The 57,671-nt window shown below is 44.2% G+C and carries 57 protein-coding genes and 1 tRNA gene (2 of these 58 cut by a window edge); 16 read left to right on the forward strand and 42 right to left on the reverse strand.

Going from position 1 to position 57,671, the window contains the following annotated elements:
* Both AAGA51_RS11695 and AAGA51_RS11700 read left to right on the forward strand, forming a co-directional pair.
* Positions 1 to 1,304: the 3' portion of a heavy metal translocating P-type ATPase gene (locus AAGA51_RS11695; protein ID WP_042480046.1), read on the forward strand. It extends 1,465 nt beyond the left edge of the window; the window shows 1,304 of its 2,769 coding nt (coding positions 1,466-2,769); the start codon falls outside the window, past its left edge; the stop codon is at positions 1,302 to 1,304.
* 136 nt (positions 1,305 to 1,440) lie between these two features.
* Complete coding sequence (locus tag AAGA51_RS11700) at positions 1,441 to 2,313, forward strand: TraB/GumN family protein (protein WP_042480048.1); 873 nt, start codon at positions 1,441 to 1,443, stop codon at positions 2,311 to 2,313.
* A 300-nt stretch (positions 2,314 to 2,613) separates the two neighbouring features.
* Here the strand turns inward: AAGA51_RS11700 and AAGA51_RS11705 are convergent.
* Positions 2,614 to 2,690, reverse strand: a tRNA-Pro gene (locus AAGA51_RS11705).
* A gap of 233 nt (positions 2,691 to 2,923) precedes the next feature.
* Between AAGA51_RS11705 and AAGA51_RS11710 the strand changes: the two genes are divergently transcribed.
* The 3 genes from AAGA51_RS11710 (at position 2,924) to rluF (ending at position 5,091) form a co-directional block, all read left to right on the forward strand.
* Entirely contained in the window at positions 2,924 to 3,064 is a 141-nt protein-coding gene (locus AAGA51_RS11710) for a DUF3149 domain-containing protein (RefSeq protein ID WP_042480052.1), read from the forward strand.
* 283 nt (positions 3,065 to 3,347) lie between these two features.
* Entirely contained in the window at positions 3,348 to 3,944 is a 597-nt protein-coding gene (smrA, locus tag AAGA51_RS11715; protein ID WP_042480055.1) for a DNA endonuclease SmrA, read from the forward strand.
* A 97-nt stretch (positions 3,945 to 4,041) separates the two neighbouring features.
* Entirely contained in the window at positions 4,042 to 5,091 is a 1,050-nt protein-coding gene (gene rluF / locus AAGA51_RS11720) for a 23S rRNA pseudouridine(2604) synthase RluF (protein WP_042480056.1), read from the forward strand.
* 89 nt (positions 5,092 to 5,180) lie between these two features.
* Here rluF and upp read toward each other — a convergent pair whose 3' ends face one another.
* Positions 5,181 to 5,807, reverse strand: coding sequence for a uracil phosphoribosyltransferase (gene upp, locus AAGA51_RS11725; protein ID WP_042480745.1), 627 nt, complete (start codon positions 5,805 to 5,807; stop codon positions 5,181 to 5,183).
* Between the two features lie 166 nt (positions 5,808 to 5,973).
* Between upp and purM the strand changes: the two genes are divergently transcribed.
* Together purM and purN are read left to right on the forward strand one after the other, a co-directional pair.
* Positions 5,974 to 7,014, forward strand: coding sequence for a phosphoribosylformylglycinamidine cyclo-ligase (gene purM, locus AAGA51_RS11730; RefSeq protein ID WP_042480059.1), 1,041 nt, complete (start codon positions 5,974 to 5,976; stop codon positions 7,012 to 7,014).
* Between the two features lie 3 nt (positions 7,015 to 7,017).
* Positions 7,018 to 7,656: a phosphoribosylglycinamide formyltransferase gene (gene purN, locus AAGA51_RS11735; protein ID WP_042480060.1), complete on the forward strand. Its 639-nt coding sequence runs from the start codon at positions 7,018 to 7,020 to the stop codon at positions 7,654 to 7,656.
* Positions 7,657 to 7,745: 89 nt separating this feature from the next.
* Here purN and AAGA51_RS11740 read toward each other — a convergent pair whose 3' ends face one another.
* Positions 7,746 to 8,591: a class II glutamine amidotransferase gene (locus AAGA51_RS11740; protein ID WP_042480063.1), complete on the reverse strand. Its 846-nt coding sequence runs from the start codon at positions 8,589 to 8,591 to the stop codon at positions 7,746 to 7,748.
* A gap of 103 nt (positions 8,592 to 8,694) precedes the next feature.
* A complete protein-coding gene (lpcA, locus tag AAGA51_RS11745; RefSeq protein ID WP_042480066.1) occupies positions 8,695 to 9,270 on the reverse strand; it encodes a D-sedoheptulose 7-phosphate isomerase in 576 nt (191 codons plus the stop codon).
* Positions 9,271 to 9,604: 334 nt separating this feature from the next.
* Here lpcA and fadE point away from each other — a divergent pair, with 334 nt between their 5' ends.
* On the forward strand, positions 9,605 to 12,049 hold the full coding sequence (fadE, locus tag AAGA51_RS11750; protein ID WP_042480068.1) for an acyl-CoA dehydrogenase FadE: 2,445 nt from the start codon (positions 9,605 to 9,607) through the stop codon (positions 12,047 to 12,049).
* Between the two features lie 81 nt (positions 12,050 to 12,130).
* On the opposite strand, the gene AAGA51_RS11755 is transcribed toward fadE, so the two are convergent.
* The gene (locus AAGA51_RS11755; protein ID WP_042480070.1) at positions 12,131 to 13,381 is read right to left on the reverse strand and encodes a TIGR03503 family protein; all 1,251 of its coding nucleotides are present in this window, start codon (positions 13,379 to 13,381) and stop codon (positions 12,131 to 12,133) included.
* A 40-nt stretch (positions 13,382 to 13,421) separates the two neighbouring features.
* Entirely contained in the window at positions 13,422 to 14,165 is a 744-nt protein-coding gene (gene dnaQ, locus AAGA51_RS11760; RefSeq protein ID WP_042480073.1) for a DNA polymerase III subunit epsilon, read from the reverse strand.
* Positions 14,166 to 14,221: 56 nt separating this feature from the next.
* Here dnaQ and rnhA point away from each other — a divergent pair, with 56 nt between their 5' ends.
* On the forward strand, positions 14,222 to 14,686 hold the full coding sequence (rnhA, locus tag AAGA51_RS11765; RefSeq protein WP_042480075.1) for a ribonuclease HI: 465 nt from the start codon (positions 14,222 to 14,224) through the stop codon (positions 14,684 to 14,686).
* A gap of 3 nt (positions 14,687 to 14,689) precedes the next feature.
* Here the strand turns inward: rnhA and AAGA51_RS11770 are convergent, their stop codons facing one another.
* Complete coding sequence (locus AAGA51_RS11770) at positions 14,690 to 15,424, reverse strand: class I SAM-dependent methyltransferase (protein WP_042480077.1); 735 nt, start codon at positions 15,422 to 15,424, stop codon at positions 14,690 to 14,692.
* 37 nt (positions 15,425 to 15,461) lie between these two features.
* Between AAGA51_RS11770 and gloB the strand changes: the two genes are divergently transcribed.
* The 3 genes from gloB to AAGA51_RS11785 all read left to right on the forward strand — a co-directional run bounded on the left by gloB (position 15,462) and on the right by AAGA51_RS11785 (position 18,553).
* Entirely contained in the window at positions 15,462 to 16,220 is a 759-nt protein-coding gene (gloB, locus tag AAGA51_RS11775) for a hydroxyacylglutathione hydrolase (protein WP_042480080.1), read from the forward strand.
* Between the two features lie 72 nt (positions 16,221 to 16,292).
* A complete protein-coding gene (locus AAGA51_RS11780) occupies positions 16,293 to 17,870 on the forward strand; it encodes a LysM peptidoglycan-binding domain-containing protein (RefSeq protein WP_042480082.1) in 1,578 nt (525 codons plus the stop codon).
* Positions 17,867 to 18,553: a YIP1 family protein gene (locus AAGA51_RS11785; protein ID WP_042480085.1), complete on the forward strand. Its 687-nt coding sequence runs from the start codon at positions 17,867 to 17,869 to the stop codon at positions 18,551 to 18,553. The genes AAGA51_RS11780 and AAGA51_RS11785 overlap by 4 nt, the downstream gene beginning before the upstream one ends.
* On the opposite strand, the gene AAGA51_RS11790 is transcribed toward AAGA51_RS11785, so the two are convergent.
* The 21 genes from AAGA51_RS11790 to rpsB form a co-directional block, all read right to left on the reverse strand.
* A complete protein-coding gene (locus tag AAGA51_RS11790; protein WP_042480088.1) occupies positions 18,537 to 19,388 on the reverse strand; it encodes an endonuclease/exonuclease/phosphatase family protein in 852 nt (283 codons plus the stop codon). The two genes, AAGA51_RS11785 and AAGA51_RS11790, sit on opposite strands and share 17 nt — an antisense overlap.
* 100 nt (positions 19,389 to 19,488) lie before the next feature.
* Positions 19,489 to 19,827, reverse strand: coding sequence for a nitrogen regulatory protein P-II (gene glnB, locus AAGA51_RS11795; RefSeq protein ID WP_042480092.1), 339 nt, complete (start codon positions 19,825 to 19,827; stop codon positions 19,489 to 19,491).
* An 81-nt stretch (positions 19,828 to 19,908) separates the two neighbouring features.
* A complete protein-coding gene (locus AAGA51_RS11800) occupies positions 19,909 to 20,220 on the reverse strand; it encodes a c-type cytochrome (protein ID WP_042480094.1) in 312 nt (103 codons plus the stop codon).
* A gap of 71 nt (positions 20,221 to 20,291) precedes the next feature.
* Positions 20,292 to 21,593 (reverse strand): tRNA lysidine(34) synthetase TilS, encoded by a 1,302-nt coding sequence (tilS, locus tag AAGA51_RS11805; protein ID WP_042480748.1) that lies wholly within the window; start codon positions 21,591 to 21,593, stop codon positions 20,292 to 20,294.
* A gap of 142 nt (positions 21,594 to 21,735) precedes the next feature.
* Entirely contained in the window at positions 21,736 to 22,695 is a 960-nt protein-coding gene (gene accA / locus AAGA51_RS11810; protein WP_042480096.1) for an acetyl-CoA carboxylase carboxyl transferase subunit alpha, read from the reverse strand.
* Positions 22,696 to 22,740: 45 nt separating this feature from the next.
* The gene (dnaE, locus tag AAGA51_RS11815; protein ID WP_042480099.1) at positions 22,741 to 26,220 is read right to left on the reverse strand and encodes a DNA polymerase III subunit alpha; all 3,480 of its coding nucleotides are present in this window, start codon (positions 26,218 to 26,220) and stop codon (positions 22,741 to 22,743) included.
* A 76-nt stretch (positions 26,221 to 26,296) separates the two neighbouring features.
* Positions 26,297 to 26,935, reverse strand: a complete 639-nt coding sequence (rnhB, locus tag AAGA51_RS11820) for a ribonuclease HII (protein ID WP_042480101.1) — start codon at positions 26,933 to 26,935, stop codon at positions 26,297 to 26,299.
* 2 nt (positions 26,936 to 26,937) lie between these two features.
* On the reverse strand, positions 26,938 to 28,089 hold the full coding sequence (gene lpxB, locus AAGA51_RS11825) for a lipid-A-disaccharide synthase (RefSeq protein ID WP_042480104.1): 1,152 nt from the start codon (positions 28,087 to 28,089) through the stop codon (positions 26,938 to 26,940).
* Positions 28,090 to 28,210: 121 nt separating this feature from the next.
* Complete coding sequence (lpxA, locus tag AAGA51_RS11830; protein WP_042480107.1) at positions 28,211 to 28,999, reverse strand: acyl-ACP--UDP-N-acetylglucosamine O-acyltransferase; 789 nt, start codon at positions 28,997 to 28,999, stop codon at positions 28,211 to 28,213.
* Position 29,000: 1 nt separating this feature from the next.
* Positions 29,001 to 29,432: a 3-hydroxyacyl-ACP dehydratase FabZ gene (gene fabZ / locus AAGA51_RS11835; RefSeq protein ID WP_174435408.1), complete on the reverse strand. Its 432-nt coding sequence runs from the start codon at positions 29,430 to 29,432 to the stop codon at positions 29,001 to 29,003.
* A 390-nt stretch (positions 29,433 to 29,822) separates the two neighbouring features.
* Positions 29,823 to 30,857, reverse strand: coding sequence for a UDP-3-O-(3-hydroxymyristoyl)glucosamine N-acyltransferase (gene lpxD / locus AAGA51_RS11840; RefSeq protein WP_042480113.1), 1,035 nt, complete (start codon positions 30,855 to 30,857; stop codon positions 29,823 to 29,825).
* A 29-nt stretch (positions 30,858 to 30,886) separates the two neighbouring features.
* A complete protein-coding gene (locus tag AAGA51_RS11845) occupies positions 30,887 to 31,396 on the reverse strand; it encodes an OmpH family outer membrane protein (RefSeq protein WP_042480118.1) in 510 nt (169 codons plus the stop codon).
* Positions 31,397 to 31,410: 14 nt separating this feature from the next.
* Positions 31,411 to 33,825 (reverse strand): outer membrane protein assembly factor BamA, encoded by a 2,415-nt coding sequence (gene bamA, locus AAGA51_RS11850; RefSeq protein ID WP_042480122.1) that lies wholly within the window; start codon positions 33,823 to 33,825, stop codon positions 31,411 to 31,413.
* Positions 33,826 to 33,873: 48 nt separating this feature from the next.
* Positions 33,874 to 35,232 (reverse strand): sigma E protease regulator RseP, encoded by a 1,359-nt coding sequence (rseP, locus tag AAGA51_RS11855; protein ID WP_042480125.1) that lies wholly within the window; start codon positions 35,230 to 35,232, stop codon positions 33,874 to 33,876.
* Positions 35,229 to 36,437 (reverse strand): 1-deoxy-D-xylulose-5-phosphate reductoisomerase, encoded by a 1,209-nt coding sequence (ispC, locus tag AAGA51_RS11860; RefSeq protein ID WP_042480751.1) that lies wholly within the window; start codon positions 36,435 to 36,437, stop codon positions 35,229 to 35,231. The genes rseP and ispC overlap by 4 nt, the downstream gene beginning before the upstream one ends.
* A gap of 51 nt (positions 36,438 to 36,488) precedes the next feature.
* Entirely contained in the window at positions 36,489 to 37,331 is an 843-nt protein-coding gene (locus AAGA51_RS11865; RefSeq protein ID WP_042480128.1) for a phosphatidate cytidylyltransferase, read from the reverse strand.
* A gap of 16 nt (positions 37,332 to 37,347) precedes the next feature.
* The gene (gene uppS / locus AAGA51_RS11870) at positions 37,348 to 38,100 is read right to left on the reverse strand and encodes a polyprenyl diphosphate synthase (protein ID WP_042480131.1); all 753 of its coding nucleotides are present in this window, start codon (positions 38,098 to 38,100) and stop codon (positions 37,348 to 37,350) included.
* Between the two features lie 94 nt (positions 38,101 to 38,194).
* Positions 38,195 to 38,752: a ribosome recycling factor gene (gene frr, locus AAGA51_RS11875; protein ID WP_042480133.1), complete on the reverse strand. Its 558-nt coding sequence runs from the start codon at positions 38,750 to 38,752 to the stop codon at positions 38,195 to 38,197.
* A gap of 42 nt (positions 38,753 to 38,794) precedes the next feature.
* Entirely contained in the window at positions 38,795 to 39,520 is a 726-nt protein-coding gene (pyrH, locus tag AAGA51_RS11880; RefSeq protein WP_042480135.1) for a UMP kinase, read from the reverse strand.
* A gap of 201 nt (positions 39,521 to 39,721) precedes the next feature.
* Complete coding sequence (gene tsf / locus AAGA51_RS11885; protein WP_042480138.1) at positions 39,722 to 40,564, reverse strand: translation elongation factor Ts; 843 nt, start codon at positions 40,562 to 40,564, stop codon at positions 39,722 to 39,724.
* A 131-nt stretch (positions 40,565 to 40,695) separates the two neighbouring features.
* Positions 40,696 to 41,424: a 30S ribosomal protein S2 gene (gene rpsB / locus AAGA51_RS11890; protein ID WP_042480140.1), complete on the reverse strand. Its 729-nt coding sequence runs from the start codon at positions 41,422 to 41,424 to the stop codon at positions 40,696 to 40,698.
* A gap of 116 nt (positions 41,425 to 41,540) precedes the next feature.
* On the opposite strand from rpsB, the gene AAGA51_RS11895 reads away from it, so the two are divergent.
* The 4 genes from AAGA51_RS11895 to AAGA51_RS11910 all read left to right on the forward strand — a co-directional run bounded on the left by AAGA51_RS11895 (position 41,541) and on the right by AAGA51_RS11910 (position 45,974).
* Positions 41,541 to 41,777 (forward strand): hypothetical protein, encoded by a 237-nt coding sequence (locus AAGA51_RS11895; RefSeq protein ID WP_156101997.1) that lies wholly within the window; start codon positions 41,541 to 41,543, stop codon positions 41,775 to 41,777.
* 49 nt (positions 41,778 to 41,826) lie between these two features.
* Positions 41,827 to 42,669 carry a type I methionyl aminopeptidase gene (gene map, locus AAGA51_RS11900; protein ID WP_042480143.1) on the forward strand — a complete coding sequence of 281 codons (843 nt, stop codon included), beginning with the start codon at positions 41,827 to 41,829 and terminating at the stop codon, positions 42,667 to 42,669.
* A gap of 138 nt (positions 42,670 to 42,807) precedes the next feature.
* Positions 42,808 to 45,432 carry a bifunctional uridylyltransferase/uridylyl-removing protein GlnD gene (gene glnD, locus AAGA51_RS11905; protein ID WP_042480754.1) on the forward strand — a complete coding sequence of 875 codons (2,625 nt, stop codon included), beginning with the start codon at positions 42,808 to 42,810 and terminating at the stop codon, positions 45,430 to 45,432.
* Between the two features lie 161 nt (positions 45,433 to 45,593).
* Positions 45,594 to 45,974, forward strand: coding sequence for a DUF3461 family protein (locus tag AAGA51_RS11910; protein WP_042480145.1), 381 nt, complete (start codon positions 45,594 to 45,596; stop codon positions 45,972 to 45,974).
* A gap of 127 nt (positions 45,975 to 46,101) precedes the next feature.
* Here the strand turns inward: AAGA51_RS11910 and pgpA are convergent, their stop codons facing one another.
* From pgpA to AAGA51_RS11980, 14 genes are all read right to left on the reverse strand, one after another.
* Complete coding sequence (pgpA, locus tag AAGA51_RS11915) at positions 46,102 to 46,608, reverse strand: phosphatidylglycerophosphatase A (protein ID WP_042480147.1); 507 nt, start codon at positions 46,606 to 46,608, stop codon at positions 46,102 to 46,104.
* Between the two features lie 9 nt (positions 46,609 to 46,617).
* On the reverse strand, positions 46,618 to 47,592 hold the full coding sequence (thiL, locus tag AAGA51_RS11920; protein ID WP_042480150.1) for a thiamine-phosphate kinase: 975 nt from the start codon (positions 47,590 to 47,592) through the stop codon (positions 46,618 to 46,620).
* Positions 47,593 to 47,680: 88 nt separating this feature from the next.
* Positions 47,681 to 48,151, reverse strand: a complete 471-nt coding sequence (nusB, locus tag AAGA51_RS11925; RefSeq protein ID WP_042480152.1) for a transcription antitermination factor NusB — start codon at positions 48,149 to 48,151, stop codon at positions 47,681 to 47,683.
* On the reverse strand, positions 48,151 to 48,621 hold the full coding sequence (gene ribH, locus AAGA51_RS11930) for a 6,7-dimethyl-8-ribityllumazine synthase (RefSeq protein ID WP_042480155.1): 471 nt from the start codon (positions 48,619 to 48,621) through the stop codon (positions 48,151 to 48,153). The genes nusB and ribH overlap by 1 nt, the downstream gene beginning before the upstream one ends.
* Positions 48,622 to 48,816: 195 nt before the next feature.
* Positions 48,817 to 49,926 carry a bifunctional 3,4-dihydroxy-2-butanone-4-phosphate synthase/GTP cyclohydrolase II gene (gene ribBA / locus AAGA51_RS11935; RefSeq protein ID WP_042480159.1) on the reverse strand — a complete coding sequence of 370 codons (1,110 nt, stop codon included), beginning with the start codon at positions 49,924 to 49,926 and terminating at the stop codon, positions 48,817 to 48,819.
* 68 nt (positions 49,927 to 49,994) lie between these two features.
* Entirely contained in the window at positions 49,995 to 50,651 is a 657-nt protein-coding gene (locus AAGA51_RS11940) for a riboflavin synthase (RefSeq protein WP_042480161.1), read from the reverse strand.
* Positions 50,652 to 50,655: 4 nt separating this feature from the next.
* Positions 50,656 to 51,777 (reverse strand): bifunctional diaminohydroxyphosphoribosylaminopyrimidine deaminase/5-amino-6-(5-phosphoribosylamino)uracil reductase RibD, encoded by a 1,122-nt coding sequence (ribD, locus tag AAGA51_RS11945; RefSeq protein ID WP_042480163.1) that lies wholly within the window; start codon positions 51,775 to 51,777, stop codon positions 50,656 to 50,658.
* Positions 51,778 to 51,815: 38 nt separating this feature from the next.
* Positions 51,816 to 52,265 carry a transcriptional regulator NrdR gene (gene nrdR / locus AAGA51_RS11950; protein WP_042480166.1) on the reverse strand — a complete coding sequence of 150 codons (450 nt, stop codon included), beginning with the start codon at positions 52,263 to 52,265 and terminating at the stop codon, positions 51,816 to 51,818.
* A 164-nt stretch (positions 52,266 to 52,429) separates the two neighbouring features.
* A complete protein-coding gene (locus AAGA51_RS11955; RefSeq protein WP_042480168.1) occupies positions 52,430 to 53,680 on the reverse strand; it encodes a glutamate-5-semialdehyde dehydrogenase in 1,251 nt (416 codons plus the stop codon).
* Between the two features lie 13 nt (positions 53,681 to 53,693).
* Positions 53,694 to 54,827 carry a glutamate 5-kinase gene (gene proB / locus AAGA51_RS11960; RefSeq protein ID WP_042480756.1) on the reverse strand — a complete coding sequence of 378 codons (1,134 nt, stop codon included), beginning with the start codon at positions 54,825 to 54,827 and terminating at the stop codon, positions 53,694 to 53,696.
* A gap of 123 nt (positions 54,828 to 54,950) precedes the next feature.
* Positions 54,951 to 55,340, reverse strand: a complete 390-nt coding sequence (crl, locus tag AAGA51_RS11965; RefSeq protein WP_042480169.1) for a sigma factor-binding protein Crl — start codon at positions 55,338 to 55,340, stop codon at positions 54,951 to 54,953.
* 106 nt (positions 55,341 to 55,446) lie between these two features.
* Entirely contained in the window at positions 55,447 to 56,697 is a 1,251-nt protein-coding gene (frsA, locus tag AAGA51_RS11970; protein WP_042480172.1) for an esterase FrsA, read from the reverse strand.
* Positions 56,698 to 56,828: 131 nt separating this feature from the next.
* A complete protein-coding gene (gene gpt / locus AAGA51_RS11975; protein ID WP_042480174.1) occupies positions 56,829 to 57,293 on the reverse strand; it encodes a xanthine phosphoribosyltransferase in 465 nt (154 codons plus the stop codon).
* Positions 57,294 to 57,354: 61 nt separating this feature from the next.
* On the reverse strand, positions 57,355 to 57,671 hold the final stretch of the coding sequence (locus AAGA51_RS11980) for an NCS2 family permease (RefSeq protein WP_042480177.1). 973 nt of this gene lie beyond the right edge of the window; the window shows 317 of its 1,290 coding nt (coding positions 974-1,290); its start codon lies beyond the right edge, outside the window; its stop codon occupies positions 57,355 to 57,357.

Raw genomic sequence — 57,671 nt, forward strand, 5'->3', positions numbered from 1 at the left:
CGACTGGCATTGGTTCGCAAACCATGCTCTCGCGCATTATTAAGATGGTTCGTCAGGCTCAAAGTAGTAAACCAGCCATCGCAAAAATGGCTGACCAGATTTCTGCGGTATTTGTTCCGACCGTAGTGTTAATCGCTATTTTTTCTGCGCTAATTTGGTACTGGTTTGGCCCTGAACCGAAAATAAGCTACATGTTGGTTATTGCAACTACAGTACTGATTATTGCTTGTCCTTGTGCGCTTGGTCTGGCTACACCTTTGTCTGTAACCGTTGGCGTAGGTAAAGCGGCTGAAATGGGAATATTGATTCGAGATGCCAACGTTTTGCAATCTGCCAGCAAAATCAATACGGTTGTGTTTGATAAAACAGGCACTCTTACTCAAGGAAAACCGAGCGTTCAACAGCTTGTGGCTTTTAATACAGACCAACAACAGGTGTTAAGTCTCGCTTATGCCTTGGAATTACAATCAGAACATCCTTTAGCTAAAGCGGTGTGTCTGTATGCCAAAGAAAATGAAATCACAGCAGCAACGATTAACAACTTCGTTAACTCTCGTGGTCAAGGCATACAAGCAGATTATCAAGGCCAAGCGGTACATATTGGTTCTGTCGGTTACTTCCAGTCTTTAGACATCGATCTAGCCGAAGCACAGCAAACGCTTGATGAGTTCTCATCAAACGCTTGGACACCAGTTGCCATTGCTCTCGACAAACAACTGATTGGTCTGTTTGCGATAGCCGATCCTGTAAAAGAAAGTGCATCACAAGCAATTCAGGCGCTTAACGAAATGGGAATTCATACCGTGATGCTAACAGGTGATAACCAAAGCGTAGCGAATTCTATCGCCAGCAAATTGGGTATAAGCCAAGTCATTGCACAGGTATTGCCAGACCAAAAAGCTCAGCATATTGAAGCGCTACAAAAACAAAACCGTATTGTTGCTATGGTAGGTGATGGCATTAATGACGCGCCTGCTCTTGCTCAAGCTAATATTGGTATCGCAATGGGCAGCGGCAGTGATGTAGCGATAGAAAGCGCGCAAATGACACTGTTAAACTCATCACCGTTATCAGTAGTCAGCGCCATCGAACTATCACAAGCCACCATTAAAAACATGAAGCAAAACTTGTTCGGTGCGTTTGTTTATAACACCTTTGGTATCCCTATTGCAGCAGGTGTGCTCTATCCAGCATTTGGATTTTTACTCAGCCCAGTAGTGGCAGGGGCGGCTATGGCACTGTCTTCCATAACCGTAGTGAGTAATGCTAACCGACTACGACTCGTCAAAACGCGCTTTCACTAGTCGATTAATATTAAACATAGTGAATCGCAATTGAAGGTAGTCATTAACGATTAAATGGAGCGTTCTGAGTATAACTAAGCTAATCTCTTCTAAAGTAAGGTTTTTATCCTAGTTTAGAATTGGAATAGGAAACAGCATGTTTGGCATTACTCAAACGCTCCGTTGGTTGCTACCTTTTGTTATCTTTTCTGCTCATGCAGAACCTTTGTACTGGAACGCAACAAACGGCAAAGTCAGCCTCACCATTATCGGCTCTGTGCATGTAGGGGAACCATCCATGTTCCCATTACCTGATGATATCTACCAAGCACTCAATAACAGTGACGGGTTGATTGTCGAATCGGACACAACCCAGCAACAGCAAATCGTCTATCCCCCAGCGTCCAAGCAAGCAGCGCAAGTTCTTTCTCAAGAGCAGTTATTCAATCTTGATCAAATCGCCTCTGAGTTTGGACTGAATGTTGAGCAATTCCATACACTTCCGCCATGGAGTGCCGCTTTATCACTTCAGTTCTTACAATTGCAAAAACTCGGCTATGAAACAAAAGATGGTGTCGACCTTCATCTGATGCAGAAAGCGATAGAAACTAAGGTTCCATTGGTACCTTTAGAAACGATGCAATTTCAGATTGATCTGTTAACCCGTCAGCCAGAAGACGGCAAAGAGTTGTTGGTCAGTATTATCGACGAGTGGGAAAGCAATGAAGTCATGACTCACTGCATGATAGAGAGCTGGAAAGCGGGCGATAGACTGAACCTTGAAAAAATGATGCATCTAACTGAGATGTCACCAGAAATGGAACAAGCCTTTGTAATTGACCGCAACCAAGATTGGGCCAATAAAATAAGTTCAGACAAGTTCTTACCTAATCCAAAAGGTCAATATGTCATGATTGTTGGCGCGCTTCACTTAATCGGTCAACAGAGTTTTATTGAGCTGCTGGAAAAGAAAGGTTTCAACATCACACAGAAGAACCGAAGCCAAAAAGCAAACTGCGAGTTCTTTTAACGCAGTCCAGTTCTTAATGATTATTGGTATCTCAAAACGAAAAAAGCCCAGCATTTCTGCTGGGCTTTCTAAATATGACCGGTGAAGAGCCGAATTCTGAACATCAGGCGAACCCCACTCTGTTCGAATCCTTAAAATTCTCTAAGACAAAAAAAGCCCAGCATTTCTGCTGAGCTTTCTAAATATGATCGGTGAAGAGCCGAATTCTGAACATCAGGCGAACCCCACTCTGTTCGAATCCTTAAAATTCTCTAAAACGAAAAAGGCTCCAGTCTTTCGACTAGAGCCTTTTTCTAAATATGGTCGGTGAAGAGGGATTCGAACCCCCGACCCTCTGGTCCCAAACCAGATGCGCTACCAAGCTGCGCTATTCACCGAGAACGGGGCGTATATTACGGATTCTGTTTCGTTACGCAAGTCATTTAATTAACTTTTTCTTAAATTCAGTTCGTTCGCTCAAAAACCACTCAACAAATCATAAAATGTGACCAAATACACAGCTAAAGAAACATTCACACAACCTATCAATCACAATTGATCCAGATCAGTGTCGGTTTTTTATCCAGAATTTAACTTATGCAGTGTCTCAAGCACTTCTGGAGGAAATACTATGGACTTATGGCTAGATCTCCTGTTTGGTAATGCAGTTGGGTTATCTTCAATGCTGGTTATATTCGGCGCTATAGGGCTGATGCTTTTTTATGGCAGCTATTTCATCTACAAAGTGCTGAATGACAAATCTCCTCACTAGATCGCTTAGCATCTATTTTTAAATAGAATCACGCTTTGCACCGGAGTTGATCGCTTGTCTGCTCCGGTTTTTTATTGCCCCCTATCTTTACTCCTAATCGAAGTGGCTACTTTGTTAGTTAGATTATTGGTTAGCGAGTTTCTTTGTTAGAGCAGTTACTCCATTCCAATCTTGTCCCTGCCGTTAATCGCAAGCGCGCTTTGACTACACAAACAGAACTGGTTGCTTGAGCAGTCTTGATTGTTATACTTCCGAGATTCCATGATTAATTCGAGATAGCACTATGTCTAACGATGACTTCGAGTCTCAAGATGATTTCGAACTATTTCATCAAATGATGGGTGATGTAAAACCGATCAAGCAAGATACCGCTGAACTTAGTAAGTCTTATCAGGTTACAGAGGCACAACTCGCTAAACGTGAAGCCGCCATTACCCATTCAGAAAATGACCCTGATTATCTTTCTATCGACCATGCTCCAATGCTAAAACCAGACGAGCACGTCGAGTTTAAGCGTGATGGGGTTCAGGACGGGGTCTACAAAAAAATGCGCTTGGGTAAGTACCCGATTCAGGCTCGCCTTGATTTGCACCGCAAGACACTCAAACAAGCTCGTGAGGAAGTGGTAGCCTTCGTTAATCAATGCATGCGAATGGATATCAGAACCGTGATTATCGTTCATGGCAAAGGAGAACGTTCTAATCCTCCCGCATTGATGAAAAGTTTTGTCGCGCACTGGTTAACTCAAATGAAAGAAGTGCAATGTATTCATAGTGCGCAGCGCTTCCACGGAGGCACAGGCGCTCTTTATGTCTTGTTTAAGAAAAGCGTTGAGAAGAAAAACGAAAACAGAGAGCGCCACCAGAAACGGCTTGGCTAAGCATAGATACCTGTTAGAATGCGCCCTCATTCGTTTTTTGAACACATAGATTCGTTTTCAAAAGAAAAAGCCGTTGAGAAACGTTACAGGAGACAACATGTCACAATCTGAAGGCAAACGCCTAAACAAATACATCAGCGAAACTGGTTACTGCTCTCGTCGCGAAGCCGACAAATTAATTGACCAAGGTCGAGTGACCATCAATGGTAAGGTTCCTGAGATGGGTACCAAAGTCACCGATGACGATGAAGTGCTGGTTGACGGTAAGTCACTTCGCACCAAAGAAAAGCCTATCTATATCGCGCTCAACAAACCTACTGGTATCACTTGTACTACTGAACGAGATGTTCCGGGGAATATTGTCGATTTTATCGGCCATAAGAGCCGTATTTTCCCTATCGGGCGCTTAGATAAACCTTCAGATGGTTTGATTTTCCTGACTAACGATGGCGACATCGTCAACAAGATCCTGCGCGCTGGCAATAATCACGAAAAAGAGTACGTGGTTCGTGTCGATAAGCCAATCACACCGGATTTTATTAAGCAGATGTCTACTGGTGTCAGAATTCTCGATACGGTGACCTTGCCATGTAAAGTGGAAATGGAGACCAAGTTTTCATTTCGTATTGTTCTGACTCAAGGTCTCAACCGTCAAATTCGTCGTATGTGTGAAGCCCTAGGGTATGAAGTATTTAAACTGCGCCGTGTGCGTATTATGAATATTTCTTTGGATGGTATTCCAAACGGAAAATGGCGCTATCTGACTGACGCTGAAGTAGCAGAGATTCTGGCGATGTGTGAGGATTCTACGGGTACTGAAGAAGCATCAAAAGTTGACGCAAAAGGGCACAATATCCGTAAAGCGACAGATGCGAAACTGTTCGATAGCCGAGAAGAAAACCGAGAATCAAAAGCTCGCAGAAACCAGAGCTCGAGTTCTTCTAAAGACAAAACTTATCAAGGTCACAATGCTGATACCTTCCGCCATGCGCCAAACTCAAAGAAAGGCAAAGCAAGAAGTGACAGCCAAGGCAGAGCTCAGCAAGGTAAACCTCAACATAGCAAACCAAATCAGCAAAGTGTGAGAGGCAATAATAAGCCGTCAAACACACCTAGAGTCGGTGGAACCTTAGGTTTGAAGAAGTAAGAAGTTCAATAAAAACAGAAAAGACAAAAACAGAAAAGGGAGCCTAAGCTCCCTTTTCTGTTCAGTAACCTAATTTTCAATAACTTAAGTTACTTAGTACCAAAAATCTTATCGCCAGCGTCACCAAGACCCGGAACGATGTAACCTTTGTCATTCAATTTTTCATCAATCGCCGCAGTGTAAAGCTCAACATCTGGGTGAGCTTTTTCTAGCGCTTCAATACCTTCTGGTGCAGCAACTAGAACCAATACCTTGATTTGGTTACAGCCTTTCTCTTTTAACAGATCGATAGTTGCGATCATTGAACCGCCAGTAGCCAGCATTGGGTCAACAACTAGCGCGATACGCTCTTCAATGTTTGAAGCAAGTTTGTTGAAGTATGGTACTGGCTCTAGAGTTTCTTCATCACGGTAAATACCTACAACACTGATACGAGCGCTTGGGATATGCTCTAGAACGCCATCCATCATGCCTAAGCCAGCACGTAGGATTGGAACTACCGTCACTTTTTTACCTTTAATTTGGTCAACCGCTACAGGACCGTTCCAACCATTAATGGTCACTTTCTCAGTTTCAAAGTCTGCAGTTGCTTCGTAAGTTAATAGACTACCGACTTCCGTCGCTAACTCACGAAAACGCTTAGTGCTGATATCACCTTCTCTCATCAAGCCTAGTTTATGTTTAACAAGAGGGTGTTTAACTTCAACAACTTTCATTTCCATCTCCGGCACAATTTAAATAAACCTCGGGATTATACACCTATTTTTTCAACTTTACCGACCAAAAATCGCGATAAAAAACTGACGCAAACGTTTTCCTTTTTGTTTTAAGCCCTGTAGAATAGCGCCGTTTTCATATCCAATTAGACCGAGGAACTTCCCCGTGAGCGGTAACAAGACTTCACTTAGCTACAAAGATGCTGGCGTAGATATCGATGCAGGCAATGCACTTGTTGAACGAATTAAAGGTGCTGTAAAGCGTACTCGTCGCCCTGAGGTAATGGGTGGCATTGGTGGCTTTGGTGCATTGTGCGAGCTTCCAACCAAATACAAACAACCTGTACTTGTTTCTGGTACAGATGGTGTTGGTACCAAACTTCGTCTTGCTTTGGATATGAAAAAGCACGACACCATTGGTATCGACTTAGTGGCTATGTGTGTAAACGACCTGATTGTACAAGGTGCTGAACCACTGTTTTTCCTAGATTACTATGCAACAGGTAAGCTAGACGTAGACACAGCAGCGGACGTTGTTTCTGGCATTGCTGATGGCTGTGTTCAAGCTGGCTGTGCTCTAATCGGTGGTGAAACTGCTGAAATGCCAGGAATGTATGAAGGCGAAGATTACGACGTAGCGGGTTTTTGTGTCGGCGTAGTAGAAAAAGAAAACATCATCGACGGTACTAAAGTTGCTGCGGGTAATGCCCTGATTGCTGTGGGTTCTAGTGGTCCACACTCAAACGGTTACTCTCTAGTTCGTAAAATCCTAGAAGTTTCTGCTGCAGACAAAAATGAACTTCTTGAAGGTAAAACGATTGGTGAACACCTTCTTGAGCCTACTAAGATTTACATCAAGTCAGGTCTTAAACTGATTGCAGAACACGACATTCACGCTATTTCTCACATCACTGGCGGCGGCTTCTGGGAAAACATCCCTCGCGTACTTCCTGAAGGTACCAAAGCAGTTATTGATGGTAAGAGCTGGGAATGGCCTGCAATCTTCAAATGGCTACAAGAGAAAGGCAACGTAGATACTCACGAGATGTACCGTACATTTAACTGTGGTGTTGGTCTAATCATTGCCCTTCCACAAGATCAAGCTGAAGCCGCTGTTAACCTTCTAAAAGCTGAAGGCGAAAACGCATGGGTTATCGGTGAAATTGCAGCAGCTCAAGCTGGTGAAGAGCAAGTAGAGATCAATTAATCCATGAAGAGTATTGTTGTTTTAATTTCAGGAAATGGTACCAATTTACAAGCGATCATCGATGCTTGTGAGTCAAGCATTAGTGAAGGCAGAGTAACGGCTGTTTTTTCGAATAAAGCAACTGCTTATGGCTTAGAGCGAGCTAAAAAAGCAGGTGCAGCGGCAGTATTTGTCGATCCAAAAGAGTATGAGACTCGTGATGCTTACGACCATGCGCTGATGGAGCAAATTGATGAATATAAGCCTGACCTTATAATTTTAGCGGGCTATATGCGTATTCTGAGTAGTGAATTTGTACGTCACTACTTAGGACGTATGATCAATATTCACCCTTCACTGTTACCTAAGTACCCAGGTCTGAATACTTACCAGCGTGCTATCCACGCGGGTGATGAAGAACATGGCACCAGTGTTCATTTTGTGACAGAACAACTCGATGGCGGCCCTGTCATTCTGCAAGCGAAAGTACCTATCTTCGATGAAGATACTGTTGAAACGCTAACAGACCGAGTTCAAACTCAGGAATACCGAATCTACCCTCTGGTAACACAATGGTTCGTTGAAGGCAGACTTGAGATGATTGAAGGTAAAGCGTTTTTAGACGGCGAACCTTTAGGTATGCACGGTTATGCTAGCGAATAAATGCTAGTTAACGCTTAGATTTAAAGCTAGCAAAAAGGGTTGATACTGCATCAACCCTTTTTTCATGTTCGTTTTTTATGTTCAGCTTTTCACTCAAGCGGCTCTGTAGGCGCTTGGTTTCCCGGCTTAGGCGCAGCAAATGCTACATCGGATAAATCGGCACTGTTACTTTCGAACAGTTCACCATAGTGGAAAATATTGAATTCACCGGGCTTCATTCTTTGCCACTGCTCATTTCCAGTTAAAGGTTGAGTCGCAATCACAGAAACCACATCATTCGGTGTCGTTTCTTCCTGAAAGTTGATTTCAATATCTTCATCAAGCAAAGCTGCTCGACCAAATGGCGCTCGACGAGTGATCCAGTACAGATGATTGGTGCAGTACGTCATCAGATATTCACCATCAGACAACAGCATATTAAAGACACCTTTCTCGCGCAGATCATCGCAACGCAAAGAGATGTAGCGAAAAACCTCGTGCATATCTTTCGGTGGTTCAGGATAGCGATTCTCTAACTTATCGAGTAACCAGCAAAATGCGGCTTCACTGTCTGTTTCTCCGACAGGACGATGACGACCGGTTGGCAAATCTTGGTAATCGATGAGTTGTCCATTGTGAGCAAAAGTCCAGTAACGCCCCCACAACTCACGAGTAAATGGGTGCGTATTCTCCAGATTGACACCGCCTCTATTAGCTTGGCGAATATGGCTTATCACCGCGCAGCTTTTGATTGGGTATTCCTGGACTAACTGTGCAATCTTCGATTGGTAACTAGGATTGGGATCTTTAAATGTTCGAAAGCCTTTACCTTCATAAAACGTGATACCCCAACCATCTCTGTGTGGTCCGGTATTGCCGCCACGTTGAATCAAACCAGTAAAGCTAAAACAAATATCAGTCGGGACATTGGCGCTCATTCCGAGCAATTCACACATCTTAACTCTCTCTCCTACTACAACCCTAAAACTCCTGACTACCGATCATATTTCGAGCTGGCCTTTATTATTTGTTATAAAAAACCAGCTCGATAAACATCACTTATTCCATTTCTTTTTCAATAAGCTGAATAATGATGTGGATAATTTTGATGTGTACTTCTTGGATACGATCAGCATAGCCAAAATGCGGTACGCGAACTTCAACATCCGCAATGCCTGCCATTTTGCCGCCGTCTTTACCAGTAAGAGCGATAGTCTTCATGCCTTTCGCTTTTGCAGCTTCGATTGCTTTTAAAATGTTGCCAGAGTTACCAGAAGTCGATAAACCGAATAGCACATCACCCGCAGAGCCAACCGCTTCAACATAACGAGAGAAAACAAAATCATAACCAAAGTCGTTACTCACGCATGACAGATGACTTGGATCAGAAATAGCGATACCAGGGTAACCAGGGCGGTTTTCACGGTAACGACCTGTTAACTCTTCAGCAAAATGCATTGCGTCACAGTGTGAGCCACCATTACCACAAGACAGCACTTTACCGCCTTGTTTGAATGAATCAGCAATAAGCTTAGCAGCAGCTTCAATTTGAGCGATGTTATGATCGTCACTCAAAAACTTGTTCAACACTTCAGCCGCTTCTGTTAGTTCACTTCTAATTAGATCCTGATACATAGTTATTCTCTTCTTAAATCTGCTTGCAGATGAACTCTCTTCTTTGAGAGCTAGGACACTATTGAGTTTACCCAAACCTGTGATTCTGTCGATAGATAAGCCTCAATAATTGCACTATGAGAACAATTTTCATCTCTCTGGAATCGAATCAGAGCGCACACTTTAGACTATTCACTCTACTTAGATCACTTTTTGAACATTTAATGGTTTTACATTTTATTAATAATTCATTTACACTTTACTGGTTAGACCACTTTTAACAACTTCAGAAAGCTCATAAAAATGAATGCTGAAAACTCGAAATAACAAACAGCATGACTATAAGGACATTAACATGGACATCTTGCTCTCAACATTAGGGTTCTTTGCAGTACTTGGCGCTTGCTTGTATCACAGAACTTCATTATTTGTATCACTCGCGGCACTCACCATCACTATGCTGATGCTCTCCCTATTCGGTCCTGTGGGCGTTGTAGGCTGGAGCTTATACTTGGCCGCAATCGCGCTTTTTACTGTTCCTTCTATTCGCCAAGCTGCCATTAGCGCAAAGGCGTTAACCGTATTTAAAAAAGTACTTCCTGCTATGTCGCAAACAGAAAAAGAAGCGTTAGATGCAGGTACGGTATGGTGGGAAGCAGAGCTGTTCAAAGGCAAACCAAACTGGCAGCAATTGCACGACATTCCTGCGCCGCAGTTAAGTGAAGAAGAACGCGCTTTTCTTGAAGGTCCGGTGAATAAAGTCTGTGCCATGGTCAATGACTATCAAGTGACTCACGAACTGGCCGACCTTCCTCCAGAGGTTTGGCAGTACCTGAAAGACAACAAATTCTTCGCCATGATCATTAAGAAAAAATACGGTGGCTTAGAGTTTTCGGCTTATGCGCAATCTTTAGTTCTTCAAAAGCTAACTGGGGTATCTGGTGTTCTTTCTTCAACCGTTGGTGTACCTAACTCATTAGGTCCGGGTGAACTGCTGCAACACTACGGTACTAAAGAACAGCAAGACTACTACCTACCTCGTCTTGCACAAGGTAAAGAGATCCCATGTTTCGCTCTTACCAGCCCAGAAGCAGGTTCAGATGCTGGTTCAATTCCGGATTTCGGCGTTGTCTGCAAAGGCCAATGGGAAGGCAACGAAGTTCTTGGTATGAGACTGACTTGGAACAAGCGTTACATTACGCTTGCGCCAGTCGCCACCGTTCTGGGATTAGCTTTCAAATTACAAGACCCAGAACACCTACTTGGTGAGAAAGAAAATATTGGTATCACTTGTGCTCTTATCCCAACCAATCTAAAAGGTGTGGAAATTGGTAACCGCCACTTCCCGCTTAACGTTCCATTCCAGAATGGTCCTACTCGCGGTAATGACATCTTTGTTCCGCTAGATTTCATTATCGGTGGCCCAGAGATGGCAGGCCAAGGATGGAGAATGTTGGTTGAGTGTCTCTCGGTTGGACGTGGTATCACTCTACCGTCAAACTCAACTGGCGGTACAAAAAGCGCGGCTTTGGCAACTGGCGCTTACGCGCGTATTCGTCGTCAGTTCAAACAACCTATAGGTCAAATGGAAGGTATTGAAGAGCCATTAGCACGCTTGGCAGGTAATGCGTATGTGATGGATGCGGCAAGTAATTTGACCGTTGCAGGTATCGACCTTGGTGAGAAGCCATCGGTAATTTCTGCCATTGTGAAATACCACTGTACCCATCGTGGTCAACGTTCAATTATTGATGCGATGGACATTGTCGGCGGTAAAGGTATCTGCTTAGGCCCTTCAAACTTCTTGGCGAGAGGTTATCAAGGCTCACCAATTGCAATTACTGTGGAAGGCGCAAACATTCTGACTCGTTCAATGATCATCTTTGGTCAGGGCGCGATTCGCTGCCATCCTTATGTATTGAAAGAGATGGAAGCCGCACACTCTGAAAGTTCGAATGCTGTTGAGCAGTTTGACAGCGCGTTGGCAGGCCACGTTAGTTTTACCACCAGCAACTTAGTCCGCAGTATCTGGTTAGGTCTAACCGATGGTATCGGCTCTTACTCGCCAACTAAAGATGCAACACAACGCTACTACCAGCAGCTAAACCGTTACAGTGCGAACTTAGCGCTTTTAGCTGACATATCTATGGCTGTTTTGGGCGGTTCTTTGAAACGCAAAGAGCGTTTATCTGCTCGTCTGGGTGATATTTTGAGTCAGCTATACATGAGCTCAGCAACCCTGAAACGTTTTGAGAACGATGACCGTCCGGTTGAAGATTTGCCATTGGTTCACTGGGGATTGCAAGACAGCTTAAAACAAACAGAAGTGGCGATAGATGAGTTTCTTGCTAACTTCCCGAACCCTGTGATCGGCAAAGTGTTACGTGTCTTAATTCTTCCTTTTGGTCGAGTTCGTAAAGGGCCAAACGACAAACTGGACAGCAAACTGGCGCAAATACTTCAAACACCAAGCGCAACACGTACACGCCTTGGCCGAAACCAGTATTTAGCACCTACAGCACATAACCCAGCAGGTCGCATTGAACTGGCACTAAGCGTTATCCTGCAAGCCGAACCTATTTTCGATAAAGTATGTAAAGCGCTTGATAAACGTTACCCATTCACTCAACTCGATAAGATTGCAGCAGAAGGGTTAGCTAACAAGATCATCAATGAACAAGAAGCAGAGCTTTTAATCGAGGCTGAAAGCCACCGCTTGTACACCATTAATGTTGATGACTTCGCACCGTCGGAGCTTGCGGCAAAAAAGACAAAAACCAAACTGGAACAAGTCGCTTAGATAAAAATTAAGCAACAAATTAAATCAGTTAAAACGTAAAAAAGGGAGGTTTAACCTCCCTTTTCTATTATCCGCTCTGTGTTATTTCTTTGGCATGTTGAGCTGCATTTCAGGAAGCATTTCCTTACGAGCTTTAAACTTACGCATAAAGAACCAACCTATCAGCGCCAGAATAATCACAATCACGTTACCGATGGCGATATAAATAATGTATTGAGTACGTCGTTCTTCACGAATCTTTTGTAGCATCTCTTCTTGAGCGATTTTACGGCGCTGCTCTGCTTCCTCCTCCTGCATCAAGCGAGCTTGTTCAAGATCGAGCTCTTGAACCACACTGTAAGTGCTCTCTTTAATCGGAAAATAAAGCGGGCGCTTAGAAGCCAGATCGGTCGCATAAACACCACCTTCCCACGCGTAGTTACCTAAATCTCCATCATAGGGAACCGTAAGCGTCATCTTTAATGATTCAGGCTCGGCAATACCTTCAACAAGAAACTCTTTATTATCAGGCGATTGATGGCGAATGTGCGCAGCAAGTGAGCCGGGCTCGATCATCCCCTGTTCACCACTGATCACAACCTGATGAGGTTCGTTCGCGACACGCGACTGAATAAAGCTCGAAGTAAGTGGCGATGGGTATACCAACACTTCCTGTTCAAGCGCTCGTAAAAACACACCATTACCAGAAGTAATTCGCACCCGATATTTGCCAGGTTCCGGCGTAATATTGAGCTTAACCGTAAAAACGCCATCTCCGGGCTTTTCATCCAAATCTCGCCCATCATCAGCAAACTCACCAATCACGGTTGGTACAGGTCGCGCCTCTTTTACTAAGTTCTCTTCATCTTCAATATATTTACGAAAAGTGACTTTGAGATTCACTCTTTCAAGGAAATCTTTGAGCAGTAAAGGTTTGCCATCTGAGGTTAAGCGAGCCGTGAACTTCATTTCCTCGCCTTGATAAATTCGGGTTGGAAAGGTATCTGAGGTCAGCTGTAGATGTGAAATAAGCTTTACGTTGTTTTTAGGCGACACTTTACCTATTGCTTGCCAAGGCCCTGGCATTGGGTTGTCGATAGAAATAATGTCCATCGTTGGTTCTTGATACCAACGCACACTATCTGGATTTTTTGTCGCGTAATACTTTCTACCATCAGGGCGCACCAACACTACTGGCTGAGAACCTTGCTCACGGTAAATGACAAACGTTATTTGAGTAATAGTAGGATCAACACGAAATCGGTTATCTAACAAAGAAAGTGAGGATTCACGGCTAGCGAAAGTATTCAAACTCAAGAGGAGCCCCAAAAGAGCAATTCCAATCCTCAACATATCATCTCCTAAAATAGACCACTCTTACTGACGCCAAAGACTATTGACGCCAAAGGCAAGAACCACTCTTCGCGACTAAATCTAAACGTTCTTGATGCGCTTCTATTTCATCGGCGGTAGCCATCAATACCTTTAGCGCTTTTCGTCCACTTTCTACTCGCTTAATCAATCCAGCACCATTCTCGCCATCGGTTTGTGAGCCAGCGTTAAACTGAAGTGACGTTTGCCCACCAGTCATCAACAAATAAACGTCAGCAAGAATCTCAGCATCGAGCAAAGCGCCGTGAAGCGTTCGGTGCGAGTTATCTATGCCATAACGTTCACAGAGAATGTCCAAGTTGTTGCGCTTGCCGGGGAAGATTTTCTTCGCCATGGCAAGGGTATCGGTGATTTTGCAGATCTGTGCGGTTTTAAGTGAACAGCCAGCTAACTTAGAAAATTCATAGTCCATAAAACCGACGTCGAAGGGCGCGTTGTGTGCGACCAATTCAGTGTCTTTAATAAACTCTAGAAATTCTTCATGAACGTCACGATATTCTGGTTTATCAACCAAGAATTCATCGGTAATACCGTGAACTTCAACCGCTTCATCTTGAATAGGTCTATCCGGTTTTAGATAAACGTGAAAGTGGCGTCCGGTGAGTTTTCGATTGACGATCTCCACCGCACCGATTTCAATGATTCGGTGACCTTCGTAATGTGGACCGCCTTCTAGGTTCATACCCGTGGTTTCGGTATCGAGAACCACAATGCGGTCGTATTCAGAATTGCTGCTAGTATTCATAAGGATATATATGTCAGACTATGCCAAATGTGTGCGTAACCCAATAGTATCAAATCATGAAGAAACAGGTGGAAATTTTCACTGATGGATCGTGTTTAGGCAACCCAGGCCCTGGCGGTTATGGTGTTGTTCTTCGCTACAAGAACAACGAAAAGACCCTAGCAAAAGGCTATAAGCTCACCACGAACAACCGCATGGAAATGCTTGCAGCCGTTGTTGCGTTGCAAACGCTCAAAGAATCTTGCCATGTAATCCTCACCACGGACAGTCAGTACGTGCGCCAAGGTATCACCCAGTGGATCCACAACTGGAAAAAGCGCAATTGGAAAACCTCTGCCAATAAACCCGTCAAAAATGCGGATCTCTGGCAAGCGCTTGACCATGAAACGGCTCGTCACCAAGTTGACTGGCATTGGGTAAAAGGTCATGCAGGACACAGAGAAAACGAAATGTGTGACGAACTAGCACGAGCGGCAGCTGAAAACCCAACAGAAGAAGATGTAGGTTATCAGCCCGAATAACCGCTAATTTTCATCGTGTTTGATGCGGTAGTTTACTCCAACAGGAGAAAGCCGCCGTTTCAAGCGCCAGTGTGGCTTAATCGGTTTAAGTGGATAGGTACGCTTACGGGCAACAATAAAATACAAGCTACAAAACGTTGATCCAAAATCCCCTCTGCCATTTTCCAACCAAGTCCAGAATGTGCGGTACCTTTGCATCGGAAACAGTGCATATTGGTCACACTCAATCACCTGATAGTTCAGCAGCCCTAGCCAGTCCTTGACTCGATTTGGCGTGAACATTCGACCGCTCCAAGGCAAATTATTTTTGCGCCACGGCATTAAGCTCGCAAGACCCGTGAAACTGATCGGATTAAATCCCGTGATAATAATGTAGCCATCATCAATCAGTACTCTATCGACTTCTCGCAACATACGGTGCGGGTCACTACTATAATCGAGTTGATGTGCAAGGATTGCTGTATCGATGCTTTTTTCGAAGAAGGGCAAATCGAAATCATCGGCGATAACTGTATGCAATGGATTTTGTTTGTCCAAATGGACTTGATGTTGAATATTGCAGTTACAACTGGCAAGCTCGCAACTCAAGCCGCCCAGTTTTAGCATATGATAACCAAAGAGTTTCGGGCACCACTCATCGAGCCGTGTTTGGATAGACTCACTAACCCATTGACCATTTTTCAATTGAGACCAAGAATGAGGCTTCTCAATTTTTTTTTCGCTGCGTGCTGGTTTCATCGCTAACCCGCTTCACCAAGGTGACTGGAGACAACTCATGTTACAGATCAAAAGCATACCTGCATTTAACGATAATTACATCTGGCTGATTCAAAATAGCGACAACCGTTGCGCTGTTGTTGATCCGGGCGATGCCACGCCTGTTCTGGCTTATTTGGAACAACACCATCTCACGTTAGAAACAATATTAATTACCCACCATCATAAGGATCATATCGGCGGAATTCGCGAGCTTGCTAAGCAGTATCCGAATATCGAAATCATTGGCCCAAGTGATGACCCTGTTCCTTATTTGACCCAAAAAGTCACCGCTGGTGACCAAATTGAGTTGTTTGATGAACGTTTCTGGGTGCTGGGATTACCGGGGCATACTTTAGGTCATATTGGCTATGCTGGTGATGGCAAGCTGTTTTGTGGCGATGTGCTTTTCTCTGGTGGTTGCGGACGAGTATTCGAAGGCACCATGGAACAAATGTTTACTTCGTTAGAAAAAATTCTAGCCTTACCAGAAGAGACCGAAGTGTATTGCGCTCATGAATACACCGCGAACAACATTGCTTTTGCGATTGCTGTTGAGCCAAATAACGAACAGTTACAAATTTATCGTGATGAAGTGATTCGTCTTCGAGCTCAAAACAAATCCACCATTCCGACCACGCTAAGAAAAGAGAAATGGATAAACCCCTTCTTGCGTACAAGAGAGGCGAGCGTAATCAAGTCGGTAGCAAATCGCACGAAACAAAATGATCCTATATCAATATTTACCGCATTACGCGAATGGAAAAACGATTTTTAGGAATTTGCCACTTGTCAGGGTAATTAATAGACAAGTATTATCACCAGCCATTTATTGAAAAGATTGTTTTGCATGCGAGTAAAAACCAGCTGTCTGTTGGCTCTCTTATTGGCCGGGTGCCAACTTAACCAGACAGCAGAACAAACCACACAAAACGACGTTGAAGTAAACACGCCTCAACAGCAAGTCACTAAGAAAAAGCCAACGGTAGCTTCGAAACCAGTACCCGTTGAACGCGTTGTTGAACCTGTCGTGATTACGCCACAAGAACAAGAAGATGTCTGGCAGCGCATTGCCATGCAACTTACTATGGGTATTCCCAAGCAAAAATCGGTCGACTACTACCGCACTTGGTACCTGAAACATCCAAGCCATTTGCAAAAAGTGGCTGAGCGTGCACAACCATTCCTATACCTAATTACCGAGAAAATTGAGCAAAGAGGCTTACCGCTTGAGCTAGCCCTTTTGCCAATTGTAGAAAGTGCGTTTGATGCTTTTGCTTATTCACACGGTAGCGCAGCAGGTTTATGGCAGTTTGTGCCTGCAACAGGAAAAATGTACGGCCTTGAGCAGAACTTCTGGTACGACGGTCGTCGCGATGTTGATGCTTCAACCGATGCAGCTCTGACATACTTAACTAATTTAAGTAAGCGTTTCGACGGTGACTGGCAACACGCAATCGCGGCTTATAATAGTGGCGGCGGTCGAGTTTCCAGTGCTATTCGTAAGAACAAAAGCTTAGGGAAACCTATCGATTTCTTCTCACTCGATTTACCTGAAGAAACCAGCGGTTATGTGCCAAAACTACTCGCACTTGCTGACATCATCGCTAATCAGGAAAAATACGGTATCCAACTTCCTGCCATTGCCAACAAGCCCGTGCTGAAGTTAGTTGATCCTCAGGAACAACTGGATCTTGCTATCGCGGCAAAATATGCAGGCTTGGATGTTAAAGAACTTCAAAGCTACAACCCTGCATACAATCAATGGGCTACCGCACCGAACGGTCCATTCCAACTACTTCTACCAGTCGATAAAGCAGACACCTTCCTAGCGAATGCAGCAAAGCACCGTGGAGAAGGAATGAAGTTAGTTCGATACAAAGTGAAAAGTGGCGACAGCCTAAGTGTGATTGCCGCACATCACAACACCACAACTAAAGTGATTCAGACTGCGAATAATCTTTCAGGCAACGCTATCCGAGTTGGACAATATTTAATGATTCCAACATCGGTGAAAGATGAGAAAGCGTATGTTCTGAGTGCTAATAACCGTCTGCAGAAAACCCAATCTATTGCCAGAGGCAAATACAAGCTGACTCATACTGTTGCCAGAGGTGACAACCTATGGACAATCGCTCGTAAACACAATGTGTCGACCACTTCTCTGGCTAAATGGAACGGAATGGGGCCAAGAGATACCTTGAGTATCGGGCAGAAACTGGTGATTTGGAAAAACAACACTGATGGCGCGATCATCCGCACTGTTTTCTATAAAGTGCGTAACGGCGATACACTCAGTGCAATAGCCAGCAAGTTTAAAGTGAAAACAGCAGACATAGTGAAATGGAATGACTTGTCTAATAACAAATACCTGAAACCAGGTCAGAATCTAAAACTCTATGTCGATGTCACTAAGGTTAGTGTATGAACCCGTCCAGTAATCCTTTAATTATGCTGGTGGATATATTCCGTTCACCTCAAGATTGCTTTGCTGCACTGTATGAAAGAAGTGCATGGGGATGGCAGCCATTTATTGTCCTGCTGATCACTCCGTTCCTATTCTGGGGAGCTTATTTCGCAAACGTCGATTTTGAAAGGCTTAAAGCTGGCTTATCCGCTCAGATGGAAGCGACGAATCCTGATCTCATTCACTTGCTGGAAGCTGATACTTTACTGGCGAGTGAAATTATCAGTGACGTTATGAGCCGAACTCTGACCATTATTCTTCTGGCGCTTTGGTTTAACCTTGCAACCCGTCAAGGCTCGACAAAATTAGGTTTCTGGAAATGGTTTGCAGCAAGCTCAGTTGTCATTTTTCCAGCCGTCATCGGCGATCTAGCCAGCTATGCAAGCATGCTGTTAAAGCATGGACAAGTAATGAGCTACGCAGCCGATCTCAACAGTGTGAATGGCTTAATTAAGCTGCCGTTAACCAACCCTTGGTCACCTTTTACCAGTTCATTCCCTCTGCTATTGCCTTGGTATATTTTCCTCGGTTATGCAGCGGTCATTACTTGGACGCAAATAGAGCGCGCTCAGGCAATCGTTATTGCTACTCTGCCTTGGGTTGCTTACTACGGTATTTGGGCTATCACTATTGCAATAAGCTAAAGCTAAGCAGTAAAGGGTTATGATCAGAAGCGTCCGATTCGGGCGCTTTTGCATTTTCTAGCTTTAAGCCCCGATAAAACACATGGTCCAACGCTAGGCCGCTGATAAACCGCACTCGGTTATCAGGAGAAAAACCGACCTCATTCAGCCCTAAAGAAGTCAGTACCTGCTTCATCACAGTCATTCTCTCTTCACTCCAGCTATTGAAGTCTCCTGCAACAATGACAGGGCCTGTATGCTGACTCAATTCATTGGCTAACGCCTGTAACTGAAGTTGGTATTCATCTGTGCCATAAGTGAAATTAACAGCATGCAAATTCACGACCGCGAGCACTTGCCCGTTACTGAGAGGATATCGAGCGTAGATTCCCGATTTAGGAAGTCGTAACCAAGGTTCCATCTCTGTATAACCACAGGCTAAGTTAGGTGTCGTCCGAGCCAGATTAATCACTCCCGCAGACTCCCCCATCACTTTAAAAGCATTGACTTGATTACCTTCCCACCCTTGCTCTGATAGCCACTGTTTTAACCCTGTGTTAAGGCTGGCTTCTTGCAGCAGTAGTAACTGCGCATCTGAACTTAAGCGAGTAAGTTCAGCACTCCAGCCCTCTCTGTTCTGCTTATAGATATTCCACACTAGAAGGCCCAGTTGACCTTGCTGGTCTAGAGGCAAAGCTTTGTCGTCCTGAAAACAAACTAATGGTTGCCCGACACTGTTTTCGCCGACAGTGATCAGTTGAGGGTGTTCTGGAATGTTAAAAACCAGCTTATAACCAGAGAAGACTATCGCTAGACAACTCAATAAGCCAAATAACAGCAAATAACGCTTTTTCATAACAAGTACAGGCTAGGCGTAAAAATCTTGGTGGAGGAAAGAAGATATCTGAATTTCATCTGCGATGAGATGTAAAAAAAGGAGCGTTCGCTCCTTTTTTCTAAACTGCGTCTTCGTCTTCTTCGCCAGTACGAATACGGATAACACGCTCGACATCAGTAATGAAAATTTTACCATCACCAATTTTGCCTGTTTGTGCAGTTTCGATAATAGTATCGACACATTGGTCAACAACATCTTCGTTAACAACAATTTCCAACTTCACTTTTGGCAAGAAGTCGACCATGTATTCAGCGCCACGATACAGTTCCGTGTGACCTTTTTGACGACCAAAGCCTTTGACTTCGGATACCGTCATACCCGTAATACCCACTTCAGCTAACGCTTCACGAACATCATCGAGTTTAAATGGCTTAATAATGGCTTCAATTTTTTTCATGTTCATCCCTTAAACTTGTATCAATGCTCGGCATTATCCGCTAGCCCTTGAAAACAATCAAATAATTAAGTCGCTTTATACTTACTTCAAACTTGCATAGTAAGCGGCTAAGTTAGCAATATCTGCATCGTTCAACATAGAAGCTTGTGCTTGCATTACAGGTGCAAGTCCACCAGTACGCTGACCCGCTTTATAAGCTTTAATAGAAGACACTATGTATTGTTCACTTTGTCCTTTGAGGTTTGGATATCCCGGAATAACCGCAATACCATCCGCACCATGACACGCTGCACACACCGCTGATTTTGCTTTACCAGCAGCCACATCTCCAGCGACTGCATTACCCGCTAGAAGTCCAAGACCTAAAACAACACTCAATGCTAATTTATTCATTGCTCTTCCTTATGTTATTGAATTTTCTTTTTATATCACTGCTACTACTAGGGTTAATTCTGGCACGAAAATTAACGCTTGTCCCAAACCAGCGTGCAATCTTGCCCACTGAAATCACGATCAACAAACAAATTTGCCACCGCAACCACTTTATCTTGATACATGAGTATCGGCGTCCGGCGTCTTAGCCAACTCGGCACACCGTATTCCTGAAAGAGCTTTTTCAACTTTCTTGAGCCGATCCTTCCTACCGGACATGCACTTAATCCTTCTGGATTAAAGCTCACCCACAAATCTTCCACCCTTTCTGGCAGTCGAATTTCACCCTTATACTGAGTAAGATTCAAAACACCTAAGCCATCGGGCAATGGCAGATTTTGTTCAAGCAAAATTGGGCTTTTCCAGTCTGATATATCTCGACTCTCTTCAACACAATATAGACGATTATCAAAACGGCGGATCTCTCGCTCGCCAAGTTTCAGTTTTGGATTAGCATCAGCAGTGGCCAAAGCGACTTCCTGCCAAATCATCTCTGTATGTTTACGGCTTGGCATCACCATTTGATGATTAGCCAACCATTGGCGGATGATTTGCCGACGTACACCATCACTTTTCGCGCTCAATGTATCTAGTTTCAAACTTCCATCATAATGAAGTGCTTGTACAAGTTCATCTCGTAAGAGTTCATCAAGCAAAGCTTGTTGCTCAGCACACAACTCCGCACTACGTTGAACTGCTTGGTGAATCGATGGCCAACGCTGACTGAGAATAGGTGTGACTTGGTGACGAATGAAATTGCGCTCGTAGCGAACATCATCATTACTTTCATCGGTTACCCAAGTTAGATGATTCTTCGCCGCAAAAGCCTCTATATCAGCGCGTTTGACACTCAATAGCGGTCGTAACATCAAACCGTTTGAAAATGGCGCAGAAGGAGCCATAGAAGCCAAACCTTTTGGCCCACTCCCTCGTTTAAGGGCGAGTAAAAAAGTCTCTATCTGATCATCTGCGTGCTGACCTAAAAGCAGTACATCATTCGCTTGCACATGTTTAGCTAACACCGCATAGCGAGCATCGCGAGCAAGCTTTTCAATACTCTCTCCGCATTGAGTATCCAGATGCACTCGTTCTACAGTCAAAGGGATAGCAGAGTCATCGCACCATGCCTGACAACACTCAGCCCAATGATCTGCATTGCTGCTCAAACCATGATGAACATGTACCGCCGCAATTGATGCGCCGAATTCATCGCGAAAACGTGCGAGCAGCGACAACAGAACACGAGAATCAACACCACCACTCAAAGCGAGTACAAAACGGCGGGAAGAGTATGCATTCAACTGTTGGCAAAAGTGAGAGTACAAATCGAGCATAGTAGGTTTATCAACCAGTAAGGCTATCAATAAGAAACTGGGGTTAAGTGTAACGTTAAGCCAGATAAACAAAAAGGGTTGGAATGAATCCAACCCTTTAGCAAAACAATCAGCTTTAGTTGTTACTTGTTCAGAGCAGCGATTAGCAGTAACCGTAGCTCAGTAGACGTTGGTAGCGGCGCTCAAGTAGAGAATCTGTATCCAGAATTTCTAGATCCGCTAACTGACGTAGTAGTGTTGCTTTCATGTTCGCAGCCGTCTCTTCGTGGTTACGATGCGCACCACCTAGAGGCTCTTCAATGATTTCATCAATCAGTTCTAGCTCTTTCAAGCGAGGAGCAACCAGCCCCATAGCTTCAGCAGCTTGTGGTGCTTTATCTGAATCACGCCATAAGATTGATGCACAACCTTCTGGAGAAATTACTGAATACGTAGAGTATTGAAGCATGTTTACGTAATCACCCACACCGATAGCCAGTGCACCACCAGAACCGCCTTCACCGACAACGTTACAGATAACAGGTACTTTCAAACCTGACATCACTTTGAGGTTTTTAGCGATAGCTTCAGACTGACCACGCTCTTCTGCACCAACACCTGGGTATGCACCAGCAGTGTCAATAAAAGTAATGATTGGCATGTTAAAACGCTCAGCCATTTCCATCAAACGCAGTGCCTTACGGTAACCTTCAGGCTTTGGCATACCGAAGTTACGTTTTACTTTCTCACGAGTTTCGCGACCTTTTTGATGACCAATAATCATCACAGGACGGTCTTCTAAACGAGCGATACCACCAACGATAGCTTTGTCATCTGCAAAAGCGCGGTCACCCGCTAGTTCATCAAACTCAGTGAAGACATGTTCAATATAATCAAGCGTGTAAGGACGCTTTGGATGACGCGCCAATTGCGCTACTTGCCATGCACCTAAGTCGCCAAAAATTTTCTTTTTCAGCTCTAAGCTTTTCTTTTCTAGTTGTGCAATTTCTTTGTCGAGGTCAACTGAGTCGTTACCACCGTGACGAGACATGTCACGCAGTGCCTGAATTTTAGCTTCAAGTTCGGCAATTGGTTTTTCAAAATCTAGAAAATTTAGGCTCATCTACCTATCCTTTTTTACTCAGCTTGCCCTTGGCGTCGCTGAATTTTAGTTAAATTCAAGTTCTACCTGATCATTGCCAAGTAGCTGTTGCAATTCGTCTAACAATGTATCGCTAGGTGTGACACGCCATTCTGTACCAAGTACTAGACGCGCTCGCGCATCAGGGCGCTGGTAGTATACATTGACAGGAACCGTTCCTGCTCGGTGAGGCGTAAGTATTTCACTAAAACGCTCAAAAAACTGCTCATCAATTTGAGATTGCTCTATCGATATTGATAAGCCACGGGCATATTTTTCACGTGCGCTGCCCATGTCCATGACTTCGCGCGCCGACATTTTAAGGCCACCGTTGAAGTCATCAAAGCTGACCTGTCCGGAAATCACCAAAATTTTATCTTTTTCTAACAATTCTGCATACCGTTCAAGCGCATCAGAGAATAACATCACCTCCATGCGACCGGAACGGTCATCCAAAGTCATCAGACCAATTCGGGTTCCGCGCTTAGTCGTCATCACTCGCGCTGCAATGACTAAACCAGCCACTGTAATCGATTGATCACGGCGCGTTGGCGTCGCTTCATTTAAACGACAGCTAGTATAACGATTAAGTTCCTTCAGATAGGCGTTAATTGGGTGGCCTGTCAAATAAAGCCCCAAAGTTTCACGCTCACCTTCTAGCCAAACTTTTTCTGGCCACTCAGGGACTTGGGTATATTTCTGTTCGACTTCTTCCGGAGCATCCGTCAATACACCAAACATATCTGCCTGACCAAACGCTTCAGCCTGATGGTGTTGGCTTGCCGATTTCACCGCATCGTTCAGTGACGCCATCATAGCAGCGCGGTGTGGGCCTAAACGATCCAAAGCACCCGCTAAAATCAGCTTTTCAATTACACGCTTATTGACCTTTTTCAAATCAATACGAGCACAGAAATCAAACAGGTCTTTGAAGTAACCACCTTTAGCACGTGCTTCTTGTATCGCTTCGATTGGGCCTTCACCCACCCCTTTAATCGCACCGATACCATACACGATGGCACCTGTTTCATCGACATTAAAGCGGTATAAGCCAGAGTTAATATCTGGCGGAAGTACTTTCAGCCCCATGCGTATACATTCATCCACCAAGCCAACGACTTTTTCTGTGTTATCCATATCAGCGGTCATTACCGCTGCCATGAACTCCGCAGGGAAGTGCGTTTTCAGCCATAGTGTTTGATACGATACTAAAGCATAGGCTGCCGAGTGCGATTTGTTAAAGCCATATCCAGCGAATTTCTCTACAAGATCGAAGATTTTCATCGACAATTCGCCATCAACGCCGTTTTTGATCGCTCCCGCTTCAAAGACTGCACGCTGCTTTGCCATCTCTTCTGGCTTTTTCTTACCCATTGCACGACGCAACATATCTGCGCCACCAAGAGTATAACCAGCAAGGATCTGGGCTATCTGCATTACCTGTTCTTGATACAAGATAATGCCGTAGGTTGGTTCAAGCGTCTCTTTGAGAGATTCATGCTGCCAAGTTTCATCCGGATAGGAGATCGCCTCACGGCCGTGTTTACGGTCGATAAAGTTATCTACCATGCCTGATTGCAACGGACCCGGACGGAACAGTGCCACCAATGCGATGATATCTTCGAAACAGTCAGGCTGAAGACGCTTGATCAAATCCTTCATACCGCGAGATTCAAGCTGGAATACCGCAGTGGTTTCTGAATTCTGCAGCACTCGGAAGGACGCAGGATCATCTAACGGAATAGACTCGATACGAACAGGCTCTTTACCTTCTCTCTCCATTCGAGGGTTAATCAAGCCCAATGCCCAGTCAATGATAGTTAAGGTTCGTAGACCCAAGAAGTCGAACTTAACCAGACCAGCGGTTTCAACGTCATTCTTATCAAATTGAGTAACAGGGAAATGGCCTTCTGAATCTGCGTAGATAGGTGCAAAATCAGTAATTGTGGTTGGCGAAATGACTACGCCACCAGCATGCTTACCAGCATTTCGAGTACAACCTTCTAGGATTCGGCATTTATCAATCAGCTCTTTGACATCTTCATCTGAGTTATATAACTCAGGAAGTGCGGGTTCAGCCTTGAAGGCTTTTTCCAGCGTCATACCGGGATCTGGCGGAATAAGTTTTGAGATACGATCGACAAAGCCAAACGGGTGACCAAGGACACGCCCCACATCGCGGATAACCGCTTTTGCCGCCATAGTACCGAAAGTGATGATCTGTGATACCGCATCACGACCATACATTTCTGCCACGTGATCAATAACTTGGTCACGCTTATCCATACAGAAGTCGACGTCGAAATCGGGCATGGATACACGTTCTGGGTTCAAGAAACGTTCGAACAGCAAATCGTACTCAAGCGGATCCAAGTCTGTAATTTTCAGGGCGTAAGCCACCAAAGAGCCTGCACCAGAACCACGACCCGGCCCTACCGGAATATCGTTATCTTTGGACCATTGGATGAACTCCATTACGATCAGGAAGTAACCTGGGAACCCCATATTGTTGATTACTTCAAGCTCAACTTTCAGGCGTTCATCGTATTCAGGACGGCGCTGAGCTCTAACTTCTGGATCAGGAAACAAGAACTCCAGACGATCTTCCAAACCTTCTTCTGATTTTTTAACCAGATATTCAGTTTCCAGCATCCCTTCTGTTGGGAATGCAGGAAGAAAGTATTCACCCAACCGAACAGTAACATTACAACGCTTGGCTATTTCGACCGTGTTTTGCAGTGCTTCTGGGATATCAGCAAACAGCTCACACATTTCGTCTTCAGAACGTAAATATTGCTGTGGGCTATAAAGTTTCGGTCTGCGCGGGTCTTCTAATGTATAGCCATCGTGTATAGCCACGCGAATTTCGTGTGCATCAAAGAACTCTTCTGTCAGGAACACCACTTCGTTCGTAGCAACAACAGGTAGTCCTTCTTTTTCCGCCACTTCCAATGCAAAGTGAAGATAGCTTTCTTCATCCGCACGGCTTGTTCTTATCAACTCAATATAGAAATGGTCAGCGAAGTAGGTTTGATAGAACTCTACGCACTTATCAACCAGTGGTTGGTTACCTTTAAGTAGAGCTTTACCTATCTCACCCTGTTTGGCTCCGGATAAAATAATCAAACCTTCCGCATGTTTGATTAACCACTCTTTATCAATCACAGGTTGGTGTTGAACATGACCACGCAGATAAGCTTCTGATATAAGAAGCGTCAGATTTTTATAGCCAACATTATTTTTCGCCAAGATAGTAATTCGGGTCAGCTCATCACCAAACTCTTCTGAGCGCATGGCGAAATCCGCACCTATGATAGGTTTCACGCCGCAGTTGTGTGCGGTCCCGTAGAACTTAACTAAGCCACACAAGTTGGTAAAGTCGGTTAATGCCATCGCTGGCATGCCCATTTCAGCCACTTTTTTAACCAAAGGAGGCACTTTTGACAGGCCGTCAACCATGGAGAAATCACTGTGAATACGTAAGTGGATAAACTTAGGGTCTGACATTCAATTCTGTCCTAGATACTCAATATTCGCTTTTATTGGGGGCTATTCTACGTCAATACCAAACGTATTGCAGGGCTTATTCCAAGCCTAACACGCGTTTAACGGGTCCAAAACTTCTGCGGTGTTGCTCAATCACACCGTGTTGTTCAATCGCCTCGAAATGCGCTTTGGTTGGATAGCCTTTGTGTTTAGCAAAACCGAACTGCGGGAACTCTTTGTCTAACAGTTCCATTTCCTGATCGCGAACGACTTTTGCAATGATTGAAGCGGCACTGATCTGCGCCACTCGTAAGTCACCTTTGACAACGGCAATCGCGTCCATCGGTAACTGAGGCACTTTATTACCATCAATCAGAACTAAATCAGGCTTAATGCCCAAACCTTCAACCGCACGTTGCATAGCAACCATAGTGGCTTGGAATATATTCAATTGGTCAATTTCTTTTGGACTACAGCGCCCTACTGACCAAGCGAGAGCTTTTTCTTTAATTTCAGGTAAAAGCGCGAGGCGTTTTTTCTCGCTCAGTTTTTTAGAATCATTCAAGCCTTCAATAGGGTTGTTAGGATCTAAAATCACAGCGGCGGTCACCACATCTCCAACGAGTGGCCCTCTTCCTACTTCATCCACACCAGCAATCAACTGATAGCCTTGTGGTACTTCAAACGGAGGTAACTCTTGAGCAGGCTTCTTCGCTGAAGTCTTTTTTGTCGACATAATTACGCTTTCTCTATTAATTTCAGCACAGCGTGAGCAGCTTGTTCATCTGCACCTTTTCGAATCCATTGATGCATTTCGGCAAATTTTTCCAGCATCGCTTGATTGTTACCATCCAAAAGTTGGCTTACATGATGCACCAAGTTTTCTACGGTACACTCGTCTTGCAGCAATTCTTTCACCAACTCTTGCTCGGCTAATATGTTCGGCAGTGACACATAAGGTGTTTTCACTAATCGCTTCGCCAAGAAATACGTTAATGCATTAACGCGGTAACCGACAACCATAGGACGTTTTAAAAGCATACATTCCAACGCCACTGTACCTGAAGCCAATAGCACTGCATCTGAAGCGGTAATGACATTGCGCGCAGTATCGTCCACTAATACAAAATCGAGTTCTGGAGCCGTCTCTTTCCAAGCGGCTTCGAACTGCTCACGACGCTTCTGATTGACTAAGGCAACAACGAAACCAAGATCAGGGTATTTATCACGCAGTTTTTGACAGGTTTCGATAAATGGTTGTGCGAGCATTTTCATCTCACCACCACGACTCCCCGGCAATACAGCTAACCAACGGCGTGTTGGATCAAGTCCAAGAAGTTGCTGTGCGGGTAATTTATCATTTTGCAACGGAATCGAGTCTGCCAACGTGTGCCCGATAAATTCACAAGGGACATTAAACTTATCGTAAAAGGCTTTTTCAAACGGTAGAAATGCTAAAACAAGATTGGTCGCCGCTTCAATTTTAAAAATACGTTTTTGGCGCCAAGCCCAAACAGAAGGGCTGACATAATGCACAGTCTTGATACCCGCATTTTTGAGGTCCAACTCAAGGCGCAAATTAAAGTCTGGCGCATCGATGCCCACAAACACATCTGGCGGATTAGAGGTAAAGTATTTAACCAATTCGGCTTTGACTTTCAGTAGACGAGATAAGCGACCAAGCACCTCAACTAAGCCCATTACAGACAACTCTTCCATATCAAAGAGCGACTCACACCCTTGAGCTATCATTTTCGGACCGCCAATACCGACAAACTCTGCGTCTGGGTATTGCTGCTTAATTGCTTTGATAAAGCCTTCACCTAACGTATCACCAGACATCTCTCCGGCAACAATACCTACGCGCAGCGGCTTTCTCGCTTCAGACATACTTTTAGCCTTAAATTATGGAAGAATGTGAGCATAGCAAATGAATATCGCTAGCCTTAAAACACAAAAAGACCGCAGCATTTAAGCTGCGATCTTTTCCAATCGTCAGTTCAATCGCAAATTAACGAATGATGCCACGTTCCGTCGTTTCCAAAATGGAAATGAAACGTTCTACAGCAGGCCACTCTTGCGCAATCTCTTTCAACACTGGCAACACTTCTGCTTGCGTTTTGCCTGAGCGGTAGATCTCTTTGTACGCTTTTTGAATGGCGCGAATCTCCGATTTTTCAAAACCGTTACGTTTTAAACCTACTAGGTTCAAGCCGAAAGGCGTTGCGTGGTTACCCTGTGCAAGTACGTATGCAGGCACGTCTTGAACAACCGCTGAACAGCCACCGACGTAAGCATAAGCACCAACACTACAGAATGGGTGAATGGCAGATAGCGCCATTACGCCAGCGTAGTCTTCGACTGTTACATGGCCGCCCAAAATAGCGTTGTTACCAATATGCGTATGGTTACCAACAACCACATCGTGTGCGATATGCGCGTTAACACAAAGCAGGTTGTCATTACCTACTATAGTGGTCGCTTTGTCTTGCACTGTACCACGATGAATTTGCACCGCTTCGCGGATCACATTGCGATCGCCGATAACGACCGTAGTATCTTCACCGCCGTACTTCTTGTCTTGGTTTTCTTCGCCAATAACAGCATGAGGAAAAATACGGTTTTCTTTGCCGATGACCGTATTACCTTTGATAACAACGTGCGACATTACTTCTGTGTTGTCGCCAATTTTCACGCCAGAAGTGATGTAAGTAAAAGGTCCAACAGTTACGTTTGCACCAATCACCGCACCTTCTTCTACCACTGCGCTTGGATGAATTTTTGCTGATTCGTGAATCATTTTAAAACTCTCTACGTGCACATTTTAGTTCAGCAGAACATACAACTTCACCGTCTACTTTCGCGACACCATTAAACAGTGCGATACCACGACGTTCTTTCAAGAATTCTACTTCGATAATCAGTTGGTCACCCGGAACAACTGGCTTGCGGAATTTTGCATTATCGATACTTGCGAAGTAGTAAAGTTCATTTTCTTTCGATGAGCCAAAAGACTTAAACGCTAGCAAACCCGTAGCTTGAGCCATAGCTTCAAGAATAAGTACGCCAGGGAAAATCGGTAGCTGCGGGAAATGACCTGTAAACTGAGGTTCATTTACTGAAACGTTTTTAAGGCCAACCAGATATTTGCCTTCTTCGTAATCTGTTACGCGATCAATCAACAAAAACGGATAGCGATGAGGAAGTAGCTCCTGAATTTCGGTGATATTCATCGTTTTCTTTTCAGTCGTCAAAGTCATATTCCTATTCATTAAATTTTCAAAAAATCTTTTCGGCATTATATACTCAAGTGACTTCAAGATGCTTGTTCTGCGAGAATTTATTCGCTCTTAGGCAAGGCACTGATTTGAATACATAGCCATTCTACGTAGAAAAGCAGTAACGCAGCATAAGAGCGAATAAAACTCGCCCTTCGGGAGCTCATCAACGAGCCCATTTCTGCGCTAAATAACGTTGAAAGGGAACACCATTCCTACCGTTATTTATCTTGAACTGAGCTCGTTGATGAAGCTCTGAATCCTGTATCTTGAGGTCACTTGAGTATAGAAGAAAAAGACTCGCACTTTGCGAGCCTTATCGACAAAGGTCTGTAAAATATGCCATTAAGCGTCGTTTTTTTGCGCTAATTGCTTTTCAACTTCTTTAAGACGCTTGTTCATCTCATCAATACGATGAACACGAGTTGCAGTCTTACGCCACTCTTTGTTTGGCTGTAAAGGAATACCTGACGAGTACATGCCTTTTTCTTCGATGCTGCGCATTACCATGCCCATACCCGTGATGGTGACACCATCAGCAATAGTAATGTGGCCGTTAATAACACTTGCACCACCAATAATGCAGTACTTACCAATGTGAGTGCTTCCGGCAACAACTGTACCACCAGCCATGGCTGTACCATATCCGATGTGCACGTTGTGAGCGATTTGAATCTGGTTATCGATGATCACGTTATCTTCGATCACGGTATCGTCTAGAGCACCACGGTCGATCGTGGTACATGCACCAATTTCAACACGGTTACCAATTCGTACAGAACCAATTTGAGGGATCTTAACCCATTCGCCACGCTCATTCGCATAACCAAAACCATCAGAACCAATCACTGTGCTTGATTGAATCAAGCAGTCTGAACCGATTTCAACGCTATGGTAAACACTGACATTCGCCCAAAGTTTGGTGTTGTTGCCCAATTTGGCATTTTTGCCAATAAAGCAGCCAGCACCAATCACCACGTTGTCACCCAACTCAACACCTGACTCGACCACAGCATTGGCACCGATAGAAACGTTAGTACCCATAACTACGTCTGCAGCGACAACGGCACTTGCAGCCACACCATTTTCAGCCGGTGCAGGCGTCAAATCTAACGCTTGAGCTACCTTAGCGAAGGCAACGTAAGGGTCAGCAACAACCAACACATTCGACGAACACAGCGCTCGCTCTGACTCTTTCACCATCAACACTGTTGCTTTTGATTCAGCTAAGTGTTTGCTGTATTTAGGATTCGACAAAAAGGTCACATCACCTTCTTGTGCGCTGTCCATTGGTGCAACACGATGAACAACAGCATTGCTATCACCGTGTAACTCACCGCCAGTAATTGCTGCTAATTCAGCTAAAGTCAGTGTTTTCATGTTTAAATGCTTTTGTCTATAAGAGCTAGTTATTTGATTGATTTAATTACTTTTTCTGAAATATTGAACTCAGGCTTTCCGTATTGCATAGCGCTGATATCAATGATCATATCGTAACCTTCTTTCTCTGCTACTTTCTTCACAGCTTCCTGAATCACGTGGAATAGCTTTTGCTTTTCTTCCGCTTCACGTTGAGCAGACGCTTTGTCCAGTGCTTGAGCTTTGATTTTATAAGTGCTGTCCAACTGACCAATTTCGATACGCAGTTTTTCAACTTCATCTTGGCTCATCAGAGAAGAGTCACGCTTCAGTTTTTCAATTTTGGTTTTAGCTTGCGCTTGAATGCTTTGAAGCTCTGCTGCTTTGTCTTCAAACTCAGCTTTCATTTTTTGCAGCACAACTTCACGTTGTGGCAGTGCTTGGAATACTTGCGCAGTATTGATGTAACCGACTTTTTGCGCTGCTTCAGCTGCATTTGCGAACATTGATGAGCTAAGAACAAGAAGACTAACACCAGCAGCTTTCATCATATTTTTCAAAATACTTTCCTCTATTAGAACGTTTTACCGATGGTGAATGTGAAGAACTCTTCATCATCCCCTTCGTAAATTTTTATCGGCTTAGCCAACGAGAACACCAGTGGGCCCATCGGTGACATCCATTGTAATGCAACACCGTAAGATGAACGATAATTGGTTGGATCTGAGTAATCATAGTAGTACTCGTTACCATAATCTGCGCCGCCATCACGGTAGTCAAACTCAGTATCCCAGACACTTGCCATATCGAAGAAAATACTGGTGCGAATTTGGCTACGCGCTTCATCCGATGCAAATGGCGTTGGAACGATTAACTCGATACTACCTAATGCGATCGCGTTACCACCAACAGATTCATCAGAGGCAATATCCGAACCATTATTGGAGCTCGAATAATCACGATAAACGGCTTTCGGGCCAGCGGAGTTTGACCCAAAACCTCTTAAACTGGTGAAACCACCCGCATAGAAGTTTTCATAGAATGGATACAAGTTGTCGTTACCATCCGTCTGACCATAACCATTACCATAACCCAATCGACCGCGAAGCAACAACGCAAACTCATGTTTCTTGGTTAATGGGAAATATTGGCGAACATCATACTGCAGTTTAAAGAACTGTGCGTCAGAGCCAGGTACGGTCATTTTATAAAAAGCACGTTGATAGTTACCCGCGGTTGGGAAATAACCTTTATTCAGGTTATTACGCGTCCATGATAGGTTGATATCAAAGTCATTTGTTACCAAGCTGCCATCGCTATCGACATTACTTGCCTGTGCAATCAGGAAGCGCTCAACCTGCAAGTAAGGAGACAAGTTACCGAGCTTATTATGGGTGTAGCCGATACCAAACTCAAAGCGGTTTAGTTCATCGAACGGGAAACCCCAAGTCAGGTTGGTACCGTAACTTTCATTGGTATAGTCAACAATACCCGCTTCCGACGCTTCAAACTGGTTGTAAAAAACTTTACCACCCAAGCTCACACCATCGAGGTTCCAGTATGGGTCGCGGTACTCTAATGTGACGTTCTTTTGGTAATCGTTGGTCATTGCGCTGATACCAACGCGGTTACCCGTACCTAGGAAGTTGTCTTGTTGCAGACCGACTTGGAAACTCACACCCGATTCAGTACCGTAACCAATACCAAAGTTTACGCTACCAGAGTTGGCTTCTTTAACGTTATAAACAAGGTCAACTTGGTCTTCGCTGCCCGGAACTCGAACGGTTTGTACATCTACAGTTTCGAAGAAACCTAAACGGCTCAAACGCGCTTTACCCGTATCTATCGCTTTCGAACTTAACCAACTGCCTTCCATTTGACGCATTTCACGACGAAGTACTTCGTCACGAGTCGCATTGTTACCAACAAAGCGAATGTCGCGTACATAAATACGCTTGCCAGCTTCTACGTTGACAACTAGGGAGACTTCTTTGGTTTCGTCATTAAACTCTGGAATCGTACGAACTTGAGGATATGCATACCCCGCCTCACCAAGAACACGTTTTACGCCCTCTTCAAGCTGAGTAACGGCAGAGCCGTTATAGGTTTCGCCATCTTCAAACGGAATCAGGGCATTGAACTCATCTTCTTTGCCGATAAGTTCACCACGGAATTTTACGCCCTTGACCGTATAAGGTTCACCTTCAGTCAAGTTCAACGTGATATAGACACCTTTCTTATCTGGAGAGATAGAAACATTGGTCGATTCAACCTGAAACTTTAAGTAACCGCGATCAAGATAGTAGGAACGAAGAGCCTCAATATCACCTGCTAAAACCTGCTTCTGATACTTATCATCAGAAAGGAAGTTCCACCATGCGACATCCACATTGAGGTTAAAACGAGACAAAAGCTCTTCGTCAGAAAAGACTTCGTTACCGATAAAGTTGATCTGTTGAATTTTTGCAGACACACCTTCGGTAAAAACAAACTTCAAATCAGCGCGATTACGCGGCAACGGTGTAACAACAGCCTGAACGGTCGCGTTGTACTTACCAACACTGTAGTAAAAGTCTTCAAGACCTTTTTCAATGTTGCTTAACGTTGTGCGATCTAATGCTTCACCCACACGAATACCTGAAGCATCGAGGTTTTGTTGAAGCTGCTCTTCTTTGATTGCCTTGTTACCAGAGAAAGAGACCGTTGCTATCGTCGGGCGTTCTTTCACCTCAACAACCAGCACATCACCGTCCCTTAGAACTTTAACATCCTCAAAGTTACCAGATGCGTATAACGCTTTGATAATCCCTGCAACATCTTGAGAGTCGACAGAATCACCGATACGAACTGGCATTTTCAACAAAGCTGCACCAAGTGCCACACGTTGCAATCCGTTGATCTGAATGTCCTGTACAACAAAATTTTCGGCACTGTTCGCCGACACGCTGGTTGCGAGCAGTGTCGCGAAAAGGATCTTTTTCATTGCCATATGTATTTGAATTATTCCTTACTACAGCTTTTGCCTAATGCTAATCAATCACAGGCGAGTAAAATCGTTAAATAATGCCACGGCCATTAAGGAGAAAATAATTGCCCCACCAATTCGATAGCCCATTTCTTGTACTTTTTCTGGTACCGGGCGACGGGTAATTCCCTCAATAGCAAAAAATAATAGGTGTCCGCCATCTAACATCGGTAGTGGCACCAAATTTATAATCCCTAAATTCACACTAATCAGTGCTAAGAAGCCCAAGAAGTAAACCAAGCCGTAATCGGCTGTCGTTCCTGCGCCTTTGGCAATCGAAATTGGGCCGCTTAGGTTATTCAGACCAACATCACCAACAATAAGTTTCTTCAACATATTGACGGTTAAACCAATAACTTGCCCTGTTTTTTCGACCGCTTTACCAACCGATTCAAATACACCATATTGGAGATCAAAGCGATAATTTTCAGGCCATTCTGCGACTTCAGGTGCGATACCAGCAAAGCCAATCACTTTCCCTTGAGCAACATTCTTTGCCTGAGGAGTTAAAACCAGAGATAACTCTTCACCTTGTCGTTCAACTTTCAATTGAAGTGGCTTGTCAGGGCTGTTTTGGATAGCCGTTACAACCTGCTGCCAGTCATTGATAGCATTACCATCAATGTGCGTCAGAACATCACCAACCTCAAGACCAGCAAGCTGACCTGCCCCCCCTTCGGATACACTCTGTAAAGACATATAGATTTCAGGGGTATAAGGTTTAAAGCCTAAGGCCTCCATAGCAGACTCTGATTCTGGATCAAAGTTCCATTCTGACAGGTCTAAAGTTTTAATTTCGTCGAATCCAACACCTTCCTGAGATGTTACAGACATTACCAATTGCTTATCACCGATATGGTCGATCAAGCCCATGTTGACCGATTCCCAATTCAGTGTTTCGACACCCGCAACGGATTTAATTTGCATACCAGACTCAAGACCAGCTTGAGCTGAAATGGAATGAGGAACAACTTCGCCAATAACAGGCTTAACTGATGGGACCCCGACGAGGAAAACCAGCCAGTAGGCAAAAATCGCAAAGAAAAAGTTAAATGCTGGACCGGCAGCAACGATAGCAGAACGTTTCCAAAGTGGCTTTTTATCAAATGCATAGCACTGCTGATCAGCAGGCACGTCGTCCACACGCCCATCAAGCATTTTAACGAAGCCACCCAGTGGTATCATTGAGATGCTGTATTCCGTACCATCTTTGCCGATTTTGCTCCAGATGGATTTACCGAAACCAATAGAAAATTTTTCGACTTTGACGCCACACTTTCTGGCAACCCAGAAGTGTCCAAATTCATGCACCGCGACTAATATGCCAAGGGCAACGATAAAGGAGACAAAGTTCCACAAAATGCCACTCATAATATACGCTCTTTAAGTGCTTGGTTAGCTAGCTTGCGAGCCATTGTATCTAGCTCTAGTAAGCTTTCCAAGTCGTAGGAATGTAGCTGGTTATTAGAGCCACATGCTTGTGCCAACACACGTTCATTAATCACTGCAATATCGGTAAAGCGGATTTGCCCTTTCAGGAACGCCTCCACTGCTATCTCATTTGCCGCATTTAATGATGTTGTTGCATGTTGTCCTTCATAACAAGCATCAATAGCCAATTTCAAACAAGGGTATCGTTGATAATCCACGTCCATAAATGTCAGCTCACTTAAACGAGTGAAGTCCAGAGGTTTTACACTCGCACTAACTCGATGTGGATAAGCCATAGTGTACGCGATTGGCGTTGCCATGTCTGGTTCACCCATCTGTGCTATCACGGAACCATCTTTAAACTGCACCATGGAATGAATTACCGACTGAGGGTGAATCAACACTTTAAGCTGCTCTCTTGAAGCGTTAAACAACCATTTAGCTTCAATATACTCCAAACCTTTATTCATCATGGTTGCAGAATCAACGGAAATCTTAGGCCCCATAGACCAGTTTGGATGAGCAATCGCCTGCTCAGGAGTAACACTTGCTAACGTGCTGACATCACTATAGCGAAATGGACCACCGGAGCCTGTCAGCAAAATGTGAGACACCCCATTTGAAGTGAGATCACAGCGACCTAGCTGAGACTGCACCTCTCTAGGTAGACACTGGAAGATAGCATTATGTTCACTATCGACAGGTAAAAGTTCAGCACCATATTGTTCAACAGCATCAATAAACAACTGGCCGGACATAACAAGCGCTTCTTTGTTGGCAAGTAACACTCGTTTACCTGCTTTAACTGCTGCCATAGTAGGCACTAAGCCCGCAGCACCAACGATAGCAGCCATGACTGTATCAACGTCATCCATGGAGGCAACATGACACATAGCATCAATGCCATATGACACTTCAGTGCGAAGATTAAGCCCAGACAACTGTAAGGAAAGTTCTTGAGCAGCTTTAGCCGTCGCCATCACAGCATATTGTGGCTTCCAAATCAGGCATAGCTCACGCATTTTTTCTACGTTAACACCTGCCGCCAAAGCAACAATTTTGAATTGTTCTGGATTTTCTTTAACTACTTTAAGTGTGCTAGCACCAATAGAGCCTGTTGCACCAAGAATCGTTAACTTACGCATAGCAAAACCGTTGTTAATAATAGGAATAGGCAAGACGCGCTTGCCTATCTGTTAAAGCATGAAGTAAAGAAAAGCGAAAACAGGGAAAGCAGCTGTCAGGCTGTCTATACGATCAAGTATACCGCCATGCCCTGGAATAATATTGCTACTGTCCTTGATACCGGAAACTCGTTTGAACATACTCTCAACCAGATCACCAAGCACAGAAATAACCACCGTTACTAAGATGGTGAATAGCATGACAGGCACAGATGTGAATTGAATGCTAAACAAATCGGCAAATATCCAACCCACCAACATTGCCGCAATAACACCACCTACTAAGCCTTCCATCGTTTTGTTTGGGCTAACAGCGGGCGCCATTTTGTGCTTACCGAAGCTTTTCCCAGCGAAATACGCTCCGCTATCTGCAGACCATACGATAAAGCAAACAAACAGGACTAGACGTGCACCGTGATACGAATCAACAGCAATATTTTCTGCTCGAAGGAAAATTACACTCCAGAAAAACGGAATCAGTGTAAGAAGGCCAAATAGGTGGCGCAGAATATTGGAATTTTCCCACCATGGGCGAGATTTAGGATAACTAATAGCTAGAAAGCTAGAGAATACCCACCATAAACTACCCACGATAAGTAACAAAAAATGAGAATCACTGAGAGAATGGAACCAAGCATCATCTGGGACTAACCAAAAGTAACTTCCTACCCCTGCGATAACTGCGGGGACTAATGCAAGGTAACGAGATGAAGCATTTACAAACTGTGTCCATTCCCATGAACCAATAAAAGTCACCGTTGCCAATGCAACCATGAACCAAGGAAGGGAGAGATAAAAAATGGCTAAAACCACCAAAGGTGCAAGTATGAGCGCTGTAATTATTCTTTGCTTCAAACTTTAAAATCCTATTTTATTTTTCCATCAATGCCTTGATTTGTTCACCAGTGCAGCCAAAACGACGCTCACGATTAACAAACCAAGTCACTGCTTCAACCAAACTTTCCTCACCAAATTCTGGCCAGTAAGTTGGCGTGAAATACAGCTCAGCATAAGCCAGCTGCCACAGCATAAAGTTACTGATGCGACATTCACCGCCAGTACGAATCATTAAATCAACTTCAGGAATATCTGACATGGTCAAATGTGCACGGATGGTTTCCTCAGTAATATCAGAAGCAACCAACTCACCTTGCGCAACCTTTTCCGCAATGCTTCGGGTTGCTTGAGTAATATCCCATTGACCACCATAATTTGCCGCGATATTGATCAACATGCCTGTATTATCTTTCGTCAGCTCTTCTGCCTGAGCAATTTTATTTTGCAAGCGCTCACTAAAACGACTCTTATCACCGATAACACGCAGACGTAATTGATTTTTATGCAGTTTCTTAACTTCAGTCGTCAGAACCGTCATAAACAACTCCATTAGCACACCCACTTCTTCTTCAGGGCGACGCCAATTCTCACTACTAAATGCGAATAAGGTGACAGCTTGGATTCCTAAACGTGCGGCAGTAGAGATTGTTTTACGAACGGATGCCACACCATTCTTGTGTCCGAAAACACGAGGTTTACCCTGCTCTTTTGCCCAACGGCCATTGCCATCCATAATGATTGCAATATGTTGTGGTAAAGCTTCTGGAGAGAGTTGTGAATTTTGCATAAGGAAGTTTTGACGATAAAAAGATGGTGAAGAGTAGCATAGTTAAACGCTGTGCTGCGAGCACAGCGTTTATATCATTGAAAGTTATGAGAGATTAAACTTCCATGAGTTCTTTTTCTTTTACTGCAAGAACTTCATCGATTTTCTTCACAGCTAGGTCTGTCAGTTTTTGGATTTCGTCTTGTGCTTTACGATCTTCATCTTCAGAAATTTCTTTATCTTTTAGAAGACCTTTAAGGTCGCTGTTTGCATCACGACGGATGTTACGTACAGCAACACGAGCACCTTCAGCTTCGCCACGTACAATCTTAACTAGGTCACGACGACGCTCTTCCGTTAGCGGAGGAAGTGGAACGCGGATAACAGTACCCGCTGACATCGGGTTCAGGCCAAGATCTGACATCATGATCGCTTTTTCAACTTTTGGCGTTAGCTCTTTGTCGAAAACAGTAATAGCAAGCGTACGAGCGTCTTCAGCTACAACGTTTGCAACTTGACTTAGAGGCGTTGGTGCACCGTAGTACTCCACAGAGATACCAGAAAGTAGGCTTGGGTGCGCACGACCAGTACGTACTTTAGAAAGGGTGTTTTTTAATGCTTCAACACTTTTGTCCATACGCTCTTGAGCGTCTTTTTTAATCTCATTAATCACAATTTCACCTTAATTCTTGTTTCATCTAGAGAGTGATTATACTTAGGCGCTGATTAGCGTACCTTCCGCTTCACCCATAACCACGCGGCGTAGAGCGCCAGGTTTGTTCATATTGAATACGCGGATCGGCATGCCGTGATCACGAGCCAATGTAAATGCCGCTAAATCCATTACTTTCAATTCTTTCTCAAGAACGTCGTTGTAAGAAAGTTTATCATACAACTGAGCATCTGGGTTAGCTACAGGGTCAGCCGAGAACACTCCATCAACTTTCGTTGCTTTTAGAACGATATCCGCTTCAATTTCAATACCGCGCAAACACGCAGCTGAATCAGTGGTGAAGAATGGGTTACCAGTACCTGCCGAGAAAATCACAACACGACCGCCACGTAGCTGGCTGATAGCATCTGCCCAGTTGTAATCGTCACACACACCATTCAATGGAATTGCAGACATTACACGAGCATTCACATACGCACGGTGAAGTGCATCACGCATTGCCAAACCATTCATCACTGTCGCTAGCATCCCCATGTGGTCACCCACAACACGGTTCATGCCTGCTTTCGCCAGACCAGCGCCACGGAATAAGTTACCGCCACCGATAACAACGCCCACTTGGACACCAAGCTCCACCAGTTCTTTCACTTCTTGAGCCATACGATCTAGAACGGCTGGATCAATACCAAAACCTTCTTCACCTTGAAGCGCTTCACCGCTAAGTTTTAACAGAATACGTTGATATACTGGTTTAGGGTTCGTTGTCATGGACTTTACCTTCCAAAGAGAGTTGTTGATTAACAGTCATGAATAGGCTTACTCAAGTAAGCACATTCATCACGGTTAAGCTGCTGGCTGAACTATATAACTTCGTGAGTTATACAAATGAGCGAGCTAAACATTCACCAGCTTATTCGTGAAAAGACCGCAGCCTTGGCTACGGTCTTTTTATAAGCAATTCGCTAAGGATTAACCTTTTTGAGCCAATGCTACTTCTTCAGCAAAGCTTAGGCCTTCAGCTTTCTCGATACCTTCACCAACTTCTAGGCGAACGAAAGTAGAAACAGCAGCGCCACGCTCTTTAAGGATTTCACCAACAGATTTCTTAGGTTCCATTACGAATGGTTGACCAGTTAGAGAAACTTCGCCAGTGAATTTCTTCATGCGGCCTTCAACCATTTTCTCTGCGATTTCTTTTGGCTTGCCTTCGTTCATAGCGATTTCAACTTGAACTTCACGCTCTTTAGCAACTACGTCTGCTGGTACGTCTTCAGGGTTAACGTACTCTGGACGAGAAGCAGCTACGTGCATAGCAACGTGTTTTAGAGTTTCAGCGTCGCCTTCACCAGCAACAACAACACCGATCTTCTCACCGTGACGGTAAGTAGCTAGTGCAGCACCCTCAACGTATTGTACGCGACGGATGTTTACGTTTTCGCCGATTTTAGCTACTAGAGCAACGCGAGTTTCTTCGAATTTAGCTTGTAGTTCTTCAACAGAAGCTTTAGACGCTAGTGCATCTTCAGCAACTTGGTTTACGAACGCAGTAAAGTTAGCATCTTTTGCAACGAAGTCTGTTTGACAGTTAACTTCAAGAAGAACAGCTACACCGTTTGCTTCTTTGATTGCGATAGTACCTTCAGCAGCTACGTTACCTGCTTTTTTAGCAGCTTTAGCAGCGCCAGACTTACGCATGTTTTCAATTGCTAGCTCGATGTCACCGTTTGTTTCAACAAGCGCTTTTTTACATTCCATCATACCTGCGCCAGTACGTTCGCGCAGTTCTTTTACTAGAGCAGCAGTAACAGCCATTCTCTATTCCTCAGTTAAATTCTGGATAAGGTAAAAATTGAGGGCCTACATTATCGGCCCCCAATACTAACTATAACCTAGCATATGTTTCAGTTTTTGACTCATACGCTAAGTGAGACTCGGAGCCGCTATTATTCAGCTTCTACGAAACCGTCTTTTTCAGCAACTACAGCTACGTCTTTGTTACGGCCTTCATTTACTGATTCAGCCGCTGCGTTTAGGTATAGTTGAACTGCACGGATTGCGTCGTCGTTACCAGGGATAACGTAGTCAACGCCGTCTGGGTTAGAGTTAGTATCAACAACCGCGAATACTGGAATACCTAGGTTGTTTGCTTCTTTAACTGCGATGTGCTCGTGATCAGCGTCGATTACGAATAGAGCGTCTGGTAGACCGCCCATGTCTTTGATACCACCAAGAGATTTCTCTAGCTTCTCCATTTCACGAGTACGCATTAGAGCTTCTTTCTTAGTTAGCTTGTCGAAAGTACCGTCTGTAGACTGTGCTTCAAGATCTTTTAGACGCTTGATTGATTGACGAACAGTTTTCCAGTTAGTTAGCATACCACCTAACCAACGGTTGTTTACGTAGTATTGGTTGCTTGCAAGAGCAGCTTCTTTAACAGCTTCAGATGCAGCGCGCTTAGTACCTACGAAAAGAACTTTACCTTTTTTCTCGCCAACTTTAACTAGCTCAGCTAGAGCTTCGTTGAACATTGGTACAGTTTTTTCAAGGTTGATGATGTGAACGCGGTTACGAGCACCGAAAATGAATGGCTTCATTTTTGGGTTCCAGTAACGAGTTTGGTGACCGAAGTGAACACCAGCTTTCAGCATGTCGCGCATTGATACAGTTGCCATTATAAAATCCTCTATGGGGTTAGGCCTCCACATCCCCCATGCATCCGACTCCTAAGCTAATACTTGGAGCACCCCGGAACACGTGTCGGAATGTGTGTGATTTAAGATAAAAGTTAATGGAACAAAATCTGATTCGCCTATATAGAAGAAAACAGACCCTGATTCCGGCGCGCTTTATACCATATTTTTCACCTTTATGGCTAGAAAAAAATGCCTCTCGCTTGTCAGCGACTAACGCTCACTCTGGTGAAAATCCATCAATAAATGCTCAACGCTTAGAAGTCATTATAGGCGATCATAACAATTCTTATTTGAGTGTTTTCTTGCGCTTCCACTTTCCACTGATACAATAACGCGATTAGCACACACCAAGTGCAAACACGAATATATAGAGTAAAGCCGATGTCTGTAAAAATTAAGAATGCTGAAGAAATAGAAAAAATGCGCGTTGCTGGTCGCTTAGCCGCAGAAGTTCTAGAAATGATTGAACCTTATGTAAAAGCAGGTGTGACCACTGAAGAGCTAGATCAAATCTGCCATAAACACATCACCGAAGTTCAAGGCGCAATCCCAGCACCTCTCAATTACCACGGCTACCCTAAGTCAATCTGTACATCGATCAACCACATTGTGTGTCATGGTATTCCTGCAACTCAAGATACCACTTTCGGTCAATTGGTTCGCCCTGCGGTACTAAAAGACGGTGACATCATCAATATCGATATCACTGTTATCAAAGATGGTTACCACGGCGACACGTCGAAAATGTTTTTAGTGGGTGATGTATCTCCTGCGGACAAGCGCCTATGTATGGTTGCACAAGAAAGCCTGTACTTATCACTGAAGAAAGTGAAGCCGGGTATTCAACTTGGTGAAATCGGTACAACTATCGAGAAGTACATCAAAACGAACAATAAGAACAACCCTAGCACTAAGTTTTCTATTGTTCGTGACTATTGTGGTCACGGCATTGGTGCTGAGTTCCACGAAGAGCCGCAAGTGGTTCACTACAAGAACAGTGATCGCACCATCCTTCGTGAAGGCATGACATTTACCATCGAACCAATGATTAACGCTGGTAAGTTCGGTTGTCGCTTAGATGATGAAGATGATTGGACTGTTTACACAGCAGACGGCAAGAAATCTGCTCAATGGGAGCACACGATTTTAGTCACTGCTGACGGTTGTGAAATTCTGACCTTACGTGAAGAAGAATCACTCCCTCGCTTCCTCGTTAATGCTTAAGCGAAATTAAAATTGAATACCGATAAAAATATCCCTGCTCTCAGGGATATTTTTTTATCTGTTCGTATCTGTTAGATTCATTTCAACACGTACTTATTTGTTATCTCAATAAGAGATACCAGCATGGATGCTTTGACTATGCCTTTTCAGTCTCCTTTAACTTTTTCTGATGAACAACTGACCATCGGTGAGTTAAAACAACAGCTTGAACATTTTGCCCAGTATCAAAAGCAAGAATTTTTGAATCACCACCCAGTGGCTGATCTTGTTTTAGGACGTTCAGAGTATATGGATTTACTCCTGCATCGTTTATGGCAACATTTCGGGTTTATTGACAACCCTGAGCTTAGCTTAGTAGCGGTAGGCGGCTACGGACGAGGGGAACTTCATCCACTTTCTGACATCGATATTTTGATCATCTCGAACAAAAAAATCGCTGAAGAGACAGAACGTAAAGTCAGCGAATTTATTACTCTGCTTTGGGATTTACGCTTAGAAGTGGGACACGCGGTTCGCACTGTTGATGAATGCTCAGAGATAGGCCGATCTGACTTGACGGTCGCAACCAACTTACAAGAAGCACGACTATTAGCAGGCAGTGAAGATACCTTCCACCGCTTGAAAATGCTGATTCATTCAGAATCTTTCTGGCCAAGCGAAACCTTCTACAAAGCGAAGATTCAAGAACAGCGTGAACGTCATGCACGTTATCACGATACCACCTACAACCTTGAACCAGACATCAAGTCGACGCCAGGTGGCCTACGTGACATTCATACTCTAAGCTGGGTTGCCCGCCGCCACTTTGGCGCGACCTCCCTTTATGAGATGAGCCGCTACGGATTTTTAACCGATGCGGAATATAGAGAGCTGGTTGAGTGCCAAGACTTTTTGTGGCGAGTGCGCTTTGCCCTTCACATGGAACTCAAACGCTACGACAACCGCCTGACATTTGGCTTGCAGGCACAAGTTGCAGAACATTTGGGCTTTACTGGTGAAGGCAACCGAGCGGTTGAGATGATGATGAAAGAGTTCTACCGCACGGTTCGCCGAGTTGCAGAACTCAACAAAATGCTGCTAAAGCTGTTTGATCAAGCCATTTTGAACAATGGTGAAGAGTGTGAACCCGTCATCCTCGATGAAGATTTCCAACGTCGCGGTAGCTTGATCGAAGCCAGAAAGCCTGCTCTGTTTCAAGCAAGGCCAGAAACAATTTTGGACATGTTTCTCCATATCGCTAACGACTCAACCATTGATGGTGTGGCTCCGGCAACCATGCGCCAGTTACGCACTGCTCGCCGCCGATTGAACAAGTTCTTGCATACCATCCCTGAAGCACGCGAAAAGTTTATGGAACTTGTGCGTCATCCGAATGCGTTGCACAGAGCATTCAGCTTAATGCACAAACTGGGCGTTCTAGCCGCTTATCTGCCGCAATGGAGCCAAATAGTTGGTCAGATGCAATTCGACCTGTTCCATGCTTATACCGTTGATGAGCATAGTATTCGACTTCTCAAACACATCAATACCTTTGGCGATCCAGCGAATCATGACAGACACCCAATCTGTTGCGAAATCTATCCTAAATTGCAGAAAAAAGAGCTATTAATTCTTGCGGCTATTTTCCATGATATCGGTAAAGGACGAGGTGGGGATCACTCAGAGATCGGCGCGGGGGAAGCCTATGATTTCTGTATCGAACATGGGTTGTCAAAGCCAGAGGCCAAACTTGTCTCTTGGTTAGTACTCAATCACCTTTTGATGTCTGTGACTGCACAACGCCGAGATATTTACGATCCTGAAGTCATCATCGAATTTGCGAAAAAAGTCCGTGACGAAGAATACTTGGAATATTTAGTTTGCCTGACGGTTGCAGATATCTGTGCAACCAACCCAGAACTGTGGAATAGCTGGAAAAGAACTCTGCTTGCAGAGCTTTTCTATTCAACTCAACGCGCACTGCGTCGTGGATTAGAAAACCCTGTAGATGTACGTGACCGTATTCGCCACAACCAACAGCTTGCTTCCGCTTTGTTACGTAAAGAAGGCTTTAGCAGCAGAGAAATTGAGTTACTCTGGCAAAGATTCAAAGCGGACTATTTCCTGCGTCATACTCACAAACAAATTGCATGGCACTGTACTCATTTACTTCGCCACAAAGATCCAACGCAACCATTAGTGATATTGAGTAAACGTGCGCCTCGCGGCGGTACAGAGATCTTTGTCTACACCAAAGACCAACCTTCCCTCTTTGCCAAAGTGGTTGGTGAGTTGGACAGACGCAACCTTAACGTCCATGACGCACAGATCATGACAAGCAAAGATGGCTATGTGCTCGATACCTTCATGGTACTAGATCAGAATGGATCCGTGATTGAAGAAGCTCGTCATCAGGCTCTCAGTAAGCACATCGTTAACGTGCTAAAAAGCGAAAGCGCTCTCGAACTGAAAACACGTCGACTGCCTCGCCAACTGAAGCATTTTACAGTAAAAACCACGATCGACTTTTTGCCGACCCGAAGTAAAAAGCGCACGCTTATGGAATTCGTCGCTCTTGATACTCCGGGGCTATTAGCCACTGTCGGTGCTACCTTTTCCGAACTGAATTTGGATCTGCACGCTGCGAAAATCACTACAATGGGCGAACGCGCAGAAGACTTATTCATCTTAACCAGTCCACAAGGCAACAAATTAAGTGAAGAAGAAGAAGCTCTGTTACGAGAAAGATTAATCGAGAACGTCTCAGAGCTAGCACCAGATTGAAACTGTGATAAATAGCGATCTTGTCCACAACTTGATCTATTTAAGCAAAATCAGCTATCTAACACACTTCGAGGCTGCTACATTTACCTCAGGGTCTGTCTAAATTTCAAACTACTCAGACCCTATAAAATTGATGTAAAACACAAACCTAGAGGTCGCTTATGTTTCCACACCTCAATGGCTTAGGAATTCATGATCCTAGCCAGATAGAACGCTACTCTTTACGCCAAGAGGCGCAAAAAGATGTGTTAAAAATCTACTTTAAGAAGCAAAAAGGCGAATTATTCGCCAAAAGTGTAAAATTCAAATACCCAAGGCAGAAAAAAAGCGTTTTGGTTGACAGTGGAAGTCATCAATATAAAGAGGTCACAGAAATCAACCGCAACTTAACGTTGATTATTGATGAGCTCAATAAAATAACCCGACATGAGACACCAGAAGAAATCGATGTTAAACAGAAGATATTGAAAGATCTTCGCCACTTGGAAAAAGTGGTCGCAAGCAAGATAGCGGAAATCGAAGCAGACCTCGAAAAACTGTAAACTCAACGGTTATAAACAGAAAAGGTTCCCATTGGGAACCTTAATTTTTCTATGATTACTGCAAAAGCTGGAATCTAATAGTCATGCGCTGTTCGTAGATTTTTGCCTTCGCAAGAATGCCGAGAGACTAGACCATCCACCCCGCCCAATAGCCAATCAGTCCAAGACTAACAGCGGACATCACACCCGCCACTAAATCATCAATCATGATGCCTAGCCCGCCATGAACACGTTTGTCTAGCCAACCTATTGGCCAAGGTTTTACCATGTCGAAAAAGCGGAACAAGACAAAGCCGGTTACAAGCCATTTCCAATCGAAAACGGGCAGATTAAACATAGGCACCACCAGCATAGTGATCCAAAAACCTGCGAATTCATCCCAGACAATCGAGCCATGATCATGCACTTTCATGTCATCGGAAGTAATTTGGCAAATTTTAATCCCTACGATACTGGCGACAACCAGAACTGATACGTACAACCATAAAGGCAACTGCACAAGTAACAAGTATAACGGTACTGAAGCCAGTGTTCCCACCGTACCAGGAACAATTGGAGACAAACCGCTTCCAAAACCGGTAGCCAGCAAATGCCAAGGATTACTTAATGAGATGAGTGATTTAGGATTCGTCATACTTCTACCTTATACATCAGCCTTGAAATGATCGTATCCTTCCAGTGACCAATTCAGCTTTTTACCTTTGTTGTGCAGTTCAAATGTGCCATGAGGTCGAATTTGACCGATACAGGTCACCTTGGTGCCCGTATGCGCAAGCACACTTTCAAGCGAACCTTTATTCTGTTCTGGCACAGTAAAACATAACTCGTACTCTTCGCCACTGGTTAAAGCACATTTTTGAGCGTCAGAGATATCACCAAGGAATTGAATGAGTTCTTTGGAGATAGGCAACAGGCTGGTATCAATAGAAGCACCGACTTGTGAGCGATTCAAAATATGTTTTAAGTCTGCAATAAGACCATCAGAAATATCAATCGCGGACGAAGCGACGTTCAATAGAGCTTGCCCCGCCAAGACTCTCGGGTGAGAGATATAATGGCGCTTTTCCAACTCCAAAGCGAAAGGTTCATGCCTTTTTTCAGAATCAAGCACAACACTTAACCCAGCCTGACTGTCACCCAGTTCACCTGTGACATAAATCCAGTCACCAACTTTAGCGCCCGAACGAGTTAAAGCTCGGTTATCCGGTACAAATCCTTGCACTGTCAAACTAATGCTGAGAGGGCCTTTAGTTGTATCTCCACCTATAAGCTGGATATTGTAGTAATTCGCGAGTTCGAAAAACGCGTCACAAAATGGCTTCAGCCAAGCTTCATCAATAGAAGGTAAAGTTAACGCCATTGAGACCCAAGCAGGCGTAGCCCCCATTGCGGCTAAATCACTGATGTTTGAGGCTAATGCCTTATGAGCCACCCAAGCAGGATTAGCATCCGCTAAGAAGTGAGTGCCCGCTACTAAGGTATCCGTACTGATAGCAATACGTACACCTTCCGGCGCTTTCACAATAGCACAGTCGTCCCCAAGCGCGAGATGGACATCTTTACGCTGAGTTTGACGAGCAGAAAAATATTTATCGATTAGGTTAAATTCACCAAACATTCGGTCATTCCAATCCTGTCGAATAGACATTTGATATTCACGATATAAAAAAGGTCAGCAATTGCTGACCTTTATATGCTAAATCGAATTACGATTTTTTACGTACGTGCGGCGCTGCTTTATCAAGCACACCGTTAACAAACTTATGGCTATCTTCTGCTGCGAATACTTTCGCTAGCTCAATCGCTTCGTTGATAACGACTTTGTAAGGTACATCATCACGACGAGTCATCTCGTACATTGCAAGACGGAGCAATGCTAGCTCCATCATATCTAGGTCTTGCATTGGGCGAGACACAAAAGGTCTTAGCTTGCTATCTAGTTCCATGTGGTTAAGCACGACACCCGCTAAAAGGTCGCGGAAATAAACAACGTCAGTTTCTGGCGCAGCTAGTGCTGGTTCAGATGCGTGATGCTCTTCTTCATCATACTTACCATTTGATAAAAATTGCTCTTCAATTGTTGCAACATTATCTTTAGTAATTTGCCACGAATAAATAGCTTGTAGCGCAAATTGACGTGCATTACGACGTGCGGCTGGTTTCACACTGGCCCCCATTAGGAATCAATTTCAGAAAGAACGTTAATCATCTCAAGTGCGCTTAGTGCAGCTTCTGCACCTTTATTACCAGCCTTGGTTCCTGCGCGTTCAATAGCTTGATCGATTGTATCAACAGTTAGTACACCAAATGCCACTGGAATGCTGAATTCCATAGACACTTGTGCCAAACCTTTATTCATTTCACTACAAACATAGTCAAAGTGTGGTGTACCACCACGGATCACTGAGCCTAGAGAAACGATAGCGTCAAATTTACCTGTTTTTGCAACACGTTGCGCAGTAAGTGGCAGTTCAACTGCACCTGGGCAGCGAACCACAGTGATGTTATCGTCGCTCACCTGACCGTGACGCTTCAAAGTGTCGATGGCACCAGACAATAGACTTTCGTTAATAAAACTGTTGAAACGAGAAATCACAATCGCTACTTTTGCATTGGGTGCTGGGAAACCACCTTCTATCACTTTCATAAGCTTTCCTTTAACTCTGGTTCATCAAGTGAGAATCGCCGGATTCTAGCATAAGTTTGTGAGCTATATCTAATGGAAATTGGCTCGCGTAGTTATGAATAACCGACATTCAATCACTTGAATTAAAAATAAAGATGAAATTTAACCCGCAATAGAAATCTATTACGGGTTAATTTTAGCGCCTAGCTTTTTGGATTATTCGCAAACGTACTCAACAACGTTCAGACCAAAGCCACCTAGTGCGTGATACTTTTTGTTTGGTGAAGAGAGCAAACGCATATCACGAACCCCCAAGTCAGCTAGAATTTGCGAGCCCACTCCTACACGGCGTGACGTACCCTGCTTCTTAGCCATTGCTGGCGCATCACCACTGTCTTGCTGCTCAAACATTTTGATGCGGTGAACCAAAAGATCACTCGACTCTTCGTTGCCCAGAATGACCAGTACACCACCTTCTTCAGCTATACGTTTCATCGCACTTTGTAGAGTCCAACTGCGATCAGAGCTTCTGTTGCTGTGAAGAATGTCTGTAAACATGTCTTGTAGATGAACACGAACTAATGGCGCTTTTTCCGTTAAATCGCCTTTTTGCATCGCAAAGTGAACTTGGTTATCGATGATGTCGCGGTAAGTAACCAATTCAAAATCACCATATTCTGTTGGCAGTTTGCACTTAGCTACGCGTTCAATCGTCGTTTCTGTGTTATTGCGATGTTCAATCAGTGCAGCGATTGTGCCGAGTTTAATACCGTGCTTCTCTGCAAAAATTTCTAGGTCAGGGCGACGAGCCATGCTGCCGTCATCGTTAAGAATTTCCACAATCACAGACGCAGGTTCTAATCCAGCAAGACGCGCCAAATCGCAACCCGCTTCAGTGTGACCTGCACGAACTAAAACACCACCATCTTGAGCTGTCAGCGGGAAAATATGCCCCGGCTGCACAAGATCAGACGCTTTAGCGTCTTTTGCCACAGCCGCTTGAACGGTGCGAGCGCGGTCTGCTGCAGAAATACCCGTAGTTACACCTTCTGCCGCTTCAATTGATACAGTGAAAGCGGTGCTGTACTGAGCATTGTTGTCTTGCACCATTGGTGGCAAGCCTAACTTTTCACAGCGCTCTTTGGTCATAGTCAGACAGATCAAACCACGGCCATGTGTCGCCATAAAGTTAATAACTTCTGGCGTAATGTGTTCCGCAGCAACGATTAAATCGCCTTCGTTCTCACGGTCTTCGTCATCCATCAGGATAACCATTTTACCAAGGCGGATATCTTCAATAATTTCTTGTGGCGTGCTGATTGGCATTATTCTTATCCTATTGTTAGCCGCTTACGCGACTTCCGTTAAGTCAATCGGGTTAAAGTAGAACAGAGTTAAGCAAAACCGTTCTGTTGCAGAAATTCCATCGTCAATCGAGATTCAGGTTGTTTTGCCTGCTCTCTTCCTTGCAGTAAACGCTCTAGATAACGCGCTAATACGTCCACTTCCAAATTCACTTTTCGTCCGACTTGGAACGAATCGATCGTGGTTTCCTGAGTGGTGTGAGGAACGATGGTCAGTTTAAATGCGTTCTTACGCAAATCATTGACGGTCAGACTAATACCATCAACGGTAATTGAGCCTTTCTCTGCAACGTATTTATTCAGTTCTTCAGGTAATTCAACCCAGAATTCGATAGCTCGGCCTACGATGTTGCGCTCGACGATCTCGCCAACCCCATCAACGTGACCCGATACAATATGTCCACCAAAGCGAGTGGTTGGCAGCATGGCTTTTTCCAAGTTCACCTTGTCGCCCGCTTTGTAATCGGCAAAGCCCGACTTTTTCAGTGTTTCCAGCGATAAGTCAGCGCTGTAACTCGTGTCATTAAAGTCCACGACAGTTAAACACACACCGTTAGTCGCAATACTGTCACCCAACTTAACATCAGACATATCCAGTTTGCCGACATTGACAGTGATGGTGACGTCTTCGCCTTTTGGTGTGATTGCGGTAAGTTGGCCGACCGCTTCGACAATTCCAGTAAACATATGATTAATCTTTTCTTTTGGATTCTATTGGCTTAGGAACGGCGACAAGTCGAACGTCCGAGCCCACCAGCCGGCAATCTTTAATATCAAGTTCCAGCACTTGCTGCATATCCGTTAAGCCAAACGCGCCGAATAAACCGCGACCGTCACTACCCATAATTTTAGGTGCCAGATACAAAACAAGCTCGTCAACCAATTGCTCTTCAAGCAAAGATTTTGCAAGCGTCGATCCAGCCTCTACCCAAATATGGTTGATATTGTGCGTCTTGGCTAATGTCGCGAATGTTTGGCGCAAATCTAGCTGACCTGATTGGTTCACTTCAACGATGACTTCAGCATTTTCATTACTGACTCGCAATACAGGAGAGTGAGAAGCATACAGTGCTAGCTGCGGATGTAATTTATTCTGCCTGTCCAAAATGACGCGAGCGGGTTGACGCAATTCGGCTTCGGGATAGTGCTCTTTTACGCTTTCTGGCAGCTCATTCCAACGCACGGTTAATGATGCATTATCATCAATAACCGTTTGGCTAGTAGACAGTATTGCGCCTGCTTGTGCTCGATAATTCTGAACGTTTTGGCGAGCCTGTTTTGATGTGATCCACTGACTCTTGCCGTTAGCAAGCGCGGTTTGACCATCGATACTGGCTGCCATTTTCAGTTGGACAAACGGCATGCCTGTTTGCATACGCTTGATGAATGCAGGGTTCAACGCTTTCGCATCACCTTCAAGCAAACCGACTTCTACCTCAATGCCGGCATCGCGTAGCATTTGAATACCGCGACCAGAAACTTGAGGATTAGGATCTTGCATCGCACATATAACTTTAGAGACGCCAGCATTAATCAGGCCTTCAGCACATGGAGGTGTGCGTCCGTAATGAGAACACGGTTCTAAAGTGACATAAGCGGTCGCACCACGAGAGGATTCACCAGCCATACGCAAGGCATGAACTTCGGCATGAGGTTCACCTGCGCGGTAATGGAAACCTTCACCAACGATGGATTCGCCTTGGGTGATCACACAACCGACATTAGGGTTGGGAGCAGTGGTAAAGCGACCTTTTTGAGCGAGCTTAATCGCTCGCGTCATCATTTGGTGATCAAAAGGGGTAAACTTCGGCATCATCTATTCTTATTCAGGGAATTTTCGAGCGCTGGAAATCAGTCTTCTAACTTGGCAATTTCTTCGCCAAATTCACGTACATCTTCGAAACTACGATAAACCGAAGCAAAACGAATGTAGGCAACTTTATCTAATTCTTTCAATGCATCCATAACAAGGTTACCAATTAGCTGACTAGGCACTTCTCGCTCGCCAGTGGCTCTTAGTTTGGATTTAATCGTGCTTATCGCAAGCTCAATAGAATCTGCGCTCACAGGGCGTTTTTCTAATGCACGTTGCAGGCCGCCAATCATTTTATCTTCATCAAAAGGTTCGCGATTACCATTCGACTTAATGACTCTTGGCATCACTAATTCTGCGGTTTCAAAAGTAGTGAAACGTTCGCTACATGCAAGACATTGGCGACGACGACGAACTTGGTGTCCATCAGCCACAAGACGGGAATCGATGACTTTCGTATCGTTTTCAGAACAAAAAGGACAATGCATACCACCTCCATAGTAAGGTTCCGTTGACTTTTCGAGCAGAACGGAACCTTGGCTAGTTTACAGGAATCACTAATATTAAGAAAACAAAAAGGGGCGTTATACGCCCCATTTCAATGGATTAATTGCTTAAAATACAGAATATAACTGCAGTTCGAAAAGAGTAATTAAGCACGAGAAAGATAATTTGCCTTACCCACCCACTTGTAACTGGTTAGCTCTTCCAAGCCCATTGGTCCGCGTGCATGCAGTTTTTGTGTCGATACCGCAACTTCTGCACCCAAGCCAAACTGAGCACCATCAGTGAAACGAGTCGAAGCGTTAACATATACCGCCGCAGAGCCCGCTGAGTTAATGAATTTTTCAGCGTTGAACAGATCATTGGTCATGATGGCATCAGAGTGACTCGCATTGTGCTCACGCATGTGATCAATCGCTTCATCCACATTCTTAACCACTTTGACACCTAAGGTGTAGCTTAACCACTCAGTATCAAAGTCGCCGTCTTGAGCATCGCGAATTTTTTCTGCCGATTGCATCAGGGCTTTCGCTTTTGGCTCTGCAACGAAGGTTACTTTGCCATTCAATTTCACCATCAATTTTTCAAGCAGTGATTGAGCAATATCCTGATGAACCAAAAGTGTATCTAACGCGTTACACGCCGATGGACGTTGCACTTTCGCGTTTTCAATCACATCCACGGTTTTGTCCAAATCTGCACTTTGGTCAACGTAAATATGACTGATACCAAACCCACCAATAATCACTGGAATAGTGCTGTTTTCTTTACACATTTTGTGTAAACCCGCACCGCCACGAGGAATGATCATATCCACGTAATCATCCAGCTTAAGTAGCTGAGAAACCAATTCACGATCCGGTTTTTCAATGTACTGGACTGATGCCGAAGGTAGCTGTGCTTTTTCTAGTGCGGATTGAATAACCTTGACCAACTCCATGTTGGAGAAAAAAGTTTCTTTTCCGCCACGTAAAATAGAAGCGTTACCGGTTTTCAAGCACAAAGCAGCAATGTCGATGGTTACATTTGGTCGCGCTTCGTAAATAACGCCAACCACACCAAGCGGCACACGACGACGAGACAATGACATACCGTTTTCCAGTACCTTACTGTCTATTTCGCTACCAACTGGATCATTAAGACTGATGACATTACGCACATCGTTTGCAATGCCCGTTAAACGTTCTTTATTCAGTAACAGACGATCGAGCAGTGCGTCCGATAAACCAGCTTCGCGGCCTAGCTCAATATCTTTTGCGTTGGCAGCCAGAATAATGTCTGTATTAGCTTCAAGCTCATCAGCAATAATTGATAACGCTTGGTTTTTCTGTGCTGTTGTCGCTGTAGCGAGTTGAAAAGCCGCGTCTTTCGCCGCTTTTCCCATAATAGTTAAGTCCATGCCTATCCTCGATTTATTCTTGGATCACGACCATATCATCTCGGTGAACGACTTCTGAGCCGTAATCATAACCAAGGATGTCGATAATCATTTTACTGTGTTTGCCTGCAATTTTTGCTAGATCTGAATTTGAATATGCTGCGATACCACGTGCGACAAGCTTTCCAGCTTTATCAGTCACTCGAACCACTTCGCCACGGGAGAACTGACCATGAACACTCACAACACCTTTTGCAAGCAGGCTGCTGCCTTTTTCATTGACCGCTTTAACCGCACCGTCGTCAATCACGATATCACCCGAAGCAGATGGTCCGGCGAGTATCCAGCGTTTGCGATTTTCCAATGACTCTTCTAAAGGTAAGAAGCGAGTCCCTTGCGGTGCATCACTTAAAGAGTCAAAGATGACGTTTTCAGCACGACCTGCGGCAATTATCACTTCAATACCTGCTCGGCGTGCAATATCAGCCGCTTGCAGTTTGGTAGCCATACCACCAGTGCCTAAAGTAGTGCCACTGCCACCCGCGATTTTACGCAAGGTGTCATCAATGGTTTTGACCTCTTTAATCAGTTCCGCATGCGGATCTTTACGAGGGTCGGCGGTAAACAGACCTTTCTGGTCAGTCAGTAGCAGAAGTTTATCCGCACCACACAAAATACCCACAAGAGCGGACAAGTTGTCATTGTCCCCTACTTTGATTTCGCTGGTTGCTACCGCATCGTTTTCATTAACGACAGGGATAATGTCGTGTTCAACTAAAGCGTTAATGGTGTCACGCGCATTTAAGAAACGTTCACGATCTTCAAGATCGGCACGCGTTAACAGCATTTGACCAATCTTGATGCCGTAGATAGCGAACAGTGACTCCCAAACTTGAATCAGTTGGCTTTGTCCAACCGCAGCAAGCAACTGTTTGCTCGACATCGCGTTGGGCAGTGCGGGGTAACCTAAATGTTCTCGGCCTGCTGCAATTGCACCCGAAGATACAATCACCACAGAGTGGCCTTGTTTTTTCAGTTCTGCACACTGACGAGCAAGCTCGACCATATGAGCTCTATCAAGAGCAAGTGTGCCACCGGTAAGAACACTGGTTCCTAGTTTTACAACGACAGTTTGCGCTGTAGTTCCGCTTTGCTGATTCGTTTTCATGCCTTCTTCTTCAAATTGAAAACAGTTAAGAGAAGATGTTTTAGCAATCAACCGCGCTGAGCACAAGAAGAAAAAGGTGCTAAATAGCACCTTTTACGTTCAGTAACATTCAAATAGCTAAAATCACACAAATTCTGCTGATTCTTCATGCATAGAAAGCGTTAAGCCGAAACGCTCATCTAATGTCTGTTCTAGCTTCTTATGAAACTCTTCTTGGTTTTGGATAACGTCAGATAACGAAGCTTTAGGAATCGCTTTGGCTTCCCATTCACCCGCTAAGTTGTAACGTCCCGATTGATATTTTGCCTCATATCCGGTGTCTGTCTGATCAAGTACCATCCACCATCCCCAGAATTCACGTTTTTCTGGCGCCTTTTTGTCATCCACACAGGCTGCTAAACAGTCAAACAAATAGCTACCTTCTTTACATTTTCCTTCACGTAAATAAGGGCCAATTGCTTTAAATGCGGATAATAATCGGTAGTGCGTCGGATTTTTCGTCCCTTCCGGCATAGGATTCTCCATTTCCATCGATAAGAATAAATATCACTACTATTTATATGCCTTAAAAAGCATATATTTAGTGCAAATATTACTCTTAACTAATTTAGGAGAAATGTCACCTACAGAGTTCCTCTTGAAGCCACTTTATCGCCAAATCGAGGGATTGCTCATATCCTTGCGAAATTGTTTTGCTTTTTATCTGTTTAGCTTTGCCACCTTGACTAAAAATCGCCGCAAGTTGGTTGTCTGAATGTGGTGATACCGGATCACCTTCTAAACCGAGAGCCAGAATCGGCACTTTTGTGCGTCGGCTACTCAGGAAGCCTTGCGTTTTTAGCGACCAAGCCTTCAATTGACCAGATAAGCTATCGATATCTACCGCTTCTTTACCCAATCTTGATGCCAATATGTCGAGATACATTTTAGGCATTTGTTTGAGTTTGGTCGGAGATGTCCACACATCGTGGAGAGGAGCACCAATAGCGACACATGCTTTGACTTTTTCTTGCTCTAGAAATGACAAACGAACCATAGCATTGCCGCCAAAGCGGAAACCGATTAACCCAATACAAAAATGGTCGACCCAAGGAATATCGGTCAACTGATTAATCACAGCTTGGTGAAGGCAAGATGTATCCTCAGTGAGTGGCCACTGAGAACTTTGACCAATAGAAGGCATGTCGATTGTTAGCATCGCGATATCGTGTTTTGCCAAATAATCACGAAATAAGCGCCACATGTCAGTTTGTAAGCTATCCAATCCAGCACTCACGATCACTACCGGATGGGGTTTATCGGTATTAGTCAGATGTAAGTAACCTGAGAACTTTCTATTTTGATAGGTGAAATCGAGTTGCTTAACGATGTAATTGGTTAACTTGGCCGCTTCAGAGTAGGCCTTGTTTGCTAGTACTTGTGCTTGAAGAGCTAGGTTGTCGTTTTTCAGATGTGGATAACCGGCAATACTAAAGCAGAGAGACGCTTTAAAGAGCTCTTCCGCTGCTGCATCACCTTCTAATACAGAAGCGGTTTTCTGATGCTTCATACCAAGACGCGTCCACTCAAATGTCCAGTTACCGTTGTGATATCCCATCACTGTGTCAAGCCAATCGTCATCGGTACGGGAGTGTGTAGAGGATGCAATACGAGATAGCACTTCCTCTTGTTCGATAGGATTCACACCTTGCCACACCCATTGAAGGCGGCGAACATTACGATACCAAGAGAACCCTTCGCTCTGCTTCTTCTTCTGCAGAAACTCTATATTACTAGGCATGTATTGAGTCAGTGCCGATGTTTCTTTTGCTTGTTTATGCTTTACAAACAACGTCTCTGACAAGTTAATATTTGTACCATCTTCAGACATAACCCAGTCTCGCTTAACGAACCATTGATTAGGTTCATATAGTAATAAAAAAAATGACCCATGAAAGGGTCATCTTTGAGTAAATGCTATTTTTTAAGCAAAAGCCATGTTTAAACAACAGCAATGTTGGTTTATTTACGCTTACGATTTACTGGCTCAACAAAAGACAGTTGCATATCCCAAGGTTGTTCAATCCAAGTATCTTGTTCGATATCTACGATATATTCATCAACTAAGTCTTTGCCAGCCGGTTTAGCACATACAGTTACGAACTTAGCTTTTGGATACATTTCACGAATCTTACGTGCTGTATCGCCGCTATCAACCAAATCATCAATGATCAGGAAGCCTTCTCCGTCATGCTCTGGTGCTTTTAGTACACTCATATCACGCTGATGATCGTGGTCATAGCTAGAGATACATACTGTATCTACATAGCGAATACCCAGTTCACGAGCGAGAATAGCTGCTGGTACTAAACCACCGCGGCTAACACCTAGGATACCTTTCCATTGTTCTGCAGGCATTTGACGCTCAGCGAGTTCACGACAATAGTTCTGCATATTGTCCCAAGTGATAACGAATTTTTTGCTCATTGTAATAAACCTAAATTAAAACATGTGAAGCGCAGTGCAGTTCACTGCGCCTATTAAATACTTAAGCGAAAATCAATTTAGCTAGGAAAATAGCTGTCATAAACCAAACGCTAACTGAAATATCACGGCCTTTACCGCTCAAAACCTTGATCGCTGTGTAAGAGATGAAACCAAGTACAATGCCTTCAGCAATTGAGTACGTCAGAGGCATTAATAAACAGGTCACAACAACAGGTGCAGCTTCTGTTAAGTCACGCCAATCAACACTTATAAGTCCAGACATCATCAAGATAGCAACGTAGAATAATGCGCCTGCGGTTGCATAAGCTGGAATCATCCCTGCTAATGGCGAGAAGAATAATGCAAGAAGGAACAAAA

The organism is Vibrio diazotrophicus (assembly GCF_038452265.1).
Lineage (GTDB): Bacteria > Pseudomonadota > Gammaproteobacteria > Enterobacterales > Vibrionaceae > Vibrio > Vibrio diazotrophicus.

Excerpts from the sequence above, each read along its gene's own strand:
- rpsB (WP_042480140.1), bottom strand. The coding sequence starts at position 41,424 with ATGGCAACTGTATCAATGCGCGACATGCTGAAAGCTGGTGTTCACTTC.
- fadE (WP_042480068.1), top strand. The coding sequence starts at position 9,605 with ATGGACATCTTGCTCTCAACATTAGGGTTCTTTGCAGTACTTGGCGCT.
- AAGA51_RS11770 (WP_042480077.1), bottom strand. The coding sequence starts at position 15,424 with ATGAAACCAGCACGCAGCGAAAAAAAAATTGAGAAGCCTCATTCTTGG.
- lpxB (WP_042480104.1), bottom strand. The coding sequence starts at position 28,089 with ATGTCTGAAGCGAGAAAGCCGCTGCGCGTAGGTATTGTTGCCGGAGAG.
- map (WP_042480143.1), top strand. The coding sequence starts at position 41,827 with ATGTCTGTAAAAATTAAGAATGCTGAAGAAATAGAAAAAATGCGCGTT.
- proB (WP_042480756.1), bottom strand. The coding sequence starts at position 54,827 with ATGAAAACGAATCAGCAAAGCGGAACTACAGCGCAAACTGTCGTTGTA.
- frsA (WP_042480172.1), bottom strand. The coding sequence starts at position 56,697 with ATGTCTGAAGATGGTACAAATATTAACTTGTCAGAGACGTTGTTTGTA.
- AAGA51_RS11910 (WP_042480145.1), top strand. The coding sequence starts at position 45,594 with ATGTTTCCACACCTCAATGGCTTAGGAATTCATGATCCTAGCCAGATA.
- AAGA51_RS11740 (WP_042480063.1), bottom strand. The coding sequence starts at position 8,591 with ATGTGTGAATTGCTCGGAATGAGCGCCAATGTCCCGACTGATATTTGT.
- dnaE (WP_042480099.1), bottom strand. The coding sequence starts at position 26,220 with ATGTCAGACCCTAAGTTTATCCACTTACGTATTCACAGTGATTTCTCC.
- AAGA51_RS11755 (WP_042480070.1), bottom strand. The coding sequence starts at position 13,381 with ATGTTGAGGATTGGAATTGCTCTTTTGGGGCTCCTCTTGAGTTTGAAT.
- ribBA (WP_042480159.1), bottom strand. The coding sequence starts at position 49,926 with ATGCCAATCAGCACGCCACAAGAAATTATTGAAGATATCCGCCTTGGT.
- nusB (WP_042480152.1), bottom strand. The coding sequence starts at position 48,151 with ATGGGGGCCAGTGTGAAACCAGCCGCACGTCGTAATGCACGTCAATTT.
- thiL (WP_042480150.1), bottom strand. The coding sequence starts at position 47,592 with ATGTTTGGTGAATTTAACCTAATCGATAAATATTTTTCTGCTCGTCAA.
- rseP (WP_042480125.1), bottom strand. The coding sequence starts at position 35,232 with ATGAGTGGCATTTTGTGGAACTTTGTCTCCTTTATCGTTGCCCTTGGC.
- tsf (WP_042480138.1), bottom strand. The coding sequence starts at position 40,564 with ATGGCTGTTACTGCTGCTCTAGTAAAAGAACTGCGCGAACGTACTGGC.
- fabZ (WP_174435408.1), bottom strand. The coding sequence starts at position 29,432 with ATGAATATCACCGAAATTCAGGAGCTACTTCCTCATCGCTATCCGTTT.
- ribH (WP_042480155.1), bottom strand. The coding sequence starts at position 48,621 with ATGAAAGTGATAGAAGGTGGTTTCCCAGCACCCAATGCAAAAGTAGCG.
- AAGA51_RS11785 (WP_042480085.1), top strand. The coding sequence starts at position 17,867 with ATGAACCCGTCCAGTAATCCTTTAATTATGCTGGTGGATATATTCCGT.
- nrdR (WP_042480166.1), bottom strand. The coding sequence starts at position 52,265 with ATGCATTGTCCTTTTTGTTCTGAAAACGATACGAAAGTCATCGATTCC.
- AAGA51_RS11790 (WP_042480088.1), bottom strand. The coding sequence starts at position 19,388 with ATGAAAAAGCGTTATTTGCTGTTATTTGGCTTATTGAGTTGTCTAGCG.
- AAGA51_RS11940 (WP_042480161.1), bottom strand. The coding sequence starts at position 50,651 with ATGTTTACTGGAATTGTCGAAGCGGTCGGCCAACTTACCGCAATCACA.
- pgpA (WP_042480147.1), bottom strand. The coding sequence starts at position 46,608 with ATGACGAATCCTAAATCACTCATCTCATTAAGTAATCCTTGGCATTTG.
- AAGA51_RS11895 (WP_156101997.1), top strand. The coding sequence starts at position 41,541 with ATGGAACAAAATCTGATTCGCCTATATAGAAGAAAACAGACCCTGATT.
- rnhB (WP_042480101.1), bottom strand. The coding sequence starts at position 26,935 with ATGTCGACAAAAAAGACTTCAGCGAAGAAGCCTGCTCAAGAGTTACCT.
- ribD (WP_042480163.1), bottom strand. The coding sequence starts at position 51,777 with ATGCCGAAGTTTACCCCTTTTGATCACCAAATGATGACGCGAGCGATT.
- rnhA (WP_042480075.1), top strand. The coding sequence starts at position 14,222 with ATGAAGAAACAGGTGGAAATTTTCACTGATGGATCGTGTTTAGGCAAC.
- glnB (WP_042480092.1), bottom strand. The coding sequence starts at position 19,827 with ATGAAAAAAATTGAAGCCATTATTAAGCCATTTAAACTCGATGATGTT.
- glnD (WP_042480754.1), top strand. The coding sequence starts at position 42,808 with ATGCCTTTTCAGTCTCCTTTAACTTTTTCTGATGAACAACTGACCATC.
- bamA (WP_042480122.1), bottom strand. The coding sequence starts at position 33,825 with ATGGCAATGAAAAAGATCCTTTTCGCGACACTGCTCGCAACCAGCGTG.
- ispC (WP_042480751.1), bottom strand. The coding sequence starts at position 36,437 with ATGCGTAAGTTAACGATTCTTGGTGCAACAGGCTCTATTGGTGCTAGC.
- AAGA51_RS11700 (WP_042480048.1), top strand. The coding sequence starts at position 1,441 with ATGTTTGGCATTACTCAAACGCTCCGTTGGTTGCTACCTTTTGTTATC.
- AAGA51_RS11955 (WP_042480168.1), bottom strand. The coding sequence starts at position 53,680 with ATGGACTTAACTATTATGGGAAAAGCGGCGAAAGACGCGGCTTTTCAA.
- gpt (WP_042480174.1), bottom strand. The coding sequence starts at position 57,293 with ATGAGCAAAAAATTCGTTATCACTTGGGACAATATGCAGAACTATTGT.
- pyrH (WP_042480135.1), bottom strand. The coding sequence starts at position 39,520 with ATGACAACGAACCCTAAACCAGTATATCAACGTATTCTGTTAAAACTT.
- AAGA51_RS11780 (WP_042480082.1), top strand. The coding sequence starts at position 16,293 with ATGCGAGTAAAAACCAGCTGTCTGTTGGCTCTCTTATTGGCCGGGTGC.
- purN (WP_042480060.1), top strand. The coding sequence starts at position 7,018 with ATGAAGAGTATTGTTGTTTTAATTTCAGGAAATGGTACCAATTTACAA.
- rluF (WP_042480056.1), top strand. The coding sequence starts at position 4,042 with ATGTCACAATCTGAAGGCAAACGCCTAAACAAATACATCAGCGAAACT.
- lpxD (WP_042480113.1), bottom strand. The coding sequence starts at position 30,857 with ATGAAAACACTGACTTTAGCTGAATTAGCAGCAATTACTGGCGGTGAG.
- upp (WP_042480745.1), bottom strand. The coding sequence starts at position 5,807 with ATGAAAGTTGTTGAAGTTAAACACCCTCTTGTTAAACATAAACTAGGC.
- uppS (WP_042480131.1), bottom strand. The coding sequence starts at position 38,100 with ATGCAAAATTCACAACTCTCTCCAGAAGCTTTACCACAACATATTGCA.
- tilS (WP_042480748.1), bottom strand. The coding sequence starts at position 21,593 with ATGCTCGATTTGTACTCTCACTTTTGCCAACAGTTGAATGCATACTCT.
- dnaQ (WP_042480073.1), bottom strand. The coding sequence starts at position 14,165 with ATGAATACTAGCAGCAATTCTGAATACGACCGCATTGTGGTTCTCGAT.
- crl (WP_042480169.1), bottom strand. The coding sequence starts at position 55,340 with ATGCCGGAAGGGACGAAAAATCCGACGCACTACCGATTATTATCCGCA.
- lpxA (WP_042480107.1), bottom strand. The coding sequence starts at position 28,999 with ATGATTCACGAATCAGCAAAAATTCATCCAAGCGCAGTGGTAGAAGAA.
- AAGA51_RS11800 (WP_042480094.1), bottom strand. The coding sequence starts at position 20,220 with ATGAATAAATTAGCATTGAGTGTTGTTTTAGGTCTTGGACTTCTAGCG.
- lpcA (WP_042480066.1), bottom strand. The coding sequence starts at position 9,270 with ATGTATCAGGATCTAATTAGAAGTGAACTAACAGAAGCGGCTGAAGTG.
- smrA (WP_042480055.1), top strand. The coding sequence starts at position 3,348 with ATGTCTAACGATGACTTCGAGTCTCAAGATGATTTCGAACTATTTCAT.
- AAGA51_RS11710 (WP_042480052.1), top strand. The coding sequence starts at position 2,924 with ATGGACTTATGGCTAGATCTCCTGTTTGGTAATGCAGTTGGGTTATCT.
- gloB (WP_042480080.1), top strand. The coding sequence starts at position 15,462 with ATGTTACAGATCAAAAGCATACCTGCATTTAACGATAATTACATCTGG.
- accA (WP_042480096.1), bottom strand. The coding sequence starts at position 22,695 with ATGAGCCTAAATTTTCTAGATTTTGAAAAACCAATTGCCGAACTTGAA.